This window comes from Algoriphagus yeomjeoni (assembly GCF_003259505.1).
GTDB classification, from domain to species: domain Bacteria; phylum Bacteroidota; class Bacteroidia; order Cytophagales; family Cyclobacteriaceae; genus Algoriphagus; species Algoriphagus yeomjeoni.
The window spans coordinates 57,672-115,342 of sequence record NZ_QLLK01000007.1; the positions used below are offsets into that span (position 1 = coordinate 57,672).

50 protein-coding genes (2 of these 50 cut by a window edge) are annotated in these 57,671 nt (G+C 40.0%); 18 read left to right on the forward strand and 32 right to left on the reverse strand.

The window, feature by feature from the left end:
- On the reverse strand, positions 1 to 948 hold the start of the coding sequence (locus LV83_RS12885; RefSeq protein ID WP_111611954.1) for a helix-turn-helix domain-containing protein. Its footprint begins 1,311 nt before the window's first position; the window shows 948 of its 2,259 coding nt (coding positions 1–948); it begins with the start codon at positions 946 to 948; its stop codon lies off the left edge, out of view.
- 364 nt (positions 949 to 1,312) lie between these two features.
- Here LV83_RS12885 and LV83_RS12890 point away from each other — a divergent pair, with 364 nt between their 5' ends.
- Positions 1,313 to 1,687 (forward strand): PRC-barrel domain-containing protein, encoded by a 375-nt coding sequence (locus LV83_RS12890; RefSeq protein ID WP_111611955.1) that lies wholly within the window; start codon positions 1,313 to 1,315, stop codon positions 1,685 to 1,687.
- 92 nt (positions 1,688 to 1,779) lie between these two features.
- Here the strand turns inward: LV83_RS12890 and LV83_RS12895 are convergent, their stop codons facing one another.
- Entirely contained in the window at positions 1,780 to 3,411 is a 1,632-nt protein-coding gene (locus LV83_RS12895) for an AsmA family protein (RefSeq protein WP_111611956.1), read from the reverse strand.
- Positions 3,412 to 3,685: 274 nt separating this feature from the next.
- Here LV83_RS12895 and LV83_RS12900 point away from each other — a divergent pair, with 274 nt between their 5' ends.
- Together LV83_RS12900 and LV83_RS12905 are read left to right on the forward strand one after the other, a co-directional pair.
- Complete coding sequence (locus tag LV83_RS12900) at positions 3,686 to 4,495, forward strand: endonuclease/exonuclease/phosphatase family protein (RefSeq protein WP_111611957.1); 810 nt, start codon at positions 3,686 to 3,688, stop codon at positions 4,493 to 4,495.
- Positions 4,492 to 5,340 (forward strand): 3-keto-disaccharide hydrolase, encoded by an 849-nt coding sequence (locus LV83_RS12905; protein WP_111611958.1) that lies wholly within the window; start codon positions 4,492 to 4,494, stop codon positions 5,338 to 5,340. The genes LV83_RS12900 and LV83_RS12905 overlap by 4 nt, the downstream gene beginning before the upstream one ends.
- 157 nt (positions 5,341 to 5,497) lie before the next feature.
- On the opposite strand, the gene LV83_RS12910 is transcribed toward LV83_RS12905, so the two are convergent.
- A complete protein-coding gene (locus tag LV83_RS12910; protein ID WP_111611959.1) occupies positions 5,498 to 6,910 on the reverse strand; it encodes a Gfo/Idh/MocA family protein in 1,413 nt (470 codons plus the stop codon).
- A 593-nt stretch (positions 6,911 to 7,503) separates the two neighbouring features.
- Between LV83_RS12910 and LV83_RS12915 the strand changes: the two genes are divergently transcribed.
- On the forward strand, positions 7,504 to 9,093 hold the full coding sequence (locus LV83_RS12915; RefSeq protein WP_111611960.1) for a hypothetical protein: 1,590 nt from the start codon (positions 7,504 to 7,506) through the stop codon (positions 9,091 to 9,093).
- 15 nt (positions 9,094 to 9,108) lie between these two features.
- On the opposite strand, the gene LV83_RS12920 is transcribed toward LV83_RS12915, so the two are convergent.
- The 17 genes from LV83_RS12920 to LV83_RS13000 all read right to left on the reverse strand — a co-directional run bounded on the left by LV83_RS12920 (position 9,109) and on the right by LV83_RS13000 (position 27,621).
- A complete protein-coding gene (locus LV83_RS12920; protein WP_111611961.1) occupies positions 9,109 to 11,091 on the reverse strand; it encodes an ATP-binding protein in 1,983 nt (660 codons plus the stop codon).
- Between the two features lie 29 nt (positions 11,092 to 11,120).
- Entirely contained in the window at positions 11,121 to 12,827 is a 1,707-nt protein-coding gene (locus LV83_RS12925) for a hypothetical protein (protein ID WP_111611962.1), read from the reverse strand.
- 139 nt (positions 12,828 to 12,966) lie between these two features.
- Positions 12,967 to 14,007, reverse strand: a complete 1,041-nt coding sequence (locus LV83_RS12930; RefSeq protein WP_245947053.1) for a glycoside hydrolase family 113 — start codon at positions 14,005 to 14,007, stop codon at positions 12,967 to 12,969.
- Entirely contained in the window at positions 14,004 to 15,221 is a 1,218-nt protein-coding gene (locus tag LV83_RS12935) for a bifunctional alpha/beta hydrolase/OsmC family protein (RefSeq protein WP_111611963.1), read from the reverse strand. The genes LV83_RS12930 and LV83_RS12935 overlap by 4 nt, the downstream gene beginning before the upstream one ends.
- Positions 15,222 to 15,227: 6 nt before the next feature.
- Positions 15,228 to 15,977, reverse strand: a complete 750-nt coding sequence (locus LV83_RS12940) for a DUF6503 family protein (protein ID WP_111611964.1) — start codon at positions 15,975 to 15,977, stop codon at positions 15,228 to 15,230.
- A 31-nt stretch (positions 15,978 to 16,008) separates the two neighbouring features.
- Positions 16,009 to 16,737 carry a hypothetical protein gene (locus LV83_RS12945; RefSeq protein WP_111611965.1) on the reverse strand — a complete coding sequence of 243 codons (729 nt, stop codon included), beginning with the start codon at positions 16,735 to 16,737 and terminating at the stop codon, positions 16,009 to 16,011.
- Positions 16,734 to 17,912 carry a glycosyltransferase 87 family protein gene (locus LV83_RS12950; protein ID WP_158530574.1) on the reverse strand — a complete coding sequence of 393 codons (1,179 nt, stop codon included), beginning with the start codon at positions 17,910 to 17,912 and terminating at the stop codon, positions 16,734 to 16,736. Before LV83_RS12950 ends, LV83_RS12945 begins: the two co-directional genes overlap by 4 nt.
- 152 nt (positions 17,913 to 18,064) lie before the next feature.
- Positions 18,065 to 18,943 carry a hypothetical protein gene (locus LV83_RS12955; RefSeq protein ID WP_111611967.1) on the reverse strand — a complete coding sequence of 293 codons (879 nt, stop codon included), beginning with the start codon at positions 18,941 to 18,943 and terminating at the stop codon, positions 18,065 to 18,067.
- A gap of 87 nt (positions 18,944 to 19,030) precedes the next feature.
- Positions 19,031 to 19,723 (reverse strand): glycosyltransferase family 2 protein, encoded by a 693-nt coding sequence (locus LV83_RS12960; RefSeq protein ID WP_111611968.1) that lies wholly within the window; start codon positions 19,721 to 19,723, stop codon positions 19,031 to 19,033.
- Between the two features lie 5 nt (positions 19,724 to 19,728).
- Positions 19,729 to 21,195 carry a cellulose synthase family protein gene (locus LV83_RS12965; protein WP_111611969.1) on the reverse strand — a complete coding sequence of 489 codons (1,467 nt, stop codon included), beginning with the start codon at positions 21,193 to 21,195 and terminating at the stop codon, positions 19,729 to 19,731.
- The gene (locus tag LV83_RS12970) at positions 21,196 to 22,740 is read right to left on the reverse strand and encodes a 4Fe-4S binding protein (RefSeq protein WP_111611970.1); all 1,545 of its coding nucleotides are present in this window, start codon (positions 22,738 to 22,740) and stop codon (positions 21,196 to 21,198) included.
- Positions 22,741 to 22,828: 88 nt separating this feature from the next.
- Positions 22,829 to 24,184: an NAD(P)/FAD-dependent oxidoreductase gene (locus tag LV83_RS12975; protein WP_111611971.1), complete on the reverse strand. Its 1,356-nt coding sequence runs from the start codon at positions 24,182 to 24,184 to the stop codon at positions 22,829 to 22,831.
- A 51-nt stretch (positions 24,185 to 24,235) separates the two neighbouring features.
- A complete protein-coding gene (locus LV83_RS12980) occupies positions 24,236 to 25,000 on the reverse strand; it encodes a DUF547 domain-containing protein (protein WP_111611972.1) in 765 nt (254 codons plus the stop codon).
- 89 nt (positions 25,001 to 25,089) lie between these two features.
- Positions 25,090 to 25,599, reverse strand: coding sequence for a rhodanese-like domain-containing protein (locus tag LV83_RS12985; protein ID WP_111611973.1), 510 nt, complete (start codon positions 25,597 to 25,599; stop codon positions 25,090 to 25,092).
- Between the two features lie 36 nt (positions 25,600 to 25,635).
- Positions 25,636 to 26,349 carry a Crp/Fnr family transcriptional regulator gene (locus LV83_RS12990; RefSeq protein WP_245947054.1) on the reverse strand — a complete coding sequence of 238 codons (714 nt, stop codon included), beginning with the start codon at positions 26,347 to 26,349 and terminating at the stop codon, positions 25,636 to 25,638.
- A 64-nt stretch (positions 26,350 to 26,413) separates the two neighbouring features.
- The gene (locus LV83_RS12995) at positions 26,414 to 26,887 is read right to left on the reverse strand and encodes a type I restriction enzyme HsdR N-terminal domain-containing protein (RefSeq protein ID WP_111611975.1); all 474 of its coding nucleotides are present in this window, start codon (positions 26,885 to 26,887) and stop codon (positions 26,414 to 26,416) included.
- 50 nt (positions 26,888 to 26,937) lie between these two features.
- Positions 26,938 to 27,621, reverse strand: a complete 684-nt coding sequence (locus LV83_RS13000; RefSeq protein WP_111611976.1) for a ComEA family DNA-binding protein — start codon at positions 27,619 to 27,621, stop codon at positions 26,938 to 26,940.
- 196 nt (positions 27,622 to 27,817) lie between these two features.
- Here LV83_RS13000 and hemA point away from each other — a divergent pair, with 196 nt between their 5' ends.
- On the forward strand, positions 27,818 to 29,083 hold the full coding sequence (gene hemA, locus LV83_RS13005) for a glutamyl-tRNA reductase (protein WP_111611977.1): 1,266 nt from the start codon (positions 27,818 to 27,820) through the stop codon (positions 29,081 to 29,083).
- 100 nt (positions 29,084 to 29,183) lie between these two features.
- The gene (locus LV83_RS13010) at positions 29,184 to 30,749 is read left to right on the forward strand and encodes a WG repeat-containing protein (RefSeq protein WP_111611978.1); all 1,566 of its coding nucleotides are present in this window, start codon (positions 29,184 to 29,186) and stop codon (positions 30,747 to 30,749) included.
- A 10-nt stretch (positions 30,750 to 30,759) separates the two neighbouring features.
- Here the strand turns inward: LV83_RS13010 and floA are convergent, their stop codons facing one another.
- The 3 genes from floA to proS form a co-directional block, all read right to left on the reverse strand.
- Positions 30,760 to 31,776, reverse strand: a complete 1,017-nt coding sequence (gene floA, locus LV83_RS13015; protein ID WP_111611979.1) for a flotillin-like protein FloA — start codon at positions 31,774 to 31,776, stop codon at positions 30,760 to 30,762.
- 4 nt (positions 31,777 to 31,780) lie between these two features.
- Positions 31,781 to 32,239 carry an NfeD family protein gene (locus LV83_RS13020; RefSeq protein ID WP_111611980.1) on the reverse strand — a complete coding sequence of 153 codons (459 nt, stop codon included), beginning with the start codon at positions 32,237 to 32,239 and terminating at the stop codon, positions 31,781 to 31,783.
- A 98-nt stretch (positions 32,240 to 32,337) separates the two neighbouring features.
- Positions 32,338 to 33,819, reverse strand: coding sequence for a proline--tRNA ligase (proS, locus tag LV83_RS13025; RefSeq protein WP_111611981.1), 1,482 nt, complete (start codon positions 33,817 to 33,819; stop codon positions 32,338 to 32,340).
- A 122-nt stretch (positions 33,820 to 33,941) separates the two neighbouring features.
- Between proS and LV83_RS13030 the strand changes: the two genes are divergently transcribed.
- Both LV83_RS13030 and LV83_RS13035 read left to right on the forward strand, forming a co-directional pair.
- Positions 33,942 to 35,288, forward strand: coding sequence for a hypothetical protein (locus LV83_RS13030; RefSeq protein ID WP_170124571.1), 1,347 nt, complete (start codon positions 33,942 to 33,944; stop codon positions 35,286 to 35,288).
- 180 nt (positions 35,289 to 35,468) lie between these two features.
- Entirely contained in the window at positions 35,469 to 36,974 is a 1,506-nt protein-coding gene (locus LV83_RS13035; RefSeq protein WP_111611983.1) for an OmpP1/FadL family transporter, read from the forward strand.
- Here LV83_RS13035 and LV83_RS13040 read toward each other — a convergent pair.
- From LV83_RS13040 to LV83_RS13050, 3 genes are read right to left on the reverse strand one after another with little or no spacing between them, the layout of a single operon-like run.
- A complete protein-coding gene (locus LV83_RS13040) occupies positions 36,964 to 37,494 on the reverse strand; it encodes a shikimate kinase (RefSeq protein WP_111611984.1) in 531 nt (176 codons plus the stop codon). The genes LV83_RS13035 and LV83_RS13040 overlap by 11 nt on opposite strands.
- A gap of 2 nt (positions 37,495 to 37,496) precedes the next feature.
- Positions 37,497 to 38,597, reverse strand: a complete 1,101-nt coding sequence (locus tag LV83_RS13045; RefSeq protein WP_111611985.1) for a BT_3928 family protein — start codon at positions 38,595 to 38,597, stop codon at positions 37,497 to 37,499.
- A complete protein-coding gene (locus tag LV83_RS13050; protein WP_111611986.1) occupies positions 38,590 to 39,135 on the reverse strand; it encodes a DUF1599 domain-containing protein in 546 nt (181 codons plus the stop codon). The genes LV83_RS13045 and LV83_RS13050 overlap by 8 nt, the downstream gene beginning before the upstream one ends.
- 14 nt (positions 39,136 to 39,149) lie before the next feature.
- Here LV83_RS13050 and folP point away from each other — a divergent pair, with 14 nt between their 5' ends.
- On the forward strand, positions 39,150 to 40,034 hold the full coding sequence (folP, locus tag LV83_RS13055; RefSeq protein WP_111611987.1) for a dihydropteroate synthase: 885 nt from the start codon (positions 39,150 to 39,152) through the stop codon (positions 40,032 to 40,034).
- Complete coding sequence (cdaA, locus tag LV83_RS13060) at positions 40,031 to 40,912, forward strand: diadenylate cyclase CdaA (protein WP_111611988.1); 882 nt, start codon at positions 40,031 to 40,033, stop codon at positions 40,910 to 40,912. The genes folP and cdaA overlap by 4 nt, the downstream gene beginning before the upstream one ends.
- Positions 40,913 to 40,941: 29 nt before the next feature.
- Here cdaA and LV83_RS13065 read toward each other — a convergent pair whose 3' ends face one another.
- Positions 40,942 to 41,559, reverse strand: a complete 618-nt coding sequence (locus LV83_RS13065; protein ID WP_111611989.1) for a helix-turn-helix domain-containing protein — start codon at positions 41,557 to 41,559, stop codon at positions 40,942 to 40,944.
- A 301-nt stretch (positions 41,560 to 41,860) separates the two neighbouring features.
- On the opposite strand from LV83_RS13065, the gene LV83_RS13070 reads away from it, so the two are divergent.
- On the forward strand, positions 41,861 to 42,586 hold the full coding sequence (locus LV83_RS13070) for a DUF5715 family protein (RefSeq protein WP_111611990.1): 726 nt from the start codon (positions 41,861 to 41,863) through the stop codon (positions 42,584 to 42,586).
- Between the two features lie 339 nt (positions 42,587 to 42,925).
- On the opposite strand, the gene kbl is transcribed toward LV83_RS13070, so the two are convergent.
- A complete protein-coding gene (gene kbl / locus LV83_RS13075) occupies positions 42,926 to 44,122 on the reverse strand; it encodes a glycine C-acetyltransferase (protein WP_111611991.1) in 1,197 nt (398 codons plus the stop codon).
- 155 nt (positions 44,123 to 44,277) lie between these two features.
- Here kbl and LV83_RS13080 point away from each other — a divergent pair, with 155 nt between their 5' ends.
- From LV83_RS13080 to LV83_RS13095, 4 genes are all read left to right on the forward strand, one after another.
- A complete protein-coding gene (locus tag LV83_RS13080; RefSeq protein ID WP_111611992.1) occupies positions 44,278 to 45,225 on the forward strand; it encodes an NAD-dependent epimerase/dehydratase family protein in 948 nt (315 codons plus the stop codon).
- A gap of 248 nt (positions 45,226 to 45,473) precedes the next feature.
- Positions 45,474 to 48,215 (forward strand): DUF1553 domain-containing protein, encoded by a 2,742-nt coding sequence (locus LV83_RS13085; RefSeq protein ID WP_111611993.1) that lies wholly within the window; start codon positions 45,474 to 45,476, stop codon positions 48,213 to 48,215.
- A gap of 1 nt (position 48,216) precedes the next feature.
- Positions 48,217 to 49,722 (forward strand): DUF1501 domain-containing protein, encoded by a 1,506-nt coding sequence (locus LV83_RS13090; protein ID WP_111611994.1) that lies wholly within the window; start codon positions 48,217 to 48,219, stop codon positions 49,720 to 49,722.
- Between the two features lie 37 nt (positions 49,723 to 49,759).
- Entirely contained in the window at positions 49,760 to 51,142 is a 1,383-nt protein-coding gene (locus tag LV83_RS13095) for a c-type cytochrome domain-containing protein (protein ID WP_111611995.1), read from the forward strand.
- A gap of 20 nt (positions 51,143 to 51,162) precedes the next feature.
- On the opposite strand, the gene LV83_RS13100 is transcribed toward LV83_RS13095, so the two are convergent.
- Complete coding sequence (locus tag LV83_RS13100) at positions 51,163 to 51,516, reverse strand: Spx/MgsR family RNA polymerase-binding regulatory protein (RefSeq protein ID WP_111611996.1); 354 nt, start codon at positions 51,514 to 51,516, stop codon at positions 51,163 to 51,165.
- Positions 51,517 to 51,695: 179 nt separating this feature from the next.
- Between LV83_RS13100 and LV83_RS13105 the strand changes: the two genes are divergently transcribed.
- Together LV83_RS13105 and LV83_RS13110 are read left to right on the forward strand one after the other, a co-directional pair.
- Positions 51,696 to 51,953, forward strand: coding sequence for a type II toxin-antitoxin system HicA family toxin (locus LV83_RS13105; protein ID WP_111611997.1), 258 nt, complete (start codon positions 51,696 to 51,698; stop codon positions 51,951 to 51,953).
- Complete coding sequence (locus tag LV83_RS13110; RefSeq protein ID WP_111611998.1) at positions 51,950 to 52,159, forward strand: type II toxin-antitoxin system HicB family antitoxin; 210 nt, start codon at positions 51,950 to 51,952, stop codon at positions 52,157 to 52,159. Before LV83_RS13105 ends, LV83_RS13110 begins: the two co-directional genes overlap by 4 nt.
- A gap of 30 nt (positions 52,160 to 52,189) precedes the next feature.
- Here the strand turns inward: LV83_RS13110 and hemL are convergent, their stop codons facing one another.
- The 3 genes from hemL to guaA all read right to left on the reverse strand — a co-directional run bounded on the left by hemL (position 52,190) and on the right by guaA (position 56,811).
- The gene (gene hemL / locus LV83_RS13115; RefSeq protein WP_111611999.1) at positions 52,190 to 53,485 is read right to left on the reverse strand and encodes a glutamate-1-semialdehyde 2,1-aminomutase; all 1,296 of its coding nucleotides are present in this window, start codon (positions 53,483 to 53,485) and stop codon (positions 52,190 to 52,192) included.
- 3 nt (positions 53,486 to 53,488) lie between these two features.
- The gene (locus LV83_RS13120) at positions 53,489 to 55,138 is read right to left on the reverse strand and encodes an ABC transporter substrate-binding protein (RefSeq protein WP_111612000.1); all 1,650 of its coding nucleotides are present in this window, start codon (positions 55,136 to 55,138) and stop codon (positions 53,489 to 53,491) included.
- A 143-nt stretch (positions 55,139 to 55,281) separates the two neighbouring features.
- Complete coding sequence (gene guaA, locus LV83_RS13125; RefSeq protein WP_111612001.1) at positions 55,282 to 56,811, reverse strand: glutamine-hydrolyzing GMP synthase; 1,530 nt, start codon at positions 56,809 to 56,811, stop codon at positions 55,282 to 55,284.
- A 259-nt stretch (positions 56,812 to 57,070) separates the two neighbouring features.
- Between guaA and LV83_RS13130 the strand changes: the two genes are divergently transcribed.
- Positions 57,071 to 57,671 carry the 5' portion of a M28 family peptidase gene (locus LV83_RS13130; protein ID WP_111612002.1) on the forward strand. The gene runs 1,109 nt beyond the window's last position, so only the first 601 of its 1,710 coding nucleotides appear in the window; its start codon is at positions 57,071 to 57,073; its stop codon lies off the right edge, out of view.

Consider the following 57,671-nt stretch of genomic DNA (forward strand, 5'->3'; position numbering starts at 1 on the left):
ATAATCCTGATTGCCTGAAGAATCATTTTTGATAAACATCACCTGTGCCCCTACCCTTAATTCAAGTGATTTGGGAAGTGGATAAATATTTTCAGGAAAATCATTTTCAATATCCGCTTCATAGAACTTAGAATCACCCTTCAGCGCCAGCAATCGATCCCGGTTAATCTGGTCCGCTTTATAATTGTGCGTGGTTATCGTGATGCAGTCCTTTACTTCAGCAATTTCGTCCTGAGTTTTGTAGTGCTTGTTTAACAGTGCAATGTCCTGGGACGTGACTTGGTTTTCCCTAAGATGATTGAGCACTTGGATGAAGTCTTCATCCTGCTGACGAAAAATCTTATCGAGCTCCAGATACACCAATCCCGAATCCTGCAAAACTCTAGCTTCGAAAAAGTGCATGCTCGGGTAAAATTTACGAAGTACTTGCCACTCATTATCCCGAACTATGGGAGGAAGCTGAAAAAGGTCTCCAATCATCAATACTTGCACGCCGCCAAAGGGAGTATTGTAGTTTCTTTTTACACTTCTAAGTCTGTAATCTATTGCATCCAGCACGTCTGCTCGCAGCATACTCACCTCATCTATCACCAGTAGCTCTATGGATTTCAACACATTCTTCCTCAATGCATTCAGCGGATGTTTTCGAATCAGGGTATGCTGCGTAAAGCACCCATATTGGTCGGAGAAATTGCCTTCTGGCTCATTGACAGGGAGAAAGAATCCGAGCGGGAATAAGAACTGAGAATGAATGGTGACTCCACCTGCATTTAGTGCAGCAATGCCCGTAGGCGCTACAATCACATGACTTTTGTGTGTTTGTAAAGCTAGATTTTTCAGAAAAGTGGTCTTCCCAGTCCCTGCTTTTCCAGTCAAAAAAATCGGTGCTCCGGTATTGTTGACAAACTTGGCAGCCAGCTCAAGTTTGTCAGTACTTTGATTTCCCATTTAGCGAAACTACTATTTTTAAAAATGAATAGATTGGAGAATGAAGTCAAATACTTCATCTAACTAATTTCGATTTTTTATTTGCAATCCACAAACGGGGTTTACTACAACTTTTAGCCGTGAAGACAAATAAATCTCACCAACTAAATATTGGCTTTTCCCAACCCTATCAAAACATATTAAGAGATAATTCTACCAACCAATCCTTAATATCTCTGCGGAGGTGGTTGCCCAAATCGTCCTATCTCGACACGTAAAAAATCTTAAAAAATAGTAATAACTCCCCAAACCGAATAAATAGGCTGATGGCATGCCTTTGGTTTCTTATTTCTCAACCACAATTTTTCACTAAACCAATTTAACCATGAATACCCAATATTATTTCCCAATAAGTAGCTCAACGGCAGCAAATTGTACAGTTAAAACAATCAGCGATGAAACAGTAGGAAGCATAAAGGACATCATGCTAGACACAGAGACTGGCGAAATTGCATATGTAGTACTTTCAGTAGATAGTGGATTTCTAAATCTTGGAAGCAAACTCCTAGCTCTTCCTTGGGAGGCATTTGATTTTCACGGTCACCAACGTGATATCATCACAGTAAAGGTCAGCAAAGAAAAGCTAGAGAATGCTCCAGGGTTTGATGACGACGCCTGGCCAGTAGGACCTCAGCATCAATTCATCAACGATGTCCATACTTATTATGGTTTTGACAGAAGAAGAGCGCTAATTGAATAGGCGTGGTGCTTGGACTCTGCTAGGCTCTCCATGTTTTGGAGAGCCTTTTTTTTAGTTAAAATTTCTACTTACGAATTAATAATTAGCCACAATTATCTTCTCTTTCCTCCATCTGGAGGGTCTTGTTCCTTCATCAGGATTTGCATCAGGTCACCTGGTACTATTTCCAGCATTCCTTCTCTTAATGATTCCCAAATTAAATTGAAAGTCCCTCGATACACATTTCGTTCTGTTTGAAAAGTGGCTGTTTTATAATTCTTGTTTTCGGGAAGGTTGTTGCTTGAAGTAAGCACATTTGCGACAATTGACATCAATTTCTTCTTTTGTGCATTGTCGTCTCTTAGCTCTAGTTTGAGATCCTTGTAGTGGAACTTCATGAAATTGGAAGAAGCAAAGCGTGAGGCATCCATAGTGATTTCTAGCTTTTGCATCCTTCCTGATGTGATATTTACAGAAACTAGGTCTCCCAAAATCCCATTGAGAGCTGGCAGGGAAAAAGGATCCACACTAGCTTCCAGGTGAAAGTTCTCCTTTGTACTATCATTTGTGTAGGGCACTGTTACGTCCATGCGCATGGGTGCAAAACCGTTCAAAACAGCTTCTCCATGAATAAGTAACTCACCAGACTGTAGCGAATCCAAAGAAATTGCATGAGAAATCTTGGCCGAGAGTTGCTCAAAAACCAGGCTCCCCGGTTCAGATTTTCCCTCGGAAATTTGGGAATAGGTAATTTTAGAATTCAATACCTTTATCGTATCTATCTCTAGAGGAAAGGGAATCTGCTCCACCATTCCTTCAAACATAGGCTTTTCAGGCTCATAAGGTCTCGGCTTGTTTTTATTCCTGACATCATGCAAATGAAGACTATCTATCGTCAGCAACCCAGCCACCACAGCCCAGTTGCCATAGATATTACTTTGCGCATTGATGTGTTCAATTCGAAGGTGTTTGACATCTACTTCAATGAAATCCTTTTGAACCTGTGCTTTTTTGGCTACTTCAATATTAGTATCCTTATATTTCAAATGAAGGTCAAAAAAATCAAATTTTTCCTGTTTGGAATCGTAAGTCAAAGAACCTAAGGTGAAAGTTTGATCTTGATTAATGTTTACCAGAAGATTTTTCATACTGGTCTTGATACTCTCCAATTTAAACGGAATGGTATAATTCACTCGGACAGAATCAGTCTCAAGATTTACCGCAGCTATCTCAAAATCTTCGAAACTCCCAAACTTCCTTACAGAATCCGATTTGGTATAAAACTCGCCCGAACCGCCAGTTAGCACTACGTTATGAATGACTCCTCGCGACACCAAATCACCAAAGAGTCCTTGGAATTCTTTAGACATATCTGCAGGTTTTGACGCAACAGAATCATTTCTGACAAAAATGAATTTTGGTGAATCGAATCTCAGTTCATCTATTTCTGCCACTTTTCCAAAAATAAACCCAAGCATATTTACCCCACCTAGCCTGAGAGATTTCATAGTACCCGTGATGGTAATTGACTTTTCCTCCTTTACCGGCAAAAGAGAGATTTCCTGTAACTCTATGCTTCCCCGTAGCAACTGAAAATCAACATCCTCATAAAGAATAGTATAGGCTCTATCTTCTTTACTATTGATTAAATCGGGCAAGGTTTGAATTACCCATTTCTCTAAAACAACTAGTGCAACGGCGACTAAGAAAATCAGAATTCCTACAGCCCAAATAACTTTTTTCAAGAGGAGATTAATAAACTAAAGTAAGGATGAATCTATCAATGGATAATTTCAAAAAGATACAAATAAATTATAACTAAATCATTTTTAATTAACCGATGAAATTTTCCACATAAAAGCAGTATTCAACCATAAAAATAAAAAGTGGAAACAAGGGCATTATTTTAATTCTTTGGAAGCTTCAAAAATCATTAACTTCCACTTTGATTCGCTTACTTTTTTTGAAACAAATTAATTTGAGATATTTAAAAAGTAAGAACGAGCAATTCGATCCAACATGAAAAAAACATCTTTTGTATTACTATTTTTTTTACTGGGGTTAACCTTCAGTTTATTTGCTCAAGAAAAGTATCCTGAATTTAAGATTCTAACCTACAATATTTACCATGGTGAAAAGCCAGATTCCCTAGGCAAGCCCAACTTAGATGATATTGCCAATCTAATAGTTTTACTGCAGCCTGAAGTGGTAGCTTTCCAAGAGGTGGACAGTATGACGACTCGCTCTGAAGAAATCTATGGTAAGAAAATTGACTGGATCGCTGAGCTCGGAAAGAAGACCGGCTATAGAAGTTACTTTGCCAAGGCGATGGATTTTGCAGAAGGTGCATATGGTGAAGGTATTTTGGTCAAAAAAGCCTTGAATTACACCACTTTGCCCTTACCTACACCTGCTGGCGGGGAACCTAGAGCTGCTGCCTGGGCAAAAATTGAATTGAGAGAACGAAAAGAGCTTTACTTTGGAGCAACCCATCTCTGCCATCAGTTTCCAGAAAACCGCCTTGCACAATTGGATTCTATGATTAGCTATGCTAATTCACTTCCGAATCCAGCATTTTGGGTAGGTGATTTAAACTTTGATCCTGCCTCAGAAGTATACCAAAGTATTCCAGAAAAATGGAGTGATGCCGGAATGGTGGCAAACGATACCACTTCAACATTCAACTCAGAGGAAGGAAAACGAATTGACTACGTATGGTATGATTCAGAGTATTTTGAGCTTGTAAACTACCAGGTAATTGACGCGCCCTTCTCTGATCATTACCCCGTTTTAGTTACCCTTCGATTAATAAAACCCTATAAAGAATGAAAAAAATAGCCCTATTCCTTGTACTAACACTTTCAGTTGGATTTTTTTCCTTTCAGCTCTTATCAACTGATGCTAAAGACCCCGATTGGCAATCACTTTTCAATGGAAAAGACATGAAAGATTGGATTGTAAAAATCCGAACTCATGAACTAAATGACAATTTCGCAAATACCTTCAGAGTTGAAGATGGCTTAATGAAAGTTAGGTATGATGGCTATGACCAGTTTGACAGGCAGTATGGTCATATATTTTACAAAAAGTCATTCTCAAATTATTTGCTTCAAGTAGAATATAGATTTGTGGGTGATCAAGCAAATGGTGGAGAAGGCTGGGCTACAAGAAATAGTGGAGCCATGCTTCATTGTCAAGATCCTAAAACCATGCTTAAAGATCAGGACTTCCCAATCTCAATAGAGGCACAATTCCTAGGTGGCAATGGAACCGATAAAAGAAGTACCTGTAATCTGTGTACTCCAGGCACCAACGTAGTGATGGATGATAAACTTATCACTTCCCACTGTGTCAACTCTACCTCCGAAACATACCATGGAGATCAGTGGGTAACTGCAAACTTCATAGTCCTAGGAAATGGAGACGTGCATCATCTGGTAGGACAAGACACGGTCTTAAGCTACACTCAGTCCCAAATCGGTGGAGGAAATGTAAACCCAGCCGATCCAAAAGTGAAAGTCGATGGTCAAATGCTAACTGGAGGTTGGATTTCATTACAAAGTGAAAGTCATCCAATTGATTTTAGAACAGTTAGAATTATCGACTTAGATCCTATCAAAGATGACCAGGCTAAATTAGAAGCGTTGATCATCAAAAAGCTTAATGAAAAATAGTCAAGTTTAGAATTAAGACATTAACTAAAAAATCAAAGCCCGCTGATCTACTAATCAACGGGCTTTTTTGTGAGTTCTTGGATCGCATCCTCCAAACTTCTATCAGAGTATAATTAGTACTCGATATTTGGTGTACTTAATACTTGGGACTAATAAATCAAACCCTCACTCCTGTATTTCCACCACCAGCTAAAGTGATATTGACTGGCTCATTTGTTTTCCAATTTCCGCCAGTAAAGTCTGGTACATCAATAGAATTGGATCTATTGGCTACCGACCACTCACTCAGCGGAGATACTGCACTCCACAGAGCTGCATCATAAACATCTTGATCTAAAGGAAGACCATTTCTCAGGCAGTCGATCAATCTCCAATCCATCATAAAGTCCATACCTCCATGGCCACCTACCTTTTTGGCCAACTCTCCTACTTTCTGTATGATTTCTGGAGTATACTTGGTTTCCAAATCCTTGAATTCCTCATCCTTCAACCAGCCATGACCTTTAGCTACTCGTGGTTGTGGATACTTCTGAGCGTAGCCTTCAGTCCCACTCACTACATGAAGTCTTGAATATGGACGTGGTGAGGACACATCGTGCTGAATCATGATCGTTTTCCCAAGTTTAGTTTTGACCATGGTGGTATTCATATTGCCACGGAATTTCTTCTCAGCATAAGAAGCAAAGAAATTATCCTGCTCAGCCAATTTTACAGCCTCCGCATGCATGGAGAAATCATTGGAAGATGTTGAGGTCAAAAAGTCCATTTGATCTCCTCTATTTACGTCTAGAATTTGACAGATCGGCCCCAAACCATGCGTAGCATAAAGGTTACCATTTCTATAGTTTTCCTTTAATCGCCACATATCCTGATAACCATTCTCCTTGTTGAAATTCAGAGCAAGCAAATCGTGAATATAAGCTCCCTCTACATGAATTACTTCTCCAAAGTAGCCTTCACGCTTCATTTTCAAAGTCATCAACTCAAAGAAATCATAGCAGCAATTCTCCAACTGCATGCAATGTTTCTTGGTGCGCTCAGAAGTCTCTACCAACTGCCAACACTCTTCCAATGTACGGGCAATTGGAACCTCACAAGCAGCATGTTTCCCGGCTTCCATGGCATATACTGCCATGGGAGTATGCCATTCCCAAGGTGTAGCGATATAAATCAAATCCAGATCATCTCGATCCATCATTTCCTTCCAGGAATAAGCATTCCCAGAATAACCCTCTGGCCTATGCGGAGTATCTTGTAATTGAGCTTTTGCTTTTTCTACGCGCTCAGATAGCAAATCGCAAAGCGCTTTTATTTCTACATTTTCTATTTTACTCAATCGATCAACAGCACCAGGCCCTCTCATTCCAAGTCCAACTATTCCTATGCGAACAGTATCAATCTTAGGAGCAGCAAATCCGCTCATATTGAAAGATTGGATACGATTAACGCCCTTCTTAGCTTGTAAAGGTAGGTTTTCAAATTCATTGGCGAGGGTAGATCCCGCTCCGAAAAGCCCCAAACCTACCAGGCCGGTAGACTTCAGAAACTCTCTTCTCTGGTTATTTTTCATACGTTTATTATTGTTTTTCAATGGTCATCTCGCTATCGGGAGGAATCTCGCTTGTCTGATTCGCCTATCGATAGCTGTAAGTCACTCCATGTTCAATTTCAAATTGCTTAAATCTAATGACTCAGCTAATTAATAAAAAAATAAAGGAAGTCCGGGCACCTTATAAATAAAAAAACCGAAAGCTTTTGGCTTTCGGTTATCTCCAATCATAATTTGGGACTATTCAATCAAACTTTCTTAGCAAGGATTACAATCCAGAAATAAGATAATAGACAAAAAGTTAGGGGCGATTATTCACTTTTCAACAACTAATACTCAAAGGACTGTTCGGATTCTTCGTGCAAAAGTAAATCTTAACTATCCTATAAAAAATGACATAGATCAATAAAATCCCCAAGGATTCTATGCCTTAAAAGGATTTTAGCTAAACGAAAAATACGATTGATCCAGCACAACAAGGCAGAATCAAATCACGCTTAAACAGGCATTTATAAATTTAAAGAGTATATTGAAGTAAGAAAATTGTTTTAAAGTGATCTCAGCTATACCCAAACTATTAGCGAGGTTTCAAATAATTCATTTATTTAAGTCAAATGAAGTTTTTCAGACTCGTCTTTCCCATAATATTACTGGTGGCTGCTCTAGACTCCACCAGAGCTCAGGATAATTCTATCTCCAGTAAAAATGATACAATTACTCTTGCACAAGCATACATGAACTTGTATTTGGTAGAAATTTATTTTGACAGCATCCCTGATGAACGCTTAAAAAAGATCATAGCATATGAAAATGATCAACTCAAATCTATTAATGACAGCACCTTCATTCGATCAAATTCAACGCTATATAATTTCACAAATGCCCTTTTTCATCAAAACCAAACGAAGTTTTTACTCAGCACTAAAGATGAAGTGAGCCGCGGCTTATTGCGTCGATTGAAAAGCATCCTTGATCGAGGAATTAGATATTACAATGATGCTAAAATTGAAGATTTCAAGACATTTGATAAAAAAGAAAATAGCTTGTATGAGTTGATCAAATTTGATCTGCAATCAAACCTGTTGTTGAAATCTGAAATCAGAAGCTTGAAAAATGAATTAAACACATTGTTTAACGAAGATATTTATCCTGACTTTCAGCGTATTTTCTTAGCTGCAAAAAACAAAAATCAGTACCACATTGATTCACTTGAATTCTATGCTGGCATCTATGATATGCCACTTAGTATGGAAATCACCAATAATAAGCCTGATTTTCAACCATTTTCTTTTGGGGATCCTAATTTTATTAGCACTGAATATCTCGCGGATTCACGATTGGATATACTTTCACGATATGTTCAATTAAAATACTTAGCATCAAGAAGAACTCGGGTTTCTCGCAATTTCAATAAACAACTTTTGCATGAACAGTTCAAAGATTTCAAAAGTAGCGTAAGGACTGAGAAAGATAGATTTATAAAGGAAGAATTAAACCCGAAGGTGCTTGAAAGTCTGAGCAGGGAAATAAGCAGTAAGTTCCCCATCGATAAGCAATTTGGACAACAGAATAGTGCAGGTACCTCAGCTATGGTCCAAATGCCTTCTAAAAGTTCGCAATACTATTTTTTCCCTAACCCAGCTCCAAAGGCATCAGCATATTTCATAAAACTAGCTTTTAAGCCTACTTTATCCACTCTTGGCCAAGTAGATTCATTTCTCAGCAAAAGTTTAGTTGATGCAGGATACAAAAATCAACTTCATTACTATTATGATATGGATGGATTTGCGTTGACCACCAGTTTGGAGAAATTCAACATCGATGGTTCGCCAGTTCCATCAGAAGAGCGATTTACTCAGAATCTCGGCGGTGATGGAAAGTTCTCCTACTTCGAAATTTTTAAGTCTATGTTTTTTAAGGTAGAGTCTGAGGTTAGGATGTTTGCATTTATCGTGGCATCAAACCCAGCCACCATGAGCAATGTTGCAATGACTCCAGGCTTTGCACAGCAATTGTTGAAAAACAGCTACGATACGCTCCCAGATCCTCTGAAGGAGAAAAGCCTCTCAAATAAGGTCCTATCGCTATTTGTTTATCACTTCCACCAAAATGACATAGGAGAGGTTCCTGAACTGGATCTTAGCGGAAACCTAACCGTGCAAGATCATCTTAAAAATGCGGGATTGCTTAAAATTATCCAGTGAATCTGAAAATAATAATTATTCGGTTGGAAGTCTTTTTGAAATATATTCTTTAAAAGGGAATTTTTTACGAATAGTAGTTCCATTTTCTAAAACAATATCAACTCCAATCGTATCACAAACACCCCAGCCCAAATAACCAATTGAAAAAGAAGAAGTCTGATCTCTAGAAGTTCTAATACTATCATAAAATCCTTTACAAAAATTGTAACTAACTTCCTTTATTTCATTTTTTCTAAATGACGGTAGCTCAAGCCAAAATGTGAAATTATAATTTTTCTTGCCTTCAGATAATGTATTAGAGGGACTAACAGATGCTCTTATTTCCACCAAACTGTCTATTGGAGCAACTCTTTCCATCTCTAATAAACCTTTCAAGTCATCTTCACTTAGATTTTCATATTTATCTCCCTTACCTTCCAGCAATAGTCTAATTAATTCGTCAGAGTAATTCTTTTCTATAGTCACTTCTTTACCTGCTTCTAAAGCATCATTAGCACTTTTTTGAGCTTTGAATGCGATGAAAATAAAAAGCCCCGCTATAACCAAAAAAACTCCAACTGCAACTTTCAAAAACATTGACTTCTTACTCTTCACCAAGTCTTCATACTTCTGCTTAGCCTCTCTCTGCTTTTCCTTCTTGAGCGATTCTCGACTATTTGCTATCCATTTCAGCTCTTCTTCACTCAGCTTGATCTTCGTCAGATACGGCTCAATATAAATAAGCTGTTTCTCGCTAAAAAACTCCCTAGCTTCTTCCGATACACCGATTTGGCTCTTAATAAGACGTTTAACTTCCAGTAGAGCTGTTTCCTCAACACTTCTCCGTTCTGCGATTGGCTTAGCTAAGGAATCGTGAGAAATCTCGTACGTATCCGTGTTCTCATTGTAGCGAAGTAGTCGGTTATTAGAAAAAGCCTCCACCACATCATTGACCAATTTTTGATCTAAATCCGGCAAGCGCTCGAATAATTCTTCTTTTGTAATAGGATCTTTGGTGCCCTCCAATGTGGCGAATGGAGAAAGTATTTTCCAGATTAGTCCAGGATTTAAGATCGGGTATTTACTTATCAATTCTCTAGAAATATCAGCAACCTGTTTCTCCAGAAAATTGCTCAGGATATCACCGATCTCACCCATTTCATTCACTTTATCGGAAGTGAATTCAGCTGGCTTTTCCCGCTTTTTGTCTCCAGTAATATTCAGATATAGCTTATCCAAAAAAACCTGCAAAAATGGCAATTGAATGGTCAGGGATTTTTTATCGCCTTTGATTTTGTGAAAAATACCTTCAGCTACTGCATCTTCTTCTCCTTCTTTGATAGAGATATTCGATCCTTCAAATGCGGTAGCTCCAAAAATTACTTGCTTTACCTTTTCCAGGTTCATTGGTTCCACACGCAGTTTCTTGCGAAGAAGCTGAGGAATAGCCCGCTCAAAATCAAACAAATATCCTAAATACTCCTCTCGAATTGAGAAGATCAATTTGACAGGTTGACCTGATTGAAGTATCCCTTGGATTGTTTCGATGAAAATCTGCTGTTCCGAAAGGGAGCCTAAGATGAAAAGCTCCTCAAACTGATCAAAGATCAAATACACCGGCCTGAAGTTCCTCTGGTAAACAGCCCGAATTGATTTACTGATTGGTGTCAGTTCCTGACCCGAGCCATCCGTGTCTATTTCCCATTCGTCTAGATATTTAGTCTCATCGAACGCTTCATCCACTTTCCCTCCAGCCTTTTCCAAAACTGATTTCAAGGATTTATTGATATCAGAACCTCGTCGGATCATCAGATCCAGCCAATCGTGACGCTGAATCTTCCCTGCCAACCCACAATTGATCAAACTCGTTTTACCTGTTCCAGAGGCTCCATACACGAGTACCGTCGCAGATTGAAAGACCATTTCATACAAGGCTTTGATCTCTTCATCCCTTCCAAAAAACACATTTCTATCTTCTCTTTGATAGGAGTCAAGAAATTTGAAAGGATACTTTTTCATGGGGCTTGCTGTTAATGGATTACAAAAAATTAAAATGAGTCTTCTGCGAATTCTTCTTCTACTCCAGTTAAGTCTTTTTTAGCTTCGAAAAACAAACTGTAAACCTTGTCGAGGTTCATATCTATCCTATTTTCCTTCTTGGAAAGCCAAGAATTAAGCACGTTTAAGCTAGAGTCGCTGGGCCTTGGATTACTTGACTTTTTAATGATTTCCTTGCTATTATCCTCAATAAAACTATAGTTGAGACTGAGGTCGTCATAAGTATTCGCGTGAGAATAAAAGCAGATTTTTGACCCTCCTTCTAACTTCAATCCATTCAAATCAATGATAAAAGGATCGAGATTTATATTATTTCGATAATTATCTTTGAAAATAATCACGGCATGAGAAATCACTGGAGACGACTCTCTGCGCACACTGCTCTGACTTTCATTATTTGCCAGACTCTCACCTACCAGCAAAGTATAATTGTGTAGATATAATCCTTCATGATCATTTCTTTGTTGATTGAAATCTATCTCATTTATAGATATCATCCTGTATTCTGACAAGAAGCTTAAGCTCTCCAAAACAACGGACAGATTTTTTTCTGCTTCCAAACAATCCTCAAGGGTATATGAGGCATTTTTCAATAACTGAGAGGACTCATTAAGTTTTAAACAAGCATTCCTGATATCTCCACCTTCCTGAAGCCTAGGAAGCAAGTTCAGAGATTCAGATATAAGAAAATCCAATTTATTGTCTGTATATATTTCCAGTAAATGACCTAGTAGTTCTACAAATGCCAGGATATCTTCTTCAGCGGCATTTCTGAAAAACTTGACTAGCCCATCTTTTTGAGATGAAGAAAATTCAATTTTATCTGCCAACTGATGATCCCACAAGCGCGATAGCATTGCGTAGCAAATGAGCTGTAAGCCACGCTTTGCCGTAATCTGGCAATTCTCCAAATACCTCATCATTTTGCTGTCAGAATAATCCTCTGCGCCTATGGACATCAACTTTCGAATTTGGCCGCCTATTACTCCTACATATCCGCCGATGATGATTCGCTTCGCCGTTTTCACTAAATCCTCATTTTCTGCCCAGTCAGCATTAGCAGATAAAAAATCTCCAGCTTTACGGTTATGCGTACTAATTGCTTCCAGTAGGTTTTTCGTCAGCACTTCATTAAAACTATTTTCTACTGGTCCCTCCTCTTTTTCATCAGAGGATTCATTAACAGTTTCAACTTGTTCAGGGCGTGAGTCAGATTCGTATTCCGGCAAAATCATATCCAGCTGACTTCGATATTTATTAATCAGATTGTCAATTGAAGTGTATTCAGTATGGAAATGTCCTAATTCCCCTAATTTCTTTTTAAACTCTAAAAGGGTGTTGATTTCGTCTGTGATTGCTCCCACATTAATAGCAGCATTTTTGAAATAGGTCCAAATCCGAGGTCTCCCTTGCGCTTTGAAAATCTCGTATGCTGTGTAAAACTCCTCGGCAGTGTATTTTCCAACCTTGGTATAGAAAAGACATAAAACCAAATCACTCTGACGTATAGCTTCATTGTATTCATCTTGCAATCGAGTGCTTGAAATGGAATCTTTGAAAAACTCCCATTGCTCTAATTTTAGGTAAATCCCTTTGGTGTGTAAACGATCATTTTCACGGGATATAAAAGCCCTAAACTCTTCCCTATCCCCTTTTAATTCTGAGGAAGAGGCAATAAAAATTCGAATCGTTTTCATAGGTTAACTAATTAGTGACGTTTCACCCTGAAGAGCGGAACCCCTCAACTTAACCAACATTTATTCTTCAATGCTGAGTTTTTTATTGATAATCTTTCGATTTTGATAGGCTTAATTTATGGATTACATCCTTTAGAATTCAATTCGCCAAAAAATATTTTTGCATTACCTGCTCTGCCATTTTCCCTTGTGGCGTAAAATCAGGGTCTCTATGTTTCCCCTCAGGATACCATTTCCAAAAAAATACTCCCGCCATCCAAGATTCCTTCCAGGCGGTTTCAAAAAATGCTTCGTAGCACAGCGCTTGCATTTCCTCTGACAGCTCCACCTCTTTTCGCTCATTTGGCCACACCCAAGGCTCCTCCGCTGCATCAACGGTATTGCAATAGCCAATCTCGGTGAACATGACAGGTTTTTTGTACTTGCGGACCACCTTATCAATTTTAGGTAAATGCTTTTTCCAGCCTGATTTAAGATCTGAAAGTGTTGGATCCGTTTTGGTAGAAAGTGGAAAATATGCCTGTATACCTATATAATCCAACGCATCCCAAAACTTAATATGTTCGAATTCAGTGAAATTGGCAGCATAAATCAATTTACCGGAATAAACTTTTCTGATTTCCGATATCACCTTTCTCCAGTCTTCTTCACGCTCAGAAGTCATTTCCAACTCTGTTCCCACACAAAGCATGGGAATCTGATGCTCCTCAGCCATAAGTGCATAATCAAGAATAAAGCCTCTGTAGTTCGCAAACCATTCCTCCCAATCGGCCTCATTCCTCATCTCAATTTCTCCCGGCCAACTTCCGCGAACCCACAAATGCGGCTTGAGCATATTCATAATTCCATGCCTAGCCGAGGAATCGAAAGTAGCTTTGATTCCTTGAGACGATTCTCCCCACCATTTATTCTCGTTGTGAGTATCCCAGCGGATTTCAGGGTTGTTCTTTTCTGTTTGCCACCCGAAAGGAGTCTGCGAGAGCGCATCTGCACCCGTAGCTTTCAAAGCTTCCAACTCAGGCCCAAGGAGCGGAGACCTACTTCCAACCCAGCAGACGCCTTTCCATTTTTCATGTGCTATTACACCAGTACTATCAGGCGAAAACCACCAACTCAAACCCAACAGCAGAACGACTCCTACAGAGCTAAAAAGATATGTTCTTTGGGTAGAAGTCTTCATTTTGACAACATAGTTTGAATAACAATTTCTTCCTGCAGTGTTTTATGCACAGGACATTTGTTGGAAATTTCCAACAATTTTTGTCTTTGCTCAGAATCCAAATCTCCCTCTATTTCTATGATTCTGGTAAACTGGCTGACTTTTGCCGAGGGTACTTCCGGGTTTTCACTATCTGCCAAGTGTACTTTCTCGTGGTTGAGAAAAACTGAAACTTCTTCCAATGGCCATTTTTTGCGTTCTGCATACATTTTCAGCGTCATCGCTGTGCAGCTACCAAGCGAAGCCATGAGCAAATCATAAGGATTAGGCCCAAGGTCAGCACCTCCAACTTCGCTAGGTTCATCAGCAATCAAATGATGATTAGGAGTCATGACTTCAGTCGTATACTTATCCCCAGAAAGTCGAACAAAAACCTGATTCCCTCGGGTATCATTCTCCTCCTCAGCCAGCTCAATTGCGACATATCGCTTGCTCCAACTTCCAATCATTTCAGCAATGTATTCGCTGTCTTTTGGATTTGAAACCAAATGATCTGCTCCATCAAGCGAAATAAAACTTTTGGGATGAAAAGCAGCACTATAAATCTCAGCAGCATTGGATATTTCCACAATTTCATCCTGAGGAGAATGCATGATCAATAGAGATTTTCTAATCTTTTTCAAAAAAGTACCCAATGGTTTTTGCTCCAAATCATCGACAAAACTCTTTCCAATTCTAAATGGCCTTCCGCCAATATTTACTTCTGCACTACCATTTTTCGCTATATCCTCCAGGCTATCTCCCAACAAATGTCGGACATGAGCCGGGTATGCTGGGGCCGCTATGGTCACAATGGCTTTCACTTCACCAAGTTCAGCCGCAGCATAAAGTACTGCAGCACCGCCTAGTGAGTGTCCAATAAGCATTTTCGGTGCTTGGTCTTCTTTGGTGAGAAATTCAGATGCATCAAGAAGATCACTCACATTACTGGAAAAGGTAGATTCAGCGAATTCCCCCTCACTCATCCCAAGACCTGTGAAATCAAAACTCAATGTCGCGATACCATTTTGTGAGAGGGCAGTACAAATGCGGGTGACTGTAGAGAAATTTTTGGAGCAGGTAAAGCAGTGGGCAAATAATGCAAAAAAGCTAGGCTTTTGATTCGCTGGCAAATACAAGTGAGCCGCCAATTCTAAGCCGTTTCTGTTTGTAAATGTCAGTCGTTTCGGATTCATTTTAAATTAATTATTGATTGGCTGCACCTTGATATTCTCAAGGTTTATCTCTGAAAGTAGCTCTAAATCTCCAGATTCGTAAAGCTCCTGCATCATTTCTACATGCACCGTTTCATCTTCAGGTTTGAGATTTAGGTAGTTTTGAAAGCGAATACCACCCACTACATTTACCGCACTCACTTCCCGCATTCTGACGCCTCCTCCATCTGTGTGATAGCTATAAGCCATAAAATCCACGATCGAATCCTCGATTCCAATCCAATACAAAAACTCGTCATCAAAATCTTCTCCCCCACCTTCTTCCGCAAAAGTCACTTTAATCAAATCGTATTTCTCACCATTGATTTCTGTTTCACCCAGTGACTCTTTAAAAACCGAAGGATCATTTAGCCCATAAGGCAAAAAAGCAAAATAGGCCACAGAGTTCACTGAGCGGGAGTATTTGCCTATCCACTCTTCTGAAAGCGTATCGATTTTCGCACCATTTACTGTGCGTACAAATCCATTGTTATTGAGAACATCCATCACATTTCCTGTAGAATCTGAAAATTCACGGATGTATTCAAATCTATCCGGCGTTTTTAAAATGGTGTAGTGAATATTCCTGAAGTCAAACTCAATTTTGGAATTAGTATAAGCATCACCTCCGTGAGCAGCGATGGCATCATCGACAATTTTCTCAGCATCGGTTCGAGAATCGCAGGAAGTGAAAATCGCAATTCCACAGAGGAAAGTAAGAAGGTAATGTAATTTCATATTGCTATGTTTTATGTAGGCCACGACTTAATTATTCAAAAGTTACCTGATAGTCAGAATACAAATACTCCGCTTGTAAAAACAGTTTTTTACCGGAATCATCAATTTTATAACTCTTCTGCTCTTTTGGAAATAACAAGCCAGTAGATTGATCAGGAGTTACATTTTCAAGCAAACTTTTATGATCCTTACCCTGGGATTCTATTGCTTCCACCCTGAAAGAAACTGGGTCAAAATAAATCCAAAATGGCTTGGGACCATTCAAGTTTTCTACTCGAATTGACTCCACTATTTCACCACCCTCCAGAGTCTTTTCACCTTCGTACATCAAGCTAATATTCTCATCCAGCAGATTCCATGGCTGCGCAAAAGCAAAGAATGCAGCGTCGATTTCAGCTCTTTTCGCTTTCAAAAAGCCTTCATTCTGTATAGGGTTTGCGCCCATCTGATAGCTCGTTTTACTTCCGTTAAAGTTGACTACGTGAAGAATGCTGTCCTTAGTCCAAGTCAATTTAGCTTCGAAATAAGGTTTCAGCCTAAATTCTACCCACTGCTCGGATTCAGCTTCAACTGCCCCTGATTCATCCAATAGGCGGGTCAATTTTTTGAATTTGATACTGGCTACATTGTTCCAGCTTTTAGAGAGTTCATGAGCTTCGATTGACTTTTCGATGAGCTCCTGAGCTTGTTTTTCAGGACTAGGAGTGCAGGAGAAAATGAGAAGGACTAGGATAAATGAGAGGAGAGATTTAAGATTCATGTAGGTATTAATGACTTTGTGTTTGTTTTAAAATAATCCCAATAAACAGCTAGTGCGAGTATGGAATATTCCACAAAAAGGAAAATTGGGTTTTCCTGATAATTAGGATCACTATAGGCTTGGTACGAGAGAATCACCAAAAAAGTCCAGATTAGAAAGGCCTTTCTATTGGTAAACAAACTCAAGCCAAACCCAGGAATCAGATACCAAGGATGAACTACAGGCTGCAAAACCAAGTAAAACAAGTAAATCAACACCCATAAATCAACGAGTTGATGCATGTTTTTAGGCATTCTTTTCCATGAAAAATACAGAATACCCAACAGCGTGATTACGCTTAGAATCGGAGTGACTTCGCCGATGATATTATACCCCTTGATCCAAAATCCCATTTCGCGAATTATATAATAGATCGAGGCATTGAATTCAAATTTGCCTTGATAGAGTTTTATACTTTGCAGAAAATGAATCCAGGAATTATCGATCAGAAGCCAGCCGAAACTCACAATCAAAGCTAGAGCAGATCCTATCCAGAAAGACTTGAATTTTCCGGTTTTCTCAAAGGAAAAGAAGGAAGGAATTAGCATCAAGGGAAGTAACTTCATTCCTATAGCCAAACCCCAAAACCCTCCCGAAAGTCCATTCTGTTGCTCACACAAGGTGAACAAAGATGCGAGCAATAGAAGTAGCACCAAGCCCTCGAAATGGAGATTTCCTGTGATTTCCATGATCACCAGCGGGTTCAACCAGTACAAAATCACCTTCTTTCTATCCAGTTTAAAATGATCAAAAAGCTTAAGTAATAGAAAGAAAACGCCTATTTCTCCAAAAATCAAAACAGACCTGAGTACCACAATTCCTGTCAAAACATCTTGGCCGCCGATTATAGCTGCCAGATAGAAAATTCCCTGATTGAGCGGCGGATACACTGAGAAATACCCCGGAGAATTCATCAACTCGAAGAGATTCTCCAAATAAGGATTTGCACTTTCGGGATTATTCTTAATCAAGTTTTCGGGAGTTTCCAAGTAAGGATTTTGGCTTATTTTCAGCATTTCCCCATCCCAGAGAAAGCGAGGGTAATCATCAGACCATTTCGGTACAGCCAATAAAATTGACAAGCGAACCAGCAAACCTCCTATGAAAATCAACTTCCATTTTGGTTGCTTAGTCAAAAAGTAAACTGCGAGCATCCCTCCGAAAAGGGAAGTAAATATTAGTAAGGTAAGCCAGAAACTTTCTCTTGGAACGAAGTAAGCCAAACAGAAAAACCCCGCTGAAATTACTAGCCAGAGTAAAGGAATTAATAGCTGTTTGAGCTTCCGCGTCAAAGCCCTAAGCTATTTCGGATTGACTCATCCTGAAGTCCGTTTTTTTCCCAGTAATCCAGCATTTGAACTTTAGTCCGCACAGCTGAAGTCACTTCTTCTGTGCCGTCTTCTTTGGTTTGAGTCTCTTTCCAAGACATGATTTCATACGGGAAAGCATCCATATAACGAATCAACAATTTTCTACCAATCTCTGAATAGATCACTTCTACCTCAGCTTGATTTGAACCTGCTTTACGCTTACTAATATTCACACTTTCCGCATCCAAGGGATGATGAGTGAAGCGATTGTAGATCAAGCTTGGAATTATTTTCAAGTGCCCAGATGGCACCAAATCAGGATTTAAGCGGATCAAATTGAATATTTCATCTTCTGACATGGCACTGATTGAGATTTCCTGATCTCCTTCAGACTCGAAATAGGAGAATAATTTGGCTTGATACTTATTGTTTTTCCAGTTGAGCTGTACAAAAGACTGTCCACACCATTCGGTGACCGAAGCGGTGATTTTGGGAGAATTCAACTCATCATAAACTGGCGTAAAAACTGAAAGCATGGTATTGTAAGGATAAACTCCCGTCACAAAATCACGAGTCATATTTAGCTTCATCACTTTCATCGCTCCCTTCCCTGCTGCTGAAGGATCATCTAATTTCACTTGCTTTCGCTTAGAAAAATCCTCCGTCACGAAAATCATCACAGCTTTGCCATCACGCTCTTCTCCATAGCGCATTTGTTTCAGGTCATAGACATTGATCTCTGCTTTCCCCTGATACCAATGCGAGGAAAATTGCTCCTCGTCGATAGCTTTTCGACCTGAGGAATTGCAGGCAGAAAAGAAAAGTAAAACCAATCCAAGAATGAATAAATTTTTCATATAGGTAAAATTACTAAAATCCAATCGAAGGTCTAAAATCTATGTTTCCAGTCTTGATACTTATGTCTTGCTACTAAAATCTAATCCTCACCAATACCTAAAAATCGTATAAATAATCTTATAGCCTGCCCCAATCACTCCCTTTACCGTTCCGCTCACTTTTGAAATACCTATTCTCTTGCGGTAATTCACCGGAACTTCGGTGTATCTAAGTCCAGCTTTGTGAGCTTTAATCTGCATTTCTATAGTCCAGCCGAAGTTCTGATCAATCATATTCAGATCTAGCAATTTCGACCAAACTATCGCCCGAAAAGGTCCCAAATCAGAGAATTTAGCGCCTTGCATGTACTTCATCATTGTCGTAGCCAGCCAGTTTCCAAAGACCTGCGGAAAGGTCATGGAACCTGATTCCCGCTCTCCCAATGCCCTTGAGCCAATAACCATATCAGCTTTTTGATCCAAAATTGGCTGAATCAAATCCAGTAATTCCTCAGGATAATCACTATAATCCCCATCCAAAAAGACTACAATATCAGGTTGAATCTCTTGCTTTTTGATCCAATCCATTGCTGTCAAACAAGCCTTTCCATAGCCCTTTTGGGGTTCAAAAACGACTATTGCGCCAGCTGCCTCAGCTACTTTTCCGGTGTTATCTGAGGAGTTATTATTGGCGACGACCACATTTCTGACGAGGGCAGGAATATCCCCAATTACCTTCGGAATAGACTTTTCCTCATTGTAAGCGGGAATAATTACGTCAATAATAGGAGGATTGTGCATGCGGGTTATTTACCTAAACTGTAAGCTTTGAAAGAAGAAAAGAATACCAGACCATAGCCGACGGCCAACATCAAGTGGAAAGGTAACATTTCGAAAGTGCCCCAATACATATGAAGTCCAACCATGCCGGAAAAGACTAGCATCAGGATGCCTTCCAACCAAGTGGTAGCTGGAATTTTAAAGTTGAGATAATTATTGCTTTCTAGGCCTGAGCCTCCTTCCAGGTTGAATTTTGGAGTGCGGATAAACGGAGATTTCTTTCCAGTTAGCCCCTCCCAAACAGCCTGCGCATTATGCAAAGCCAAACCCATAGATACTGATAGGAAAAGTGGAAGCATGTAAATGGCTTGGAAAAGACTTCTCCAGAAACTTCGTTTTTCGTAGAAATAAGCCACCAAATAAAAGCCAGCGATGATAACAAAACCGATCATAAACAGCCCTGCAATTTTAAACAGCTTGTCTGAAATCATGCCTTGCATTCCAGCCCACCAAACGCCAATGCTACTCAAACTAACCACTAAAATTGCGATGAAAATACTGCTGTTAAACAAGTGAGCCATCGCATGAATCTTGGTTCCAAAAGAAAAGTCGCCCTTCAAAACTGCCTTTGCATGCTTTCCGGCACATTCTGCTCCGCCTTTTGTCCAGCGGAATTGCTGAGATTTCACTGCTGACATGATGGGTGGCAGCTCGGCAGGAGATTCGATTTCTGGTCTGTAGACAAACTCCCATCCTTTGCGTTGGGCACGATAACTCAGATCCAAATCCTCTGTTAGCGTGTCATCTTGCCAGTCTCCCGCATCGACTATGCATGACTTTCGCCAAATACCACCGGTCCCATTGAAATTGATAAAGGCATGCTGACTATTTCTACCAACCTGCTCGATCAGGAAATGTGCATCCAAAGCAAAAGCCTGCAAACGTGTCAAGAGCGAATAGTTTTTATTCAAATGGGTCCAACGCGTTTGCACCATACCCACTTTTTCCGAAGAAAAATAAGGGATAGTTTTTAGCAAAAAATCGGGATCTGGAACGAAATCAGCATCGAAAATAGCGATGTATTCTCCGCTTGCTTTTGCCAAGCCTTCCTTCAAGGCTCCAGCTTTAAAACCAGCTCGATCAGTACGATGTATGTATTGAAAATTAAGATTTGGAAACTCCTGGATTTTCTTTTGAATCAACTCTGCAGTCTGATCTGTGCTATCATCCAAAATCTGGATTTCCAGTAAATCCGATGGGTAATTCATTTTGGCGACAGCCGCTATCAAACGATCTACGACATATAGCTCATTATAAACCGGAAGTTGGATCGTAACTTTTGGCCAAGTTACCGGAATGGGATGAGCCACATTGACCATATATTTTTTTGCCCTCAAAAAGCTCAAAAGCAAATGCCCTTGTGCAAGGCTGTAAAGGAAAATAAACAGCATTCCCAGGGCATAAATCCCAATCAAAAGATATAAGAAGATCATTTACGCATTTATCTTGATGGAATCATTTCCAATAATTATTGGCATTTCATTGATTCGTTTTTCTGTTGACCCATTTTCTAATTTCAATACGCCCCGTGGACAAACAGATGAGCAAACTCCGCATCCCACACAACTTGCTCTTACGATTTCTTGACCGCGTTGGGCATACCATCGCACATCAATTCCCATTTCGCAGTGCGTAGAGCAGTTTCCGCAGGAGATACATTGTCCGCCGTTGGTGGTGATTCTGAATCTGGATTTGAAACGCTGAACTAAGCCTAAGTATGCTGCCAGCGGACATCCAAATCTGCACCAAACCCGGTTGCCCATGAAAGGATAAAACCCAGTGCCAATCACCCCCGCAAAGGCCGACCCAATCGCAAAACCATAGAACGAATGTAATTGGTTCGTGACGTTCCCCAAAAGTGCAAACCCGGAAAAGTAATTGGCGATAGTCAAGCCTGTCATCACCACGGCCAAAACCAATACGCTGTGAACAATTACGCGCTCGTACTTCCAAGCTTTAAGCGACTTGTCCGAAAGCTGTCGATAGGGATCTCCGACTGTCTCAGCCAATCCTCCACATCCACAAACCCAGGAGCAATACCATCGCTTTCCATAAAAATATGTAAACAGTGGAACGGCAATAATAATCAGCAAAATCCCCCAAATCAGCATAAACATCCCTACTCCACCCGCGCTCAGAAATGTATCAATCTGATAATCGTAAAAGAAATCGTAATCCAGTGGCCAGATATTTTTGAAGTCAAAATAAGGCTGATTCAGCAAAACGAGAATTTCAGGAATAAGAAAAGCGAAGGCGGTTTGGAAGAACATAACCGAAGCCGTGCGTAATTGCTGGTATTTATTTCCCCTGTATTTTCTGAACATCCGCACGCCCATCACGATGATTGCCAAGGTGTAAATCGTCCCATAAAGAAACCATTGACTTGCAGGATTCCCACTCAGAATCATGCTTAGCGGCGAGACCATCCAAACTTGGTTAACGATGTAGGCAGGAAACCAATACAAAATGACATAGAAAAGGATTAAATAGGCGCCAGTGATCATCCCCATCCAACCCCGGTTTTTCATGGAAGAGTGGAAAATCCCATTGTTTTTGACTCCAGCTGGCTCGTCTTTGTGCTTTGGAAGATTGTACATCAATCCTCCCAAAACCGCTAATCCGATTGATAACCCCATGAAAAGCCATGGATTGTCGCGAACTGGACTATTTACTGAGGCTTGGGCCAGCGGAAAACTGTAGTCATCCCAAATGACTTCATCCCACTTCGACTCACCTTTCAGCGCATCATTGTAGGCATTGAAATTATCCTTAAAGCTTGAGATAAATGAGAAGTTGGAGGAGTAGGTTTTACCATACATTGGCGTGAGAATTTCCGCCATTTTCACCTGATGAATATCCTTCGTATTGGCTAAAACCAGTTCTTCGTTAAGCTTATAGTTGCCCAAAAATGGCATGATAGTGAAGATCGTCAAACCAATCAAAAACAATCCTATTCCTAATCTTTGAATCACCTTCATGTGTGTTTGTTTTGATTTTTATTGGCCACATGGAATCTCGCATGGTTTTTAATTTTCTCTACTATTGACATTATCGTCATGCTCGATTTCATACGCTTGCTCCGAATAGTTTTTGGATAAATGTTTTCTTGGAAACTGTGACGTCTCCGCCGAATTGACTTTTAAAGGCCTTTTGAATTTCTATGTAATAAGGTTCAAAAAACTCTGGATCGAAGTTGGCCTTATCGAGTTTGGAAATAACCTTCGTACCCGTCCATTTTCCGCGAATTGCTTGATCGAAAAACTCATGTCTTAACCGGAAACCGAAATTATTTACGCCAACTATTTTTCCTTCCAAATCCATCAGCAAACGAAACGCAACCTTTCCTCCCCCATGCTCCCAAAAAAAAGACTGAAAACTTTCAGCATCCCACTTGGCAGGAACTGTACCATATGTTTGGTATTCTATATCCAAAAACTTGGCAGAATTAAACCAAACTCCAGGTTGGTAAGTGACTTTTTCCCCAGCCAAAATATAGCCCAAGGTTTCACCGTGCATTCTTCCCGTGTACCAAACTTGCTCCACCGGTTTGCGATCTGCAGCCGGAGCTTCATGAAATTCTGCACAATCACCAATGGAAAACACATGGGGAATGTTCGTCTGGAAACCAAAATCCACTTTCACTCCTCGATTCACTTCCAATTCTGTATTTCTAAGAAAGTCTATGCTTGGAGTCACTCCTGCGGTCAATCCAACAAACTGACATGGGATTTCCTCGCCGGATTTAGTTCGGATTGCCCTAACTCTAGCATTGGGACCAGAGATGATTTCAGCTAATTCCTCATTCAGTCTGAGGTCAATATGATGCTCCCTCATGTGGCGACTTACCAATTCTGATTCTTCTTTTGGTAAAATATTATCCCAAAACCCAGCTTCTCTCACTAGAAAAGTCACCGGGATATTTTTGTAGGCAAGCATTTCTGCCATCTCTATTCCAATCAAACCTCCACCTACGATGACAGCCCGCTGAACTCCAGACTTGGTGTTTTCCTCCATCAGCTCCAAGTCCTGCTTGGAATATAAGCCCTGCACGCCTTGAAGATCCTCACCAGGCCAGCCGAACATATTTGGTTTGGAACCCGTAGCGATGACAAGCTCATCGTAAGCTAATTTTTCGCCACTTTGGAAAAGTAGATTCTTGGCAGAAAAGTCGATTGATTTAACCCAAGCCTCCTTTAGTTCGATTCTGTTTTTCTCCCAAAACCAATTCTCATAGGGCTGCGTGTGCTCGAATTTCATGTGCCCCATGAAAATGTACATCAGTGCAGTTCGAGAAAAAAAGTACTTGGACTCTCCGGAAATCACGGTAATTCTCACCTGCTCATCCAACTTCCGAAGTTGTCGGGCACAGGTAATACCAGCTATTCCGTTGCCGATGATGACGACATGGCGATTTGAACTCATTGGTTGGGGGTTGAAATAAGACTCAAATTGAAATTTACCAAAAACTTGGTGCTATTCGTTCAAATTCCAATCATAATCCAAATGAGAAACTTTCGCACTTGATTTGATTTTGACTGTGCTGTATTTATTCAAGAAATCGATCAGGCTACCATTTTTAGTAAAGTCACCCTTGAACCATGAGAAAATCGATGAAATCTGAATAGCATCTGGGGTGATTTTATTTCTCGAAGAATCGTTTATAAATCCTTTGGCTACTTTATCCAATTGTGCATCTATTGTCTTTGCTTCGAAAGCTTCATTAAGCAAAGGCGGGCAAGAAACGGAAGCACAATTGATAGCGAAATGAATTCTGGGCTCATTAAATTCCTTTCTCAAAATCGAATGTTCGATCTCGTCCAAACTGGATTCCTGGCCTCCAATCTCGAAAAACTTATAGTGCCATACATCTTTGATCAAAGGTATTTTCAATGCTGGACCAAGGTCTTTGATGCTTTCCACAGGATAATTATCTACGATCAACTTTACTGTGAAAGCATTATAGGCATTGATCCAATAGGCCAACTGCTCATCCTTTGACCATGTTTTCCGATCCGGAGCATTTTCACTTAAGCTTTTCAGATAGGTTTCAAGTTTGGCTTTTTCCTTAATGAATCCTTTGTAATTGACCGTTCCGTCTTCATTTACATTTGCCTGAAGTAACTCATTCCAAGTTTTATGGCTCGGCGGTGTAGTCGCAGCCATTCCTGGAACTGAGCTCTGACAGCTTAGTAGGATTATTGACAGGGAAAGGAAGAGATTTAATTTGAAATTTTTCATTGGGTTGTGTTTAGGATGATTTACGATCCTATGCAAATTAAAGATGTAATGAACTTGGAATTGGTCGTATACAAGACCAAAAAGGGGAATTAATAAACCTTTTCACCCTTATTCAGCCAGATGCCCCAGGATTTGGAATAGGTATGAACTTGATACGTGCGATACCCCTCATGAAAAATTGGTTTATCTTCATTTGCCCATTCGATCAATCCTCCATAGAGATTAAAAACTTGTTTGAAACCTGCTTCTTTGAGCTTTTTACCTATTTCCTGAGATCGTGCTCCTACTGTGCAATAGACTAAAACTGGCTTATTTTTATCCAAAGCAGCTACATTATTCATAGAAAAAGTATCGTAACCAACCCAGTTTGCACCTTTCAGATGACTAACAGCAAACTCTTCCTTTTCTCGAGTATCCAACACCTGGAACTTTGATAAGTCAGTAATCTGATCGGGTTTTAAAACTGGAAAATCAGAATCATAAAGTGTAAAAAGTAAGGCTTTGTAAGCTACTGATTGGGCAGTTGCAATGGGTGAAATAGCCCAGGAGCTTACAAATAAAATTAGTGCAAGAAGGAAAGGGGTTGATGTTGCTTTCATACTGCCTCAACTCCAAAAACCTGGTTGCTGTTCATTTCAGGCATAAAAATCAGAAAGCTTCACTAGTCCGCTTTTATCCAGAATAATGATTTTCTTTCCTTTCAGGTCAATCAGCTTATCCTTTTTGAACTCAGATAGAAGGCGAATTACTGATTCTGTAGCAGTTCCAATTAGACTTGCCAATTCCTCCCGACTCAGCACCAAATTAATCTGCTGAGGTTCTGAACCATCCAGTCCATATGAGCTGGCAAGCTGCAAGAGTAAATAAGCCAAACGCTCCCGGATACTCTTTTGCGAAGCATCTACCAGTTTTTCTTCCATCACTCCGATTTCTTGACTGAGTGCTTTTGTGAGTTTGGTGAAAAATGGTCCGCTGCTAATAATGGTTTTGAGGAAAGGCTCTTTAGGAATAAAACAGATTTTTGCGTCCTCGATCACCATGGCTGAGTTGCTGTAATTTTCTTCACCAAGTAAAGCCGAATATCCTAGAAGTCCGCCTTTGTTTGTGAGGTGAATAATCTGCTCTTTCCCGTTGGATGCAGTTTTATAAACTTTTACGACTCCAGAATTCACACAAAAAACGCCCAAAGGTTTTGCTCCTTCGTAATAAAGCACCTGCCCTTTACGATGTGAAATCATATTCTTGTTATCCGAAATATTGCAGGCCTGCTCTTCGGTAAGGTCGGAAAACATGGAGAATTTCCGGCTGGCACAAAGATCACAGGGATGAATGGAAGGATTCTTGGACATGATTAAATAAAATAATTCGGAAACTGCGAGGCTAATATTAAGTGGTAAATTTACAAAAATGCATTTAAACTGGAGGTTCAGGGAAACATTTCTCTTGAGTAAACTTCTCTGTAAATGAATTAAAACTCAGGCAAATATGCTGCAAACCATTACTAATGACTAGAAACGGCGTTTTTAATTCCTTATGATACATGCAGGCTTGCTCTATTGTTTTTTGGGTCAATTTCACCTTTGGAGCTTTACACTCAATTAGCAAATAAGGCTTGCCATCTTTATCCCAAACGACGAGATCGGTTCGCTTCACCAGACTATTATAGATCAATCCTTTTTCTAAGGCCAAGAGACCTTTAGGAAATTTCAACTGCGTGATCAGGAAATTGATCCAATGCTGACGGACCCATTCTTCCGGAGTCAAAACTAAATGCTTTTTGCGCAGCGCATCAAATACCCACATCCTCCCGTCTTTCTCTTGAAGTTGGGGCTCAAAGTGTGGCAAATTGAGTTCTGGCAATTGAATATGATCCAGATTGGAATCCATGGATCAAAGATGCGGAAAATAGCTCAGTTGGGAAAAGGGGGATTAACTAACTATTGAAAATCTAAATAAGGTGAGATTTTATCTATCCATTCTTGCTTAAAAATTCTAATTTTCAAAAAATCCTCCGAAGACTGATAATCACCATGCTGCTTGCGGTAAGCCACTAAAACCTTTGCTTCTGCATAACTGAAATAAGGATGCTTACTCAGCTCGTCTACCTCCACTTGATTTATTTTGATCGTTTTAAAAATTCCTGGTGAAAAATTAAAATACTCCCAGATCGCTTCGATAGTTTCCGGCTTCAATCCATAAACTTCGGTGAGCTGGCTCTTACTATGAAGACCACCTAAATTCTCTCTAAACTTCACAATTCTGCTGGCTGTACTTTGACCAATACCAGGTACAATTTGTAGGGTTACTGAATCCGCTTCAGCAAAAGGAATACGATTAAGGTTGTCGAGTTGCTTGGTGTTCGACTTGGTAATGATTGTATCTTGAGGGTTGAAGACTGGATTAGGCGAGCCCACGAGAACTACTCCAGAAGCTTGTAAACTATCCAAAGTGGCCAAATATTGAATATGAAAATCTTCCGCATTGGCATTTCTGATTTCTTTGAGAATACCTGTGCATAGTACCAAGAATAATAAAACTGGAATAAGCAGGACAAAACCTCTTGATTCTTTACTCGAAAAACCCAGGTAAATTTTGAGCCAATAAAAAAATCTAGCTTTCATAAGATGTGAAAAAAAATGATTGAACTACTCAACTAAACATAAGGTACTAGTTTTAGATTAAGTAATCAATAGCGTTACTAAATTTGAAAAAAGAGGGCCGCCTTATTTAGATAGATTCCAAATTAATAGATCCTTACACAAAATGGGCACTTCCCGTGCGTATGTCTGTTAAATTTGTATCCCAAGCTTAATTATGATGCAAGTCAATTTTAGAGCACTAAGTTTATCACACAAAAATGCCCCTGTTCAGATCAGAGAAATTATCTCTCTAGATGAAAAGGCTGTACACGGTATCTTACTGAAAATCAAAGACTTTTTTAACTTAACTGACACGCTTATACTTTCCACCTGTAATAGAACGGAGGTGTATTACAGCCATGATCAAGACATCAGTACCGAGATCATCAAGCTCATTGGACTTGAAAAAGGACTGGTTGATATCGTTAATTATTTAGAATATTTTGAAATTCTAAACGATGATCGCGCTGCGATCCGTCATTTATTCCGCGTTTCGATGGGACTTGAAGCCCAAGTAGTGGGAGATATTCAGATCTCAAATCAGATCAAGAGAGCCTATCAGGCATCTGCGGATTTGGATATCACTGGACCATTCCTTCATCGTTTGATGCATACGGTCTTTTTCACCAATAAGCGCATTGTACAGGAAACGGCATTCAGAGATGGGGCAGCCTCTTTGTCTTACGCAGCAATTGAATTGATCGAAAGCTTGACTTCGAACACGTTTGAACCAAGAATTCTTCTGATTGGTGTCGGTGAAATAGGTGAAGATGTAGCCAAGAACATGGTGCATATCCCTACAGCTAAAGTAAAAATCACAAACAGAACCCAGTCCAAAGCAGAAATTATTGCTGCAGAAATGGGCTTTGAAGTAGTTCCTTTTGAAAATTGCCTAGAAGCGATGGAAGAAGCAGACGTAATAGTAAGTTCTATTCAGCGTTCTGAGCCTTTTATTACAAAGGAGTTGGTAAACAAATTCGAGATCAACAGTTATAAATTATTAGTAGATCTATCTGTACCTCGAAGCATCGAAACTTCCGTAGAAGATGTTCCTGGAGTTGTACTATACAATGTGGACAACATCAGAAGTAAGGCTTCAGAGACACTAGAAAAAAGATTGGCGTCAGTTCCCCGTGTGGAAGAAATCATAGAAGAAAGCATCAAGGAGTTTTTCGACTGGAAAAAAGAAATGATCGCCTCTCCTACCATCAACAAGCTGAAGCAATCCTTGGAGCAAATCCGTCAGGAGGAAATGGCGAGATTCACGAAAAATGCCGATTCAAAGGAATATGCCGTGATTGATAAGATCACAAAAAGTATGATGCAGAAAATCCTGAAGGTTCCTGTGGTGCAACTTCGAGCTGCATGTCAGCGTGATCAAGCCGAAGAAATGATTCAAATAATTTCTGACTTATTTGACTTGGAAAAAGTAAAATCAGAATAGAGTCTTACCTACATTCACTCATTAATAAAAATGACCAAAGGATTGAATCAAACCTTTGGTCATTTTACCTTTAGCTCCATTCCGAATAACCAATACCTAAATGAATAAAAATTTTACGCTACTCGTAAGTTTACTTTCCACATTTTTAATTTCTGTGGCAGCTCATTCTCAATCATGGGAGGTATATAATACCAATATTCAACTTCAGTCACGTTTGATTTATGATGAAATAGAACTTCTAAGTGAGACAGTAAAAATTGGTAAAAAAGGGAACGAACTTTCTTTACTTTCAAATGACCTACGACCAGCAGTTTCTTTAATCGGAACAGAAATATATCAATATTTGGAGCCTTGGATTCTTGTCAAAGGACCAAAAGGAATCGGAGCATTTCATGAATATGGTCAGCTGGTTTTGCCATTAGAGTATGACAAAATCCATACTTATTTCACTATGCTGCTGGCTAGCAAAGGGAATGAATATTGGTTGTTTGAACGAGGAAAAAACAAAACCACATACCTCGGAGAATTGGATGAAGCCAAAATCACCAATACAGGATTGGTCATCATCCGAAAAGGGAATGAGTACTCTATGCCATTGTCCAAGAATCCTAACAAAACCTATGAACTCCTAGCTGATAATGAAGGAGAATTTGTACTGGCAAAGGATTCTGGTTCTTATGGCTTGATCAATAGAGAAGGAGACTACGTATTGGATCCAATCATTCAAACATTAGAACACACACATGGCAACTTCTTTTATGGATTTAATCAGGATCAGTATTTACTGATCGAAGGAAATGACATCAAGTCTAACATCCGATACAATTCATTCCACAAGATCACCTTCGAAAATGACATTTTATTGGAATACATTCACGGCAAACTTCGTCGTGTGATGGAGGACGATGGGATTTTATTGGATGATGTAGGGATTACTTCTGTCGACAAAATCGGTAAGGATTTGTATAATGTTCATTTCAGAGATGAAAAGCTAGGTCTGCTTGGAAAAAAAGGATGGCTGGTAAAGCCTATGCTTGATGTTGAAGAGATTCATTTTGGAACTGAAGGACTTTTTCCAGCAAAATCTAAAGGAGCTTATGGATTTGTGAATTCCACAGGAACTTGGGTCATAAAGCCTCAGTATGCAGAGACTACATTATTCTCGGAAAATATTGCAGCTTATAAGACAAGTTTAAACTGGGGACTGATCAATTCCTCTGGCGAGCTAATAGCTGATCCGACATGGGAAGAAATCAAGCCTTTTCAGAAAGGATTTGCCATCGCAAAAGCCAATAGTCAATATTACCTTTTGAACACTTTTGGCTCACCCTTAAATACTGTTGGATTTGATGATGTATCCCGAACTACAGATGGTTACTTTTTGGTAGAAAAATCCGGAAAGACTGGTCTCCTGGATGCTAATGGAGAGGAAATAATTCCAACAGAATTTGACGGATTAAGAAGAGAAAGAAAGAATTTTATCATTGTTCAAAAAGACGGACTCACTGGAGTGATAAATGATGTAGGTGAAGTCATAATTCCTGTTGCCTATGAAAAAATCAAAGTCGACTGGACAAATAATCAGATTTTCACAAAGGATCGATATGTTCCTACAGTGATCCAAGTTTTGGAAGATCCAATTAAGAGAAACAAAAAAGGGGCCTAAGCCCCTTTTTTTATTTTTTCTCGTTTTTGCCTTTTCCAGAATCTTTCGATTCATCAGAATTTGCAATTGATTCTCGCATAGAAGTATCCGATTGGATATTTTCCATTTTGTAATAATCCATCACGCCAAGTCTGCCTGAGCGAAATGCCTCTGCCAAGGCCTTCGGAACTTCAGCTTCAGCTTCAACTACTTTAGCTCTCATTTCCACATTCTTGGCTTTCATTTCTTGCTCCAGCGCTACAGCCATTGCTCGTCTCTCTTCAGCTCTTGCTTCCGCGACTTTTAGATCTGCAGAGGCTTGATCAATTTGAAGTTTCGCTCCGATGTTTGTTCCCACGTCGATATCGGCGATATCAATCGATAAGATTTCAAATGCAGTTCCAGCATCCAAACCTCTTTGAAGAACGAGTTTAGAGATTTTGTCTGGGTTTTCTAATACACTCTTATGAGTCGCGGCCGAACCAATAGAAGTAACGATCCCCTCACCTACTCTGGCAAGAATGGTCTCCTCACCCGCACCACCTACTAGCTGAGCAATGTTTGCTCGAACAGTAACTCTTGCTTTGGCAATTAACTGAATCCCGTCTGCAGCCACAGCAGCTACATTTGGTGTATTAATCACCTTTGGATTAACAGATATCTGAACAGCTTCAAATACGTCTCTACCCGCCAAATCAATCGCTGTGGCTTGTTTGAAAGTCAGGTTGATATTTGCTTTATCAGCAGAAATCAATGCTCTGATCACATTCGGGATATTACCTCCAGCCATGTAGTGTGTCTCTAGATCATTTGTTGTCAATTGAAGACCTGCTTTTGTTGCTGTGATTAGAGAATTCACAATAATGCTAGGTGGCACCTTTCTGATTCTCATACCTATTAACTCTCCTATTCCGACTCTTACATTGGAAAACTGTGCAGTGATCCAGAGATTGACTGGAACAAAATACAGAAAAATGAAAAGTAAGACGATTCCCGCCACAGCAGCGACAAGAATAAACATTGAACTTGATGGGTCTAGTGCCTCCATATTATTATTTGACTAAAATTATATTGTTTTCGATTTTGATAATTGTGACCTCGGTCTCCACTGGAATAAAACCATTTTCAGACTTGACTTCATACACCACATCTTCAAAACTAGCTTTTCCAATTGGCTTAAGGTCTGATGTGGTTTTACCTGGCATTCCTATTTGTAATCTATCTGTTCGGCCATCAAAAGCTCCGCCTGTTATCGCCGTCTTAAGTGAAAAGCGATTCCAAACTCCTGAGCTAAATCCGTAAACGATGGCAGCAAGGTTTAAAATAACTGCGACAGCAGTAATCCACCAGGCGATTACAGGTTCAAAACTCAAGAAAGCATAGGCAACTCCAGCCAAACTAACCGCAAGTCCAAAAATCCCGACCACGGTGGTTCCAGGCACAAAAAGCACCTCCGCTAATAAAAGAATAAGGCCAATTAATAAAAGGCTTGATAAAACTACGATTGTCATTGACTAGGTATAAAAGAATAGTTGTGTAAAATACAAGTTTCCTAGCTATCTCTTACGAATTAGCATAAAAAAAGCCCGGATAAAACCGGGCTTCTTGATTAGTAAGCTTTTGCAAAAAGAACCCGACCTTTGGAAGGTTTGCCTGAAAAAACACAGACTCCATCTTCTTCTTTCCTGTCCAAAGGAATACATCTTATTGTAGCCTTGGTGAGATCTTTTATTTTCTCTTCGGTCTCTGCTGTACCATCCCAATGAGCTGATAAAAATCCCGTTTTCTCTTCCAAAACAGATTTAAACTCATCCCACGAATTCACTTCCGTTGTCATTTCAGTTCTAAAGTCGAAAGCTTTGGAGTAAATACTGGTCTGAATCTCTTCCAACATATCAGCAATTTTCTCTGCAATTGGCTGACTAGCCAATTCAAATTGCTCCTTGGTCAAGGTATCTCTTCTTGCTATTTCAATAGTTCCGTTTTCCAAATCTCTAGGGCCAATTGCAATTCTAAGCGGAACCCCTTTTAGTTCATGCTCCGCAAATTTGAACCCTGGTTTATGAGTATCACGATTATCATATTTAACTGAAACGCCCACTTTGCGCAGCTCAGCCATTAGTTCATTTGCCTTCTCGCTAATTGCGTCAAACTCTTCGTCTTTTCTATAGATCGGGATAATCACAACCTGAATTGGCGCTAATTTAGGAGGCAATACCAAACCGTTATCATCGGAGTGAGCCATTATCAGCGCTCCCATCAGGCGCGTGCTTACTCCCCAAGAAGTGCCCCAAACGTATTCAAGACCTCCTTCTTTTGTAGCAAACTTCACATCAAATGCTTTGGCAAAATTCTGTCCCAAATAGTGAGAAGTTCCAGCCTGAAGTGCTTTCCCGTCTTGCATCATTGCTTCGATACAAAGCGTATCGTCTGCTCCTGCAAATCGCTCACTTTCAGTTTTCCGTCCTCTTACAACCGGCAGTGCCATAAAATCTTCGGCGAACTGAGCGTAAACGTTCATCATCTGAAGTGTCTCCGCCTCTGCCTCTTTTTTAGTAGCATGTGCGGTATGTCCTTCTTGCCAAAGGAATTCTGTAGTTCTTAGAAATAACCTAGTTCTCATTTCCCATCGTACTACATTCGCCCATTGATTGACTAATAAAGGAAGATCACGGTAAGACTGAATCCAGTTTTTATATGTGCTCCATATGACGGTCTCAGAAGTTGGGCGAACGATTAGTTCCTCTTCCAATTTTGCTTCAGGATCTACTATTACTCCGCTTCCATCCTCCGCATTTTTTAATCTATAATGAGTCACTACAGCACATTCCTTCGCAAAGCCTTCTACATGACTAGCTTCCTTACTCAAAAAAGATTTTGGAATAAAAAGCGGAAAGTATGCATTGGAGTGACCTGTTTCTTTGAACATTCGATCAAGCTCTGCCTGCATTTTCTCCCAAATGGAATAACCGTAAGGCTTGATAACCATACAGCCACGAACAGCTGAATTCTCGGCCAAATCGGCTTTTTTTACTAATTCATTATACCAAAGCGAATAATCCTCGCTTCTCTTAGGTAGTCCTTTACTCATTGTGGTTGGTTGAGATACAGATTATAGTTATTTTTGCTAACTTATGCGTGGCAAATATAAACCAAAAAGTATAACCCTTCACCTCTGAGTCCGTATAAGAAAGTAACAATTAAACTTCTACTATGAAGAATTCCGTAATACTAACAACATCTTTAATCTTAGGGTCACTTGCACTAGTTTCGTGTAGCACTAACAAATTAGCTACCACCGATAGCAGTGATAACTTGTATTTCATGGCATCTGATGCTAGAATAGCGACTGAATATGCTGTGCAAAATAATAACCCTGAGCAATTCCAAACTCTTTCTACCACTTCTACCGAAGCTATTCCGCAAGAAAGCTTTAGCTCTAGGAACGTGAATCCTGATTATATCGCCAGATATCAATCCGAGGAAGTTTCTACAGAAGACGATGTAGTTTATTTTGACGAAGAAAGTAGCAGCGAGGAAGGAAATGCTGATATTAATGCCTACGACAATTACCGAGTTAATAATTCTGGTTCTAATTTTAATTCCAATTCAGCCTTCAATATGGGCTTGAACATGGGAATGGGAATGGGTATGATGTACGGAATGAATCCTTGGGGTATGGGCGGTTTCTACAACCCATTCATGGGATTTGGTTTCCGACCTGGATTTAGCATGAATATTGGTTTTGGATTTGGATTTGGAAATCCTTTCATGAGACCAGGTTTTGGCTACGGAGGGTTTTACGATCCATGGAGCCCATGGGGAATGCCTATGTACGGAATGGGCGGATTTGGTTACCCAATGTACGGTTTCCCAATGTACCCAAGAAATCCTATTTATGTTCTCCCTGGCGGAGAATATGGAGATCGTAGAGTTGTAAGAGGAGCTAGAGGCACTCGAGGTTCATCTCTTGCCGCATCATCTAGAAACGCTGGAGTTTCCAATGTTGCACTTCAGCCAAGCACTGCCAGAGCTCAAGCTAGAAGAGATGTATTGAATAATGGTTCGACAGCTAGACGTTCAATCTCAAATTCAGATAATTCTAGAGTTAGTTCCAGAGACTTCAGTTCTTCTCAAAATGATTATTACAATTCAAGTGCACGTGAAAAAAGTAGCACTAGAAATGTAAGTTCTGCTGCAATGAATAGACCAGTTTCTAGAACTAGAAGCGCGATGCCATCAGCTAGACCAAGTGTTGGAAATATAAATTCTCGCTCAATCAATCCTAGTAGATCTGGATCAGTTAGATCTTCATATCCTAATTCATATACTAGGTCTTCCAGCCCTTCATATAACAGAAGTAATGTTCCATCTAGAACTTCTTCACCTTCTTATAATAGAAGCAACACAAGGACTGTCACACCAAGTAGGATGACAACTCCAACAAGGAGCAGCATGCCAACTATGAGTTCACCAAGTAGAAGTTCTGGTTCTTCTACTGGTGGAGCTACACGAAGTACAGGAGGCGGAAGTTCAAGCCGAGGTGGTAGAGGAAATTAAACTTCCAAAATATATAATAAGGTTAAGGCAGTGATCACACTGCCTTATTTTTTTCCCGCCGTTTATCGCCTTACACGGAAATTTTTATGTTCTTGAGTAATTTTGGAGAAAGAAAAAGAATATATAGTAACATTTTCATCTACTTATTACGTTTATCTCTTACACCCAAATCAAATCTAAATGAGAATATCCATTCTGGTTTTATCCTTTTACCTAATTACATCCTCTTTGACATTAGCTCAAAGTGGATATTACGAAGATGCTTACAGATTTAGTCATGTTAAACCTACTGGAACAGCAAGAATAATGGGAGTTGGCGGAACTCAATGGTCACTTGGCGGTGACGTTTCCAATATTGCAGGTAATCCTGCAGGCCTTGGCTTTTTCAGATCTTCTGAAGGTAGTCTCTCCTTAGGCTATGTCGACTGGGGAGTAGAAACAACTTACTTAGGTCAAAATAGGAATTATAACACGACAAACTTTGCCTTGCCGAATTTGAGTTTTGTTATAGCAAAACCTAAAAGCGAATTTGACAGAGGCGCATTCAAGGGAGGGTCATTTGGAATAAGCATTCAAAGAATAGCTAATTTTAATACCGAGTACGGCTTTTTTTCTGACCAGCCAGGCGAAACATCTATTATTGACTTCTATCTTCAGGATGCTAATGGATTTCCTGAAAATCAAGTTGCTAATTTTGGGTTGACAGGAATGGCGTATAACACCTATCAAATAAATCCACGCTTGGACAATAATGGAAATGCGATCGTGGGAGAATATGAGCCAGTTAATGGTTTTATCGCTCCGTTTCAAGATGAAAACATCACTCAAGAAGGGAGTTCTAGTCAAATCACCTTTGCTTATGGAGCTAATTTCAACTATAAATTATTCATTGGCGGATCTGTAGGGATTAGAACATTAAATTTTAATTCCAGAAAGATCTACAACGAGGAATTTCCAGAAGGTCCTCTGTTTAACACCAATCTTCAAGAAAATCTTTTCATCAATGGCGGAGGCGTCAATATTAATTTAGGAGTCATTTATAAGCCAATCGACTATCTGAACTTAGGCTTTACGCTACAATCACCAACCTGGTACGCTCTCAACGATGAGTACAGTGCGAGTATGTTAGCGAATTATGATAATTATACTTACGAGCCTGAGAATATTGTTCTTGGACGTGAAGAAGAGCTTACAGACTTATTTATCAGTTCATACAACCTTAGCACTCCATTTAAAATCGGAGGTGGGGCTACAGTTTTCTTAGGGAAAAATGGATTTATCTCGGCCGATGTTGACTGGGTAGATTATAGTGCAGCCAGGCTAAATTCAAGAGATTTTGACGAGGGCCCAGATAATTTAGAAATTCAAAACATCTATACCAGCACAATCAATTTCAGATTCGGAGCAGAGTACAAAGCAAGTAATTTCAGGTTTAGAGGAGGTTATGGTTATTACGGTGATCCTATTCTAGGGTCAGATTATGATAGAAGTACCCAGCAGATTAGTGGAGGAATAGGAATGAAAATTAATAAATTGAACATTGATTTTGCTCTAGTAAATCAAAAGTTCAACACTCTTTATTCTAGCTATCAAGTCTTGGACGCTCAGGGGCGTAATATAGGCCCAACAACTGAAATCAAAAACAATCTCATAAATGGGGTACTTACACTTGGACTTAGCTTTTAAGCAAGCGAATCAATTCTGAAACCAAAAGCTCAGCGGAGAAATCTTCACCGCTGAGCTTTATTTTTGATTGACGATAGAAATAATCTCTCTCCAAAAGCAAACTTTTTAACTTCAACGTGATTTCACCTTGATCCAGACCAGAGAACATAGGTCTATTCTGAGCTTTGGCCAACCCTAGCCGCATAGATATTTCCTCTAGGGGTACATCAAGGTATACAGATACTGATTTCTCATTTATCAGATCCATGTTATCATTAAAACAAGGACAACCTCCACCGGAAGCTAAAACATAAGACTCATCTCTATTTAAAAAATTTCGTAAAACTTCAGTTTCCTGTTTCCTAAACTCGCCTTCTCCATACTTAGAGAAGATATCAGAAATACTCATGTGAGACTTTGCTTCTATCAAGGTATCCAAATCATAATAAGGGAATTGCAACACAGCAGCAAGTTGCTTTCCAAACGTACTTTTACCAGATCCTGGAAGTCCAACTAAAACTATTTTCAGGTCATTCCCCATTCTTACTTCATGAATAGATCTAACACATCACTGGCATTTGGAGTATTATTATGATGATATTTTGCCAACACTTCACCATCTTTTAATACCATAATACCTGGATTGGATCTAATCATCGTTTTTACCACAGTAGCATCAGCCTGCAATGAGAGCACATTCCACCCTCTTGATGAAGTAAGGTGCCTAATCTCTTCCTGAGATGCTGCTGCTACAAAAACTGGTTGCACGGGTGATCCTGAAAGTGACTGAACCAATTGATCAATTTCACCCAGATTAGCTTCGCTCATCTTTGCCATACTGCTTACAAGGATTAAAACTTTATTCCCAGTAAAGACTTCTTCAGAAAAATCTCCATCATCATTCCAAACCGCAAAGTCAGAAATCTTAGGAAGTGCATCTGGATTCTTCAAATTCATTTCAACAAATTCCAGGCTTTCATCCGAAGGATATTGGTCGAAAGTAAGTATCTCACCATCTTTTTTCATCACATATGAATATTCTAGCGTAGCTGAAGGCTGCATATTTTGAGGGATATTAACTCCCACTTTATAAGCTCTAAAGTCGATAAAAGGCAGATTTCTAACAGCTATTATTGCAAGTACAAAAGACAAAATCAAGGCAGACATGGTCACTACTTTTGCCCACCGAGGAGAGCTTTTTGGAAGGTCCGCCTGAAACAAAAATAGAATCGCTATCAGTACTAAAAGAATCAAATCTTTGTAAAAAGATTCCCATGGGGTCAATTTAATAGCATCTCCAAAACACCCACAATCTGTCACTTTATTAAAATACGCAGAATAAAATGTAAGAAAAGTGAAAAACAGAATCATTAATCCAAGTGCCCAAACAGTAAACTTACTTCGCACACCGAGTATCAACATGATGCCTAACACTACCTCCACTACAACTAGGAAAATCCCTAACTCCAAGGCAAAAGGCTTGAGGTAATAGAAAAACCCAGCAATGTCATTTGAGAACACATCAAAATACTCTTCCAGCTTAATGGACGTTCCCACAGGATCATTGACTTTAATCAGTCCTGAAAAAATAAAAAGGCCTCCAACAATAAACCGAATGACCCACAAAAACCCTTGCTTAACCATGATAATTTAATTTAATCAAACAAAATACTGAATAATTGATCATATCCTGATAGTTAGCTTCTATACCTTCAGAAACCAAGGTTTGCCCTTGATTATCTTCTATCTGTTTGGTACGAAGTAATTTCATTAAAATAATATCCGTAATCGAACTAATCCTCATATCGCGCCAAGCCTCACCGTAATCGTGATTCTTATTTTCCAAAAGACCCCGAGTTTCACTCACCCAATGGTCATAGGCAGGTTCTAATTCCTCGAAAGGAATTTCCATCCGCTCATCTTTTAAATAACTAATTTGTAGCAGGGCAATCAGGCAATAGTTAATAATCCCAACGAAATCATCTTCTATCGGATCATTTACCTTTTGATTTCCTTTTTCCTGAATCGAGCGAATTCTTTGAGCTTTAATGAAAATTTGATCTGTAATCGATGGTAAGCGAAAAATTCTCCAAGCCGTACCATAATCTATAGTCTTCTTACGAAATAGTTCTTTACAACGGCTGATAACTTCCTTATATTCGTTACTCGTTTGCGTCTCCAAAGTCTCTTAATTTAATGTTTCCTCTTCCGGGCAAGTCTTCTAAAATCGAAGATAAATCATTTCCCCAAAAAAACACCCTTCAAATAGATGGCCGGCTAATCTGTTGGGACCGACCTCAGCTAATGGGTATTGTCAATTTGACTCCAGATTCCTTTTTCGAAGGCAGCCGAGCAGAAAAATCTCTGGAAAAAGTAGCTGAATTAGTCAGATCACATATCACTTATGGCGCTAGTATTCTGGACCTTGGAGGCTACAGTTCGAGACCAGGTGCTGCGGAAGTAAGTATTCAGGAAGAACTTGATAGAGTGATTCCGGCTGTAAAATGGATTTCATCCAATTATCCTGATATTTTAATTTCAGTTGATACTTTTCGTGCAAAAGTGGCGAAGGAGGCCATTAAGTCAGGAGCTCATATCGTAAATGATATATCAGCTGGAGACTTAGATGAGGAAATGATTCCAACAGTAGCCAGTCTTCAAGTCCCATACATCGCAATGCATATGAGGGGAAATCCTCAAAACATGCAGAAAAAAACAAGTTATTCAGATATTTTAGGGGAAATATTGTATTATTTCGCTGAAAAACTGGAACAATTCAAAAAGTTTGGCATCAAAGATGTAATAATTGATCCTGGGTTTGGATTCGCGAAGACTTTAGAGCAAAATTATTTCTTACTGAGAAACCTACATCAATTTCAAGCGCTTTCATTGCCAGTATTGGTTGGTATTTCGAGAAAATCGATGATATCAAAAGCTATAAATGTAGAAGCTAATGAAGCACTGAATGGTACCACAGCTCTAAATATGTTTGCATTATGTCATGGCGCAAACTTACTACGAGTACATGACGTTAAAGAAGCTAACGAAACTTTAAAATTATATAACACTTTATACCCTTGATCTTACTTTTCAAAATAGGATTTTTAGATATCTCCATCGTCAATATCATTGATATTGCCTTGGTTGCCGCACTATTATATCAAGTGTATAAACTTCTTAAAGGCAGTGTTGCGATCAAGATTTTCCTAGGTTTCCTATCTATCTATTTGATTTATCTACTGGTTAGAGCGCTTAGAATGGAATTGCTATCTGCCATCCTAGGCCAGTTCATGGGAGTAGGTGTGATTGCTGCTATTATTATTTTCGCGCCGGAAATCAGAAAATTCTTACTCTTAATTGGGAGATCCTCTCTCCTATCAGATGACAATGTCTGGAAAGACATGCTATTTTTCTGGAGAAAGAAAGACAATTCACTATTCAATATCAGCCCGATCATAGATGCTTCTAAAACTCTTGCGGGTAGCAATACAGGCGCATTGATGGTAATTTCTAAAAGTACTGAATTGAAGTTTTACGCTGAGAGTGGTGACATCCTGGACGCTGAATTATCCAAAAGATTACTTATTTCAATTTTTAATAAATACAGCCCACTTCATGATGGAGCTGTAATCATACACAACGGTAAAATCAAAGCCGCTCGCTGCATATTACCCGTAACGGAGCGTGAAGTACCAGCTCAGTTTGGTCTTCGTCACCGGGCGGCTATAGGGATGTCAGAGACAACAGATGCGATAGTATTAATTGTCTCAGAAGAAACAGGGCAACTTTCGATGTCAAAAAACGGAAAGATCCTTCACAATATGTCATTTCAGGAAATCAGAGAGACGATCAATGATTATCTAAATAATCTGGATGTTGACTCTCGTTTTGAAGACATCGAAGAGTATGAGTTGAAAAAGCGTAGAAAACTGGCAATGACCAGCAAGTCAGCATCATAAAATAGGCAAGTTCTCACTTGCCATTTTTTTTACCTCAAGAAATTGATTTTTGGAAAGTATTTATTATTCAATCCTTTGTTGATTCTGTAGGTATTCCAAATAATTTGAGAGGATACGAATATGTAAATTGTCAAAATTATTCCCATCCTAGTCCAAGCGAAAGCCATAACATTACTTGGACTAATGTCTCCATTTCCTGCAATCGATAAGTAATTGTAAGACCAGCTGTAGAGATTGACTCCTAAATAATAAATAGCTGCCCATGTAATCTGGAAATTGACTAAACATCGTCCTAATTCACTCACTCCAACTATTTTATCCTTTCTACTTATCCAAATAACTAGAGGAACCACAACTCCTAAAAACGGAATCAACAAAAAAGCTAAACCTGATAAATTCATTCCAAGAAGGTAACCTTTGTCCTCCGTCTGTGTCCAGTCAAGCACTTCATCTGGGCTCTTTCCAAAAATTTGAAAAATACGCTTGACAGTATCCATCCGTGGTGTGGCTTCTGCATTCTCCATTCTCTGTACAGTCCTCAAACTGACTCCTGCGGATTCAGCCAATTGATCCTGTGAAAACCCATTTTTTAACCGAAGTGTCTTCAGCTTTACCCCAAGTGCTTTGCTATCCATTTTCTTATTCATTTCGTGGAATTCAAAAATAGTTTTCCTTTGTTAAAATAATTGCGTCTACAATACGTCATTCTTACGTCATTGATGTCATTTAGCCTTTTTCCGCCCAAAATGCCATTTATAAAATCATTATACCTCAGAGAAATTTATTCTGGGATTTAGTAATAAAAATAGACAAGTTACAAAATCACCTCTAGGAAAGAATTTCACCCAATCTACCCTAGCACTCAGATTGACTGGCCATTATGGTTTAATCTTTGCTCCGTACTGCGCTTAGCCTTCAACAAAATTTGAAAAAAGCACATCATTACTCATGAAAAAACTCTCTTTTATACACCTTGCCTCCTTTTTCATACTATTTTCGGCAGGTGCACTGGCTACTCAAGCGTACATGCCAGAACTAAAGAAGCAATTGAAAAACACATACTCTACTTTAACCCATACACCAAAAACACGGGATTTAAATAAGGAAATTCTTGAGCCAATAACAGTGGAATTACCTCTTCCAAGAGTCATACCTCCAATTCCAGAAGAGCTGATAACCAAAGAATATGACAAACATCTCTTCGCTGGTGAAAACAATGGCTTTGGTGCAATTGAAAATGAAAGCCACTTAAATAAACTCATCGAGGAGGAAGAACTAGTCCTTATAAATGAAGGACAAGGTTATGAGGTGATGAAACTAACCCATAGCCATCCATACATTACTCCTTACTCAAAAGTAGTACTGGAAGAGCTGGGATTAGCTTTCCAAATATTAACTGATTCGAAGAGTTCAATGACTTTAACCTCAGTAACGAGGACACCTGAACAGCAGAAAAGCTTAAGAAGGAGAAATTCAAATGCAACTTCCGGAGAGAGCTCTCACTCCTATGGGGTCTCTTTTGACATTTCTTACATTCGATTTAACGGAAAGAAAAATTGGAATAGAAGTAAGCAGAAAAAGCTTGAAAAGATCCTGACTGAGTTTCAAGATGCAGGTAAAATTCTATTTATTAAGGAGAGAAAGCAGAGTTGCTATCACGTGACGGTGAGGTGATTTAAATCACCAATAGTCAAAAATCAAAGTCCGTTTTCAAAATGGAATAAGCAGTTATCTACTACATGTATATACGGAATGATGGCAGTACCCAAATTCCCTTTGCTTTTTCAGACCGATGACAGGTGTCGGATGTCCGATGTTGGGCAATCTCAGATTTGAACTGTATTTTCTGAAAGCCAGTTGTCGTTACCGGCAAAGTAGCTTACATCCATAATCTACTATTACCAAGTCATAAAAAAAGCCGGGATTCTAAATTAGAAACCCGGCTTTTCTGTACCGGACACCTAGCATCGGACATCCAGCAAATAATGTATAATATTCTTGCGGAAAACCCTGTTAATCAATCACTCCCAACTCTTTCCCAACTTCCGTGAAAGCTGCAATTGCTTGATCTAAATGAGCCTTGTCATGACCAGCTGAAATCTGAACTCGGATTCTTGCCTGACCTTTTGGAACGACTGGGTAATAGAACCCGATCACATAAATTCCTTTTTCAAGAACTTTCTCGGCCATTTTCTGAGATAATACCGCATCATACAACATAATCGGTACGATCGCGTGCTCTCCTGGCTTGATGTCAAATCCTGCAGCGGTCATTTTCTCGCGAAAGTATTTGGTGTTTTCTTCCAATTTATCTCTCAGTTCTGTCGTCTCGGAAAGCAAATCAAACACAGCGATGGATGCCCCTGTGATCGAAGGAGCCAAAGTATTTGAGAATAAATAGGGTCTAGATCGCTGACGAAGCAATTCTACAATCTCTTTTCTTCCAGATGTAAATCCTCCTGATGCTCCACCCAATGCTTTTCCTAATGTCCCAGTGATGATATCGATTTTGCCCATCACACCACAATGTTCGTGAACGCCACGGCCAGTTTTACCCATGAATCCAGTGGAATGACACTCATCCGTCATCACTAATGCTTCATATTTCTCAGCCAATTCTACGATTTTATCCAATTGCGCAATCGTACCATCCATCGAAAAGACTCCATCAGTCACAATTATCTTTTGCTTAGCTCCTTTTGCTACCGCATCTTTTAGCTGAGTTTCCAGATCCTCCATATTATTATGCTCATATCTGAAACGCATCGCTTTACATAAACGAACCCCATCGATGATCGAAGCATGGTTCAAGGCATCAGAAATAATCGCATCTTCAGGACCTAAAATAGGCTCAAATACTCCCCCATTCGCATCAAAAGCTGCTGCATAAAGAATTGTATCCTCGGTCCCTAAAAACTCTGAAATCTTCCTCTCCAGCTCCTTATGAATATCTTGTGTACCGCAAATAAAGCGGACCGAAGACAGACCAAAACCATGTGAATCAATTGCGGCTTTTGCTGCCTCAATTACTTTTGGATGCGAGGAAAGTCCCAAATAATTGTTTGCACAAAAATTCAATACTTTCTGCCCACCGGCGATAGTGATTTCTGCTGATTGCGGAGATGTAATTACGCGCTCCTTTTTAAAGAGACCTGCCTCTTCTATTCCTTTTAATTCCTCTTGTAATTTGGGTCTGAACTGATCGAACATGATAGCTAGTTGATTTTATATATTTCAAAAACGTCTGATTCCTTTGATCAAAAAACCTACTCAGGAAGCAGTTTTTTCTTACTTTTGCAGTCGCTAACCCAAATATAAACAAAAACCTAGAGCTCGTCTTCAGGTAGTTTTTGAAAGAGATACCAATGGAAAAAATCCTAGTAATAGGCGCTGCAGGGCAATTGGGTTCGGAACTCACTAGGTCTCTGGCAGATCAGTTTGGATCTGAGCAAGTAATCGCTACTGACCTCAACGAATCAGCAAAATCGAAATTTGACTTTTGTCGCTTTGAAGTCTTAGATGTGATGGACAAAGACAGGCTGAGAAATTTAGTTAAGAACGAAAGCGTTACTCAGATTTATCATTTAGCCGCAGTGCTATCCGCTGTAGGTGAAAAGAAGCCACTTTTCGCTTGGGAACTGAACATGGACAGTTTACTCCATGTCTTGGAACTCGCTAGAGAATTCAACCTCAACAAAGTTTATTGGCCATCTTCGATTGCGGTCTTTGGACCAAATACTCCTAAAATTAACACACCTCAATACTGCGTCAAAGAGCCAAATACCATCTATGGTATTTCTAAACAAGCGGGCGAAAGATGGTGTGAATACTATTTCCAAAAATATAATGTGGACGTACGAAGCCTTCGCTACCCAGGTTTGATTGGCTACAAATCTCTTCCTGGCGGTGGCACGACTGACTATGCAGTGGATATTTACCACAAGGCTTTGGCCGGGGAAAAATTTGATTGCTTCCTTCGAGAAGACAGTTCACTTCCGATGATGTATATGCCGGATGCGATCAAAGCGACTTTGGATCTGATGAACGCACCCCGTGAATCGGTGAAAATCCGATCCAGCTATAACTTGGCCGCGATGAATTTCACACCAAAGGAGAGTTACGAAAGCATTCTAAAACACATTCCTGACTTCAAAATCGAATACAATCCAGATTTCCGTCAGGCAATCGCCGATAGCTGGCCGGACAGCATAGACGACAGCAGGGCTAGAGAAGACTGGGGCTGGAACCATGACTACGATTTAGCTGCTATGACCAAGGATATCTTGGAGAATCTTCCAAACTTCAAATTTTAACCTCACTACCTCGCTCAAAAAAAGCGGGGTATTTTTTTTGATTTCGAAACCACGTAATAGCTAATAGGCTGATCATTTTACTTTCCTTCCTATTCTTTAAATCACAGGATAAATTCAAATTCTGACAAAATTTATATTCCTGAAAATTTCAAAATATTAACCTATCCTATTCCAAAACCAGCCTAATGATATAACTGGTTTTCGAAGTAAGACAGAATTCCTTATTTTTCAGAATCATACAATTGCCCATGAATAATCTTAAAATAGCAGGCTTTCTTTCTATTGCCGTAATCATTGCCATAGTTGGGTTCATGATTTTTGGTCAAGAGAAAGAGGTTGACTTCAGTACGCAGATAAAGCCAATTCTGAACAAAAACTGTATTTCCTGTCATGGAGGAGTGAAAAAGAGCGGCGGTTTCTCCGTGCTTTTCGAAGAAGAAGCTTTTGCAAATACAGAATCCGGACATCCAGCTATAATCCCAGGGGATCCAAATGGTAGCGAATTGATCAAACGCCTTACTGCCACAGACCCTGAAGTGCGTATGCCTTATGAGCCCTCGCCTCTTTCTAAGGAAGAAATCGATCTTTTAAAAACCTGGATTAAGCAGGGAGCAAAATGGGGAGAACACTGGGCCTATGAACCGGTTCAGGCTCCAGATATAATTGAAACCAAAACAACAGCTGGTTTTTCTCCAGAAGAAACCCCTTCTTCTACAAATACCATAGATTTTTATGTGGGCAAAAAACTAGAAGAACAGGAACTGTCCTTTTCTAAAGAGGAAGCGCCTTTAAAATTATTACGTCGCGCTGCACTTGACATCACAGGTTTACCTCCTACTTCAGAATTAGTTGAGCAGTTTTCGTCTAAGAAAATAAGCTATGAAGAAGCCGTGGATCAGATGCTATCCTCTTCCACATTTGGAGAAAAGTGGGCAACCTGGTGGCTTGATCTCGCGAGATACGCTGATACGAAAGGCTACGAACGGGATGTTTCCCGAACGATGTGGCCATACCGGGATTGGGTAATCCGGGCATTCAATGACGATAAGCCTTTTGATGAGTTTACCATTGAGCAATTAGCAGGCGATCTACTTCCAAATCCCACAGAAGATCAATTGGCTGCCACGGCTTTTCACAGAAATACCATGAATAATGACGAGGGCGGAACGAACGACGAGGAATTTAGAGTCGCAGCTGTTCTTGACCGGGTAGGTACAACCTACGAAGTTTGGCAAAGCACAACGATGGCATGCGTGCAATGCCACAGTCATCCTTACGATCCGATTCGACATGAGGAATTTTATCAGTCCTTAGCATTTTTCAATAACTCAAGAGACGAAGACACGCACGATGAAGAGCCAAGACTTAGGTTTTATTCACCAGAACAGAAATCAGAAATTGAATCTGTTTTAGCATGGGTCAAAGAAAATGAAAATGAAAAAGCTGCAACTTCACGTAAAAACTTTCTGACTTATCTCGAACCAAAGTATCCTTCTCACAATGCTGTTGACTTCAATAATGCAGAGCTGATAGATACTAAATGGCTGGGAATTCAGGCAAATGGATCAGCATATCTGAGAAAAGTAGATACCCGAGGCTCCGACCAAATGCTAATGCAATACGGTTCCGGCTTGGACGGTAGCAAAATGACCATCCGAAATGGAAGTCCTGAGGGGGAAATATTAGCAGAGTTTCCAATCAATAAAACCGGTGGTGATATTGTTCGCGAGATCTCTTTTAAGCCTATTGAAGGATTTGTTGATTTATACCTTGAGGTTAGAAATCCAAGTGTAAAAACTCAGCAAAACGCCGCCAAATTCGTTTGGTTTGCTTTTGTTCCAACCTTACCTGGAGCAGATAAACCTGGCTTCAAGGATGTACAGACGTCTTGGGAAACAGCTTTGAACTTCAGAGGAACCATGCTTCCAATAATGATTGAAAACCCTGCCTATATGGCTCGCGAAACGCATGTATTTGAGCGGGGGAACTGGATGAGTCTTGGAGAAAAAGTTAATCCAGAAACGCCAAAGACATTTAACACATGGAGGCCTGAATGGCCAAAAAATAGACTTGGTTTCGCCTATTGGTTGACAGATAAAGAGAACCCGCTCACTTCAAGAACATTTGTGAACCGAGTTTGGGACCAGCTATTTGGTCGCGGAATTGTGAGTTCACTGGAAGATATGGGAACACAATCTGACCCTCCTTCTCATCCAGAATTGCTCGATTACTTGGCGTGGAAAACCATGAATGAGTACAACTGGAGCATGAAAAGTTTAATCAGAGAGATAGTTACCTCAGCCACCTACAAGCAATCCTCCGCCGTATCAGCCGAGCTTTTCAAAAAAGATCCTCAAAACAAATGGTACGCACGTGGGCCGAGATTCAGACTAAGTGCAGAGCAAGTTCGTGATCAGGCTTTGGCAGTTTCAGGTTTGTTGAGTAATAAAATGTATGGGCCTGGTGTCAAGCCTCATCAGCCGGAAGGAATTTGGCAGACTGTCTATAATGGAGAATCCTGGAAAGAAAGTGAAGGCGAAGATGCGCATAGACGTGGAGTTTACACTTTCTTGAAGCGAACCAGTCCTTACCCTTCTTTCATATCTTTTGATGCAGCTAGTCGGGAAGTTTGCCTGAGCAGACGAATTGTGACCAATACACCACTTCAAGCTTTGGTGACACTGAATGACCCGGTTTATTTGGAAGCTGCTTACTTTTTGGCAGAAGATATGATCGTCAAAGGCGCTTCTAATCCTGAAAAAGGAATTTCATATGGGTATGAAAAATTGGTTTTGACGCCAATCTCTGAAGTCAAACTCAACACATTTTCTGCCCTATACCAAGAAGCTTTGTCAGAATATAAAACTAAGCCAGATTCCCTTCACTCATTTTTCCATATAAAAGATAAGTCAACCAATCCAGAGCAAGCAGCGATGTCGGTGGTGGCAAATGCCCTACTGAATATGGATGAATTCTTAACCAAGCCTTGATATGAAGAATCTAGATAAAATGCTCGTTGAGTTTGCACAGCAAAAGCTGGAAAAGCAAACAAGAAGACATTTCCTGATGGATTGTGTCGCTAAAGTTGGCGGACTGGCGATGGCTCCATTGATGTTTGGTTGTGATGCTAGTTCATCAGCTGGATCGAAAGGCCTAAACTTAAGCCAGCGGGATTTGAATCCGCTTTCTCCTTTGCCACCTCCATTTGGAGCCAAAGCGAAGTCAATCATCTACCTACACATGGCAGGAGCACCTTCCCAGTTGGAGCTTTTTGACTACAAACCTGAGCTGGCGAAATATCACAATCAACCTGCTCCACAGTCACTTTTGGAAGGAAAGAAATTCGCTTTTATCCGTGGAACTCCAAATCTCTTGGGGCCACAAGCCAATTTTTCCCAACATGGAGAATCCGGCGCTTGGATCTCAGATTACATGCCTCATTTTCAGAAAATGGCAGATGAAGTATCCTTTTTGAAAGCCGTACACACGGATCAATTCAATCATGGACCTGCTCAGCTATTTATGCAGACAGGAAGCCCAAGGCTAGGAAGACCGAGCATTGGAAGCTGGGTGACTTATGGTTTGGGCACAGAAAATCAAAACCTCCCTGGCTTTGTCGTCCTGACTTCTGGAGGGAAAACTCCAGATGCTGGAAAGAGTGTTTGGGGATCCGGATTTTTACCTTCGGTCTATCAAGGAGTGCAGTGCAGATCAAAAGGTGATCCTGTTCTCTACCTTGACGATCCAGAGGGAATGTCCCGAAATTTGAAGAAAAACGTAATTGACGCAATCAACACAGTAAATAAAGAGGAGTTTGACGCTTACGGTGATCCAGAAATTTTGGCTAGAATAAATCAATACGAGATGGCCTACCGCATGCAAATTGAAGTGCCTGAAGTCATGAATATCAATGATGAACCGGAGTCTGTTCATGAGCTCTATGGAACCAAACCTGGAACAGAATCCTTTGCAAACAATTGCCTACTTGCTCGGAAACTAGTAGAAAAAGGCGTAAGATTTGTCCAGTTATACGATTGGGGTTGGGATACTCACGGCACAGATCATGACGGATCGATTGACATGGGCTTAAGAAATAAATGTCGGGAAATGGACAGACCTGTTTCTGCTTTACTACTTGATTTGAAACAAAGAGGATTACTAGAAGACACCTTGGTAGTTTGGGGAGGAGAATTTGGACGTACCCCAATGCAAGAAAATCGAGAGGGAAAAACCCAGAGTTTCCTAGGCCGGGATCATCATGGCGATGCCTTTACCATGTGGATGGCGGGCGGTGGTATCAAGCCTGGAGTGACCTATGGTAAAACAGATGATTTCGGTTTTTCTGGTATTGATGAGAAGGTTTCTGTTCATGATATCCATGCTACTATTCTCCATTTGATGGGTTTTGACCACGAGCAGTTTACTTATGATTTTCAAGGCCGTCCTTTCCGGTTGACTGATGTGGAAGGTGAATTGATCAATAAAATACTAGCTTAACCCTCCATGCCTAAAGCCTTTAAAGTCCTCTTCGCGAATGATTGATTTTATCCTGCCATTATTCGGGAGATTACATCCGATCTTGGTTCACTTGCCAATTGGTTTTCTGGTATTTGGAGTGATTCTGATTTTCTGGTTTGAAAAAAAATATGCGGTCTATTCTCCTGTAATCCAATTTGCTTTTTTGCTTGGAGCAATCTCCGCTCTGCTAGCAAGCATTAGCGGTTTTCTACAATATCAGAATGAGGGATATGCCTGGGACACGGTAAAGTTTCACTTGATTCTTGGCATCTTCACTACCATTCTTTCCTTCGGCTTATGGTATCATCTGAAAAAGGCGGTTTCAACTCCTACTCAATTGAAAATCAAAGGAGCAAGTCTGATCATGATTATAACAATCACAGGGCACTTAGGAGGAAATATCACGCATGGAGATGATTACTTCACTGAAGTTCTACCTCCAGAAATACAAGCATTATTGGGAGGAGAAGTAAGCACCACTGAACCACTCGAACTCCCTGCTGATAATTGGGAGGAAGTGGAATTCTACTCAGGTGCAATCCAGCCAATTTTAGATCAAAACTGCAAGAGTTGCCACAATCCCAATAAACTAAAAGGAGAATTGGATCTGAGTTCTTTTGCCGGAATTCAAAAAGGAGGTGAGGACGGACATATTTTGGAAAGCGGAAATCCCGAAGAGAGCGCCTTGTTTTCCCGCTTAGTTTTACCGAAGGATGATGACGATCACATGCCGCCAAAGGACAAACGTCAGCCGAGAAAAGAGGAAATTGAATTGATCAAAGCATGGATCGAATCAGGATCTTCTGAAAATGCTAAACTTGGAGAATCAGCAATAAAAGTGAGTTTGGTTGAGCCATTTTTCAAAAGAAACGAAATACCGTTTTATCCGGTCGTTGATGTCGCAAAGCTTCCTCAGGACTCAATTTCGAAATTGCGAGATCAAGGCTTCTTTGCCGAAATCGTGAAGAAAGACTCTCCGTTATTGAAGGTCAGTTGCATCAATTTCCCGGGATTTTCAGATTCAGACTGGTATATGCTGCAATCTGCAAAAAATCAAATCGTGTATTTAGACCTGACAGGAACTGCAATCACAGATGCTATTTTAGAGCAAATTGCTACCCTTCCAAACTTAACGGTATTGAAACTTAATCAAACAGCGATAGAAGGTTCTGGCTTGGAGAAATTGGTTGAGAACAAGAATCTAAAGCTTCTTTATATCAATGACACCGAAGTGACCCTTGATCAGCTATCCGCTCTAGATGCTCATCCTACTTTAGAAAAAGTATTTGCTTTTGATTCACCAGTAGCCGATACTGGAAGTCCCTCGCAGTTCAGTTTTTATCTGGAAACTGGAAATTTGAGCTTACCTCCTTTGCCGACAGATACGATAGTGTATTGAAATGTCTCGCCGCGAGACATTTATTTCAAATGTCCCTCAATCACTTCCTCATCAAAACCCAAGCTCAGGCTTCCGTCTTTGTAAACAATCACCGGACGCTTGATCATACTTGAGTTTTCTTCCAAAATAGGGATAGCAGTTTCCTCATTTTCCAAAGCTGCTTTCTGCTCATCAGTCATTTTTCTATAGGTCGTTCCTTTCCTATTCACTAGAGAGGAAAGATCAGTTTTCTTTAAAAACCCTTCCAAAAGTGCAGAACTTGGCTTCTGTTTTTTATAGTCGATGAAGTCGTATTCCACTCCTTTTTCCGCGAGGAAATCGAAGGTCTTCTTCATCGTATTGCAATTCTTAATTCCGTAAACTTTGATGGACATATCTTAATCAATCTTATGAGTCAACGAATTTGAGTCTAAATGCCAGCAAAATCAACTTTTAACACTTAAAAATCGATCAAGATTCAAGTAAAAAATTAAATCTTAACGACTATCTTAAGTTTAGAAATCTGATTATGTAAAAGACTTTTTGTGCTACATTTAATTCTAACTTTTTCAAAATGAGTAAATTTGAAAAGCTATTACTTAAAGTTCTCTCCGGTAAATCAGATAAAAATTTATCCATTTCTGATTTGAAAACGTTACTTACTCAGCTAGGCTTTCAAGATAGAGGTGGTGCTGGAAGCCATACTATATACAAAAGGGACGAAATTCCTGAAATGATCAATATTCAATCTACTAAAGACGGAAAAGCAAAACCTTATCAAGTAAAGCAAATTAGAGAAATCATTATCTATTATAAACTTTCAAAACAATGAGAAAATACGGAATCTTCGTTTACTGGAGTGATCAGGATGAATGTTTTGTTTCTGAGGTTCCTGAGCTTCCATCTATCAAAGCACATGGTGACAATCAAACTGAGGCATTGGAAAATGCTCAGCAAGCAATTGAACTTTGGATCAAAGTAGCTAAAGAGGATGGTATAAAATTGCCAAAACCAAAAGGCAAGATCCAATATGCTTAGCTTGACTTTTGGTTTTATATAACCAAAAATTTATAACCCCAATACCTGCACCATCGCTTCCTTATGAGCAATCAGTATCTGATCGATCAACTCATCTTTCAACGCAGTTGACAAGAACAAACTCTCAAACTGACTTGGTGCCAAGTAAACTCCTCGCTTCAGCATAGCTTGGAAATATTTCCCGAATAAAGCTGTGTCAGAGGTCTTTGCAGATTCAAAGTCAAACACAGGCTTATCTGTGAAAAACAAAGAATACATACTTCCTAGTCTATTCACTGTATAATTCAGCCCTAATTCCTGATTGATGCTTTTTATCCCTTCTGCCAATTTGCTTCCAATGTGAGTTAACTCGTCGTAGACAGTTGGATCTGTATTCAGATGATTCAACATAGTCAAGCCAGCAGCCATTGCAATTGGATTTCCTGAAAGTGTTCCTGCCTGATAAACTGGTCCTGCTGGAGATACAAACTCCATGATTTCTCTCTTTCCTCCGTAAGCTCCCACTGGCATTCCTCCACCAATAATTTTTCCCAAAGTGGTCATATCCGGAGTTACTCCAAAAACTTCCTGAGCTCCACCTTTAGCCAATCGAAAGCCAGTCATCACCTCATCAAAAATCAGGACAATTCCTTCTCTAGTACAGATGTCACGCAATCCTTGCAGGTAACCTTCCTTTGGTAAGCAAAGCCCCATATTTCCTGGAACTGGCTCTAAAATCAAAGCAGCTATTTCTCCAGAATTTGCTGCAATCAGCTCCTCAATTGCTTCTAAATTATTATAGGGAGCGATCAGGGTATCCTTGGCAGTGCCTTTAGTCACTCCAGGAGAATCTGGATCACCCATAGTCATCGCGCCAGAACCTGCTGCGATCAAAAATGAGTCTCCATGTCCATGGTAATGACCTTCCATTTTGATAAACTTATCACGACCTGTAAAGCCTCTGGCAACACGAATAGCTGACATAGTAGCCTCAGTACCCGAGTTTACCATACGAACTTTCTCAATGGATGGCACCATGCTCACGATCAGTTCTGCAATCTCCACCTCACGAGAAGTTGGAGCACCAAATGAAGTTCCGTCTTCCATCGCTTTAATCACTGCATCCTTCACTTTAGGATGGTTATGACCAAGGAGCATCGGGCCCCAGCTATTAATCAGTTCTATGAATTTGTTTCCATCCTCATCGTACAAAAATGCTCCATCAGCTTTTTTGATGAAAAGTGGCTCTCCACCTACGGCTCTAAAGGCACGAACGGGCGAGTTCACGCCACCTGGAATGAAATTTTGGGCTTTTGAAAAAAGCGCTTTACTCTTAGAAATATTCATTGTTTAATCTAATGGTTTCAATTCGCCTGCTTCTAATTTAAAAAGAGGCACGTATTGATTGTTATGTGTTCCTTGAAAGTTGAACCCCCAAGTTAATTTCCCTGCTTGAAATGCTTTCTGATCTAGATTCTTCCTCAAATCAAAGCCTTTGGTATCAGAAAGATTGGACGACACCCAATTGATTAATTCAGCGCCAATAGTAGCGTTGATGCTCGGTAGGCTCAGGTATTTGTCGTAAAATCTATTTCTGAACTGCTTCATTGGTTCACCATAGAAATTCAATGTGTTATTACCTACAAAATAGAAATTAGGAAACTCTAGCATTTCGAAATTTGCAAAATTGAAGCCCAACCAAGAATCCATCACCAAAGTGGGGATGGAAGCAGTAATAGACTCCATCAATGAGAATGCTGGCTGAGCAATGGATGGATCGTCGGTAAGCATAATCACCTGATCCACAGACATGCTTCCTTCACCTCTTCGTATTCCCAAACCTTGCAAGAAGTCGCTTGTATTTCTAGGGTTAATCTGCTCAAATTTCACTAATTGAAAGCCTGCAGCACCCAATTTAGCTTGAAGCATATTCGCTAACATTTCATCCCGCGAACTACTGCTGTATCCTATGGCCACTCTTTTTCCCCAGTTCTGCTTTCTCAATCCCTCCACGATTCCATCAACAATCGAACTCACCGAAGGTCTAAATAAATAGCTGTAATCCAGCTCCTCAAACCTTTCTCCCAAGTTGGACAAAGGGTGAACGAAAGGTATTCTAGCAGTTTCAGCAAAACTACTCACCAAATCAGATTCTTCTGGATAGATTGGACCAATAATCACATCAGCTGACGCAATGGCTGGATCAGAAAGTAGGTTTTGCAAATGAGCGACATCTCTTCTGGAATCGAAAGTCAGCATATTGACCTTTATTCCATTTCTCTTTAATTGCTCAACACCATATTCAAGGCCCTGATACAATTCAAAAACAAAATCATTTTTTGGAATGCTTGTCAAACTTGTGCGAGAGGAATTAGTAAACGGCAAAATCACTACTATATCTAACACTAGATCCTTTACTATGTTTTTGCTTTCATTGGCTTTCCCCTGCAATTCGTAATAGGCAGCTCGCTCTGTGGCAGAAAGAATACTTTGACTCTCCAAAACCCGCTTAAGTGCCTCTCCATAACCTTTATTCTCTTTGAATTCAGATAGATTAGCGATCATAAAACTTACACTGACCTCCTTCAAATTATCATAAGTAGCATTCTCAGCCATAGACATCAACTCGTCATTCTTTATTTTTTGAATGGTGCGAAGCGCCTCTACGTTCTGCTGATTTTTGAAATAGGAAACTGCCAAAAGATACTTAGCTTCATCTGTCTTGGCCCAATTACCAGCAATAATTGGTTCCAGCGCTGCTATTGCCTGCCCAGGTTGATTCGCTCCCAACGCTGCTTCGCCAAGGTGGAAAGCTGCGTAATTTGCTAGATTTCCGTATTCCTTTGGATCAGTAAATTGTTTGAAAAGTGAGATAGCTTCCCAATAGTTTTTGGCAGCCAACTCAGACTGAGCCTTGCGATACGCATCCGGTGTTGGGATTTGAGCAACTGCCAAGCTCAGAATGAAAAATACCGGAATTACTAAAAGAAATTTATTCATTAGGTAGTGGTGAATGAAACATCAAAACAGGGTATGCAAATTTAACCCATTATTTTCAAACCCAAAGTTCAGGCCGAAATGCCTTGAAAAGTAAAAACCCGAAGAATTATCTCCGGGTTTCCATTTTCAAATTTGAAATCGTCTTATTCCCACTCGATTGTTGCTGGTGGCTTAGAAGAGATATCGTAAACAACGCGATTAACGCCTTTCACCTTATTAATGATGTCATTGGAAATCTTACCTAGAAACTCATATGGAAGGTGAATCCAGTCAGCAGTCATACCATCTACAGAACCTACAGCTCTCAGAGCAACGACTTTCTCATAGGTACGCTCATCTCCCATTACGCCTACAGACTGAATCGGAAGCAGCATCGCTCCTGCTTGCCACACATTGTCATAAAGTCCGTGATCTTTTAGTCCCTTGATAAAAATATGATCAACTTCCTGAAGTGTTCTTACTTTCTCAGCTGTCACATCTCCCAAAATACGTATTCCAAGCCCCGGACCTGGGAAAGGATGACGTCCTATAATCGTCTCTACAATTTCCAATGCTCTTCCAACTTCTCGAACTTCGTCTTTGAAAAGTGTATTCAATGGTTCTACCACAGAAAGCTTCATAAAATCGGGTAATCCGCCCACATTGTGGTGAGATTTTATCGTAGCAGAAGGGCCTTTCACAGAAATAGACTCAATCACATCTGGATAGATAGTACCCTGACCCAGCCATTTTACTCCTTCTAGTTTATTTGATTCTTCATCAAAAACCTCGATAAATGCATTTCCAATCGCTTTTCTCTTCGCTTCCGGATCTGTAACGCCTGCAAGCGCATCATAGAATTTTTGCTTGGCATCTACGCCAATCACATTCAGTCCCATGTGCTTATAGGAATCCAATACTTCTTCGAATTCATTTTTGCGAAGCAAACCATTATCTACAAACACGCAAATCAGCTGATCGCCAATCGCACGGTGAATCAAGGTAGCGGCCACAGAAGAATCAACTCCCCCTGACAAGCCCATCACGACTTTATCAGAACCGATCTTTGCTTTCAAATCTGCAATGCTCGCATCGATAAACACATCAGATGTCCAATCCTGCGCACAGCCACAGATTCCTACCACAAAATTCCTAAGAAGATTTTTACCTTCCGTAGAGTGTGTTACTTCTGGGTGAAATTGAATTCCGTAAGTTTCTTCATTCTGAATTTTGAAAGCTGCGACACGAACTGAGTCAGTGCTAGCTATTACATCAAAATCACTTGGCAAATTCTTGATGGTATCCCCATGGGACATCCATACTTGAGAGCCATGCGTCATTTCCTTAAGCAATTCGAAATGATTATCAAGGTGACTAAGGTTAGCTCGCCCATATTCTCTGATCTCTGAAGGAGCTACTTCCCCGCCATATTTCTGTGCCAAAAGCTGAGAACCGTAACACACGCCCAAAAGCGGAAGTTTGCCTCTCAAAGCATCTAAGTCCAAATCAGGAGATCCCTCGTCTCTTACTGAGCAAGGAGAACCCGAAAGAATCACTCCTTTGATATCGGATGTGATCTCTGGAACTTTATTATAGGGATGGATTTCGCAATAAACATTCAGTTCTCTAACTCGTCGTGCGATGAGTTGGGTGTACTGAGAACCGAAGTCGAGGATCAAGATTTGTTCTGCCATGCGCAAAGGTAATCAGGGCAGGCAAACTGAGGAAATGATCTGAGAAAATTTACAGAATAATGTTTGGTGAGCAGTACATTGTTAAATATGTCAGGCTGAGCGAAGTCGAAGCCATTTTCTCTTAGTTGTCCTCGACTTCGCTCGGACTGACGAAACCACCAATCAGAATTCGTAGATCGTAAATCCTACACCGTTATATTTTTCAGCCCAGAAAGTAGTATCTAGCAACGTAAAACCAACTATAACTCACATTTTCGCCATGAATAACAAAGCTATCCTTTCCATCTTTTTGTTCATATTTAGCACAAGTTCTTTTGCCCAAAATGCCCCTCTTCAGAAAATTACCGATCCTTACTTCAAATTAGTCAGACCAGAATTCAAGGGAAATTTAGCTTTTGAGACTGTCTCTTTTGTGGAGCAATACTGGAGAGTCGCAGGAAATACTGGTTTTAATAATACGGTGTATCAGATTGCTGAGAAACTGGAAGCTGCGGGGTATATCTTGGAGGAAAAAGCTACTGATTCAGACCGCTTGACTTATAGAATCGAAACTAGGGAAATGAGACAACCGACTTGGGAGCCTGTTTCTTCTTCCTTGAAAATAGTGGGAACAGCTGAAAATCTGCTTTCGTCGGAGACGAACCGAAACATGATTTACATGTATTCGAGCTCCACTCCGAAGGAAGGCGTTCAGGGTGAAGTTATTTACATAGAAAATAAAGAAGACTTGGCTTCGACAGAATTGAGTGGGAAAATTCTTTTTTCCGACATGCTCAGCTTCAGAAGCTTGCAAGCTGCTGTAAAAGATAAAGGTGCGCTTGGCGTATTGACTTATGATATGCCTTCCTATTTGCAAGCAG

What these genes read in the sequence shown, in the direction of transcription:
- LV83_RS12890 (WP_111611955.1), top strand. Translation starts at nt 1,313, where the DNA reads ATGAATACCCAATATTATTTCCCAATAAGTAGCTCAACGGCAGCAAAT.
- LV83_RS12900 (WP_111611957.1), top strand. Translation starts at nt 3,686, where the DNA reads ATGAAAAAAACATCTTTTGTATTACTATTTTTTTTACTGGGGTTAACC.
- LV83_RS12905 (WP_111611958.1), top strand. Translation starts at nt 4,492, where the DNA reads ATGAAAAAAATAGCCCTATTCCTTGTACTAACACTTTCAGTTGGATTT.
- LV83_RS12910 (WP_111611959.1), bottom strand. Translation starts at nt 6,910, where the DNA reads ATGAAAAATAACCAGAGAAGAGAGTTTCTGAAGTCTACCGGCCTGGTA.
- LV83_RS12915 (WP_111611960.1), top strand. Translation starts at nt 7,504, where the DNA reads ATGAAGTTTTTCAGACTCGTCTTTCCCATAATATTACTGGTGGCTGCT.
- LV83_RS12920 (WP_111611961.1), bottom strand. Translation starts at nt 11,091, where the DNA reads ATGAAAAAGTATCCTTTCAAATTTCTTGACTCCTATCAAAGAGAAGAT.
- LV83_RS12925 (WP_111611962.1), bottom strand. Translation starts at nt 12,827, where the DNA reads ATGAAAACGATTCGAATTTTTATTGCCTCTTCCTCAGAATTAAAAGGG.
- LV83_RS12930 (WP_245947053.1), bottom strand. Translation starts at nt 14,007, where the DNA reads ATGAAGACTTCTACCCAAAGAACATATCTTTTTAGCTCTGTAGGAGTC.
- LV83_RS12935 (WP_111611963.1), bottom strand. Translation starts at nt 15,221, where the DNA reads ATGAATCCGAAACGACTGACATTTACAAACAGAAACGGCTTAGAATTG.
- LV83_RS12940 (WP_111611964.1), bottom strand. Translation starts at nt 15,977, where the DNA reads ATGAAATTACATTACCTTCTTACTTTCCTCTGTGGAATTGCGATTTTC.
- LV83_RS12945 (WP_111611965.1), bottom strand. Translation starts at nt 16,737, where the DNA reads ATGAATCTTAAATCTCTCCTCTCATTTATCCTAGTCCTTCTCATTTTC.
- LV83_RS12955 (WP_111611967.1), bottom strand. Translation starts at nt 18,943, where the DNA reads ATGAAAAATTTATTCATTCTTGGATTGGTTTTACTTTTCTTTTCTGCC.
- LV83_RS12960 (WP_111611968.1), bottom strand. Translation starts at nt 19,723, where the DNA reads ATGCACAATCCTCCTATTATTGACGTAATTATTCCCGCTTACAATGAG.
- LV83_RS12965 (WP_111611969.1), bottom strand. Translation starts at nt 21,195, where the DNA reads ATGATCTTCTTATATCTTTTGATTGGGATTTATGCCCTGGGAATGCTG.
- LV83_RS12970 (WP_111611970.1), bottom strand. Translation starts at nt 22,740, where the DNA reads ATGAAGGTGATTCAAAGATTAGGAATAGGATTGTTTTTGATTGGTTTG.
- LV83_RS12975 (WP_111611971.1), bottom strand. Translation starts at nt 24,184, where the DNA reads ATGAGTTCAAATCGCCATGTCGTCATCATCGGCAACGGAATAGCTGGT.
- LV83_RS12980 (WP_111611972.1), bottom strand. Translation starts at nt 25,000, where the DNA reads ATGAAAAATTTCAAATTAAATCTCTTCCTTTCCCTGTCAATAATCCTA.
- LV83_RS12985 (WP_111611973.1), bottom strand. Translation starts at nt 25,599, where the DNA reads ATGAAAGCAACATCAACCCCTTTCCTTCTTGCACTAATTTTATTTGTA.
- LV83_RS12990 (WP_245947054.1), bottom strand. Translation starts at nt 26,349, where the DNA reads ATGTCCAAGAATCCTTCCATTCATCCCTGTGATCTTTGTGCCAGCCGG.
- LV83_RS12995 (WP_111611975.1), bottom strand. Translation starts at nt 26,887, where the DNA reads ATGGATTCCAATCTGGATCATATTCAATTGCCAGAACTCAATTTGCCA.
- LV83_RS13000 (WP_111611976.1), bottom strand. Translation starts at nt 27,621, where the DNA reads ATGAAAGCTAGATTTTTTTATTGGCTCAAAATTTACCTGGGTTTTTCG.
- hemA (WP_111611977.1), top strand. Translation starts at nt 27,818, where the DNA reads ATGCAAGTCAATTTTAGAGCACTAAGTTTATCACACAAAAATGCCCCT.
- LV83_RS13010 (WP_111611978.1), top strand. Translation starts at nt 29,184, where the DNA reads ATGAATAAAAATTTTACGCTACTCGTAAGTTTACTTTCCACATTTTTA.
- floA (WP_111611979.1), bottom strand. Translation starts at nt 31,776, where the DNA reads ATGGAGGCACTAGACCCATCAAGTTCAATGTTTATTCTTGTCGCTGCT.
- LV83_RS13020 (WP_111611980.1), bottom strand. Translation starts at nt 32,239, where the DNA reads ATGACAATCGTAGTTTTATCAAGCCTTTTATTAATTGGCCTTATTCTT.
- proS (WP_111611981.1), bottom strand. Translation starts at nt 33,819, where the DNA reads ATGAGTAAAGGACTACCTAAGAGAAGCGAGGATTATTCGCTTTGGTAT.
- LV83_RS13030 (WP_170124571.1), top strand. Translation starts at nt 33,942, where the DNA reads ATGAAGAATTCCGTAATACTAACAACATCTTTAATCTTAGGGTCACTT.
- LV83_RS13035 (WP_111611983.1), top strand. Translation starts at nt 35,469, where the DNA reads ATGAGAATATCCATTCTGGTTTTATCCTTTTACCTAATTACATCCTCT.
- LV83_RS13040 (WP_111611984.1), bottom strand. Translation starts at nt 37,494, where the DNA reads ATGGGGAATGACCTGAAAATAGTTTTAGTTGGACTTCCAGGATCTGGT.
- LV83_RS13045 (WP_111611985.1), bottom strand. Translation starts at nt 38,597, where the DNA reads ATGGTTAAGCAAGGGTTTTTGTGGGTCATTCGGTTTATTGTTGGAGGC.
- folP (WP_111611987.1), top strand. Translation starts at nt 39,150, where the DNA reads ATGTTTCCTCTTCCGGGCAAGTCTTCTAAAATCGAAGATAAATCATTT.
- LV83_RS13065 (WP_111611989.1), bottom strand. Translation starts at nt 41,559, where the DNA reads ATGAATAAGAAAATGGATAGCAAAGCACTTGGGGTAAAGCTGAAGACA.
- LV83_RS13070 (WP_111611990.1), top strand. Translation starts at nt 41,861, where the DNA reads ATGAAAAAACTCTCTTTTATACACCTTGCCTCCTTTTTCATACTATTT.
- kbl (WP_111611991.1), bottom strand. Translation starts at nt 44,122, where the DNA reads ATGTTCGATCAGTTCAGACCCAAATTACAAGAGGAATTAAAAGGAATA.
- LV83_RS13080 (WP_111611992.1), top strand. Translation starts at nt 44,278, where the DNA reads ATGGAAAAAATCCTAGTAATAGGCGCTGCAGGGCAATTGGGTTCGGAA.
- LV83_RS13085 (WP_111611993.1), top strand. Translation starts at nt 45,474, where the DNA reads ATGAATAATCTTAAAATAGCAGGCTTTCTTTCTATTGCCGTAATCATT.
- LV83_RS13090 (WP_111611994.1), top strand. Translation starts at nt 48,217, where the DNA reads ATGAAGAATCTAGATAAAATGCTCGTTGAGTTTGCACAGCAAAAGCTG.
- LV83_RS13095 (WP_111611995.1), top strand. Translation starts at nt 49,760, where the DNA reads ATGATTGATTTTATCCTGCCATTATTCGGGAGATTACATCCGATCTTG.
- LV83_RS13100 (WP_111611996.1), bottom strand. Translation starts at nt 51,516, where the DNA reads ATGTCCATCAAAGTTTACGGAATTAAGAATTGCAATACGATGAAGAAG.
- LV83_RS13105 (WP_111611997.1), top strand. Translation starts at nt 51,696, where the DNA reads ATGAGTAAATTTGAAAAGCTATTACTTAAAGTTCTCTCCGGTAAATCA.
- LV83_RS13110 (WP_111611998.1), top strand. Translation starts at nt 51,950, where the DNA reads ATGAGAAAATACGGAATCTTCGTTTACTGGAGTGATCAGGATGAATGT.
- hemL (WP_111611999.1), bottom strand. Translation starts at nt 53,485, where the DNA reads ATGAATATTTCTAAGAGTAAAGCGCTTTTTTCAAAAGCCCAAAATTTC.
- LV83_RS13120 (WP_111612000.1), bottom strand. Translation starts at nt 55,138, where the DNA reads ATGAATAAATTTCTTTTAGTAATTCCGGTATTTTTCATTCTGAGCTTG.
- guaA (WP_111612001.1), bottom strand. Translation starts at nt 56,811, where the DNA reads ATGGCAGAACAAATCTTGATCCTCGACTTCGGTTCTCAGTACACCCAA.